52 protein-coding genes (2 of these 52 cut by a window edge) are annotated in these 57671 nt (G+C 53.8%); 34 read left to right on the top strand and 18 right to left on the bottom strand.

Annotated elements, in window-relative coordinates:
* Window positions 1-633: the 3' portion of a ribonuclease PH gene (rph, locus tag P9H32_RS04665; protein WP_322607714.1), read on the top strand. The gene continues 150 nt to the left of window position 1, outside the view; only the last 633 of its 783 coding nucleotides appear in the window; its start codon lies beyond the left edge, outside the window; its stop codon occupies window positions 631-633.
* Window positions 634-712: 79 nt separating this feature from the next.
* Window positions 713-1225 carry a flavodoxin family protein gene (locus tag P9H32_RS04660; protein ID WP_322607713.1) on the top strand — a complete coding sequence of 171 codons (513 nt, stop codon included), beginning with the start codon at window positions 713-715 and terminating at the stop codon, window positions 1223-1225.
* Window positions 1226-1300: 75 nt separating this feature from the next.
* Here the strand turns inward: P9H32_RS04660 and icd are convergent, their stop codons facing one another.
* From icd to P9H32_RS04645, 3 genes are all read right to left on the bottom strand, one after another.
* Complete coding sequence (gene icd / locus P9H32_RS04655) at window positions 1301-2566, bottom strand: NADP-dependent isocitrate dehydrogenase (RefSeq protein WP_322607712.1); 1266 nt, start codon at window positions 2564-2566, stop codon at window positions 1301-1303.
* A gap of 126 nt (window positions 2567-2692) precedes the next feature.
* Window positions 2693-3190, bottom strand: coding sequence for a GNAT family N-acetyltransferase (locus P9H32_RS04650; protein WP_348534458.1), 498 nt, complete (start codon window positions 3188-3190; stop codon window positions 2693-2695).
* An 8-nt stretch (window positions 3191-3198) separates the two neighbouring features.
* Window positions 3199-4314 (bottom strand): LptF/LptG family permease, encoded by a 1116-nt coding sequence (locus P9H32_RS04645; RefSeq protein WP_322607710.1) that lies wholly within the window; start codon window positions 4312-4314, stop codon window positions 3199-3201.
* Between the two features lie 104 nt (window positions 4315-4418).
* Here P9H32_RS04645 and zwf point away from each other — a divergent pair, with 104 nt between their 5' ends.
* Window positions 4419-5996 (top strand): glucose-6-phosphate dehydrogenase, encoded by a 1578-nt coding sequence (gene zwf, locus P9H32_RS04640; protein ID WP_322607709.1) that lies wholly within the window; start codon window positions 4419-4421, stop codon window positions 5994-5996.
* Window positions 5983-6327, top strand: coding sequence for a divalent-cation tolerance protein CutA (cutA, locus tag P9H32_RS04635; RefSeq protein ID WP_322607708.1), 345 nt, complete (start codon window positions 5983-5985; stop codon window positions 6325-6327). The genes zwf and cutA overlap by 14 nt, the downstream gene beginning before the upstream one ends.
* A gap of 3 nt (window positions 6328-6330) precedes the next feature.
* On the opposite strand, the gene P9H32_RS04630 is transcribed toward cutA, so the two are convergent.
* Entirely contained in the window at window positions 6331-8307 is a 1977-nt protein-coding gene (locus P9H32_RS04630; protein ID WP_322607707.1) for a hypothetical protein, read from the bottom strand.
* Window positions 8304-9461: a DUF3142 domain-containing protein gene (locus tag P9H32_RS04625; protein ID WP_322607706.1), complete on the bottom strand. Its 1158-nt coding sequence runs from the start codon at window positions 9459-9461 to the stop codon at window positions 8304-8306. Before P9H32_RS04625 ends, P9H32_RS04630 begins: the two co-directional genes overlap by 4 nt.
* Here P9H32_RS04625 and truA point away from each other — a divergent pair.
* Window positions 9460-10290 (top strand): tRNA pseudouridine(38-40) synthase TruA, encoded by an 831-nt coding sequence (gene truA, locus P9H32_RS04620; protein ID WP_322607705.1) that lies wholly within the window; start codon window positions 9460-9462, stop codon window positions 10288-10290. The two genes, P9H32_RS04625 and truA, sit on opposite strands and share 2 nt — an antisense overlap.
* Before the next feature lie 128 nt (window positions 10291-10418).
* Here truA and P9H32_RS04615 read toward each other — a convergent pair whose 3' ends face one another.
* A complete protein-coding gene (locus tag P9H32_RS04615; RefSeq protein ID WP_322607704.1) occupies window positions 10419-11096 on the bottom strand; it encodes a DUF1826 domain-containing protein in 678 nt (225 codons plus the stop codon).
* A gap of 1 nt (window position 11097) precedes the next feature.
* On the bottom strand, window positions 11098-12333 hold the full coding sequence (locus P9H32_RS04610; protein ID WP_322607703.1) for a GTP-binding protein: 1236 nt from the start codon (window positions 12331-12333) through the stop codon (window positions 11098-11100).
* Window positions 12334-12412: 79 nt separating this feature from the next.
* Between P9H32_RS04610 and P9H32_RS04605 the strand changes: the two genes are divergently transcribed.
* From P9H32_RS04605 to P9H32_RS04545, 14 genes are all read left to right on the top strand, one after another.
* Window positions 12413-12889 carry a Fur family transcriptional regulator gene (locus P9H32_RS04605; protein ID WP_322607702.1) on the top strand — a complete coding sequence of 159 codons (477 nt, stop codon included), beginning with the start codon at window positions 12413-12415 and terminating at the stop codon, window positions 12887-12889.
* A gap of 399 nt (window positions 12890-13288) precedes the next feature.
* A complete protein-coding gene (locus P9H32_RS04600) occupies window positions 13289-14509 on the top strand; it encodes a DUF1015 domain-containing protein (RefSeq protein ID WP_322607701.1) in 1221 nt (406 codons plus the stop codon).
* A gap of 384 nt (window positions 14510-14893) precedes the next feature.
* The gene (locus P9H32_RS04595) at window positions 14894-15694 is read left to right on the top strand and encodes a M48 family metallopeptidase (RefSeq protein ID WP_322607700.1); all 801 of its coding nucleotides are present in this window, start codon (window positions 14894-14896) and stop codon (window positions 15692-15694) included.
* A gap of 162 nt (window positions 15695-15856) precedes the next feature.
* Window positions 15857-17221 (top strand): tRNA uridine-5-carboxymethylaminomethyl(34) synthesis GTPase MnmE, encoded by a 1365-nt coding sequence (gene mnmE, locus P9H32_RS04590; protein ID WP_322607699.1) that lies wholly within the window; start codon window positions 15857-15859, stop codon window positions 17219-17221.
* A 49-nt stretch (window positions 17222-17270) separates the two neighbouring features.
* Window positions 17271-17573: a BrnT family toxin gene (locus P9H32_RS18090; RefSeq protein WP_348534457.1), complete on the top strand. Its 303-nt coding sequence runs from the start codon at window positions 17271-17273 to the stop codon at window positions 17571-17573.
* Window positions 17570-17848, top strand: a complete 279-nt coding sequence (locus P9H32_RS04585) for a BrnA antitoxin family protein (protein WP_322607698.1) — start codon at window positions 17570-17572, stop codon at window positions 17846-17848. The genes P9H32_RS18090 and P9H32_RS04585 overlap by 4 nt, the downstream gene beginning before the upstream one ends.
* Window positions 17849-17883: 35 nt before the next feature.
* Window positions 17884-19191: a histidinol dehydrogenase gene (gene hisD, locus P9H32_RS04580; RefSeq protein ID WP_322607697.1), complete on the top strand. Its 1308-nt coding sequence runs from the start codon at window positions 17884-17886 to the stop codon at window positions 19189-19191.
* A 54-nt stretch (window positions 19192-19245) separates the two neighbouring features.
* Window positions 19246-20301 carry a histidinol-phosphate transaminase gene (gene hisC / locus P9H32_RS04575; protein ID WP_322607696.1) on the top strand — a complete coding sequence of 352 codons (1056 nt, stop codon included), beginning with the start codon at window positions 19246-19248 and terminating at the stop codon, window positions 20299-20301.
* A 91-nt stretch (window positions 20302-20392) separates the two neighbouring features.
* Window positions 20393-21331 (top strand): ABC transporter ATP-binding protein, encoded by a 939-nt coding sequence (locus tag P9H32_RS04570; protein WP_322607695.1) that lies wholly within the window; start codon window positions 20393-20395, stop codon window positions 21329-21331.
* Window positions 21331-22083, top strand: coding sequence for an ABC transporter permease (locus P9H32_RS04565; protein WP_322607694.1), 753 nt, complete (start codon window positions 21331-21333; stop codon window positions 22081-22083). Before P9H32_RS04570 ends, P9H32_RS04565 begins: the two co-directional genes overlap by 1 nt.
* Before the next feature lie 10 nt (window positions 22084-22093).
* Complete coding sequence (locus tag P9H32_RS04560; protein WP_322607693.1) at window positions 22094-23536, top strand: GldG family protein; 1443 nt, start codon at window positions 22094-22096, stop codon at window positions 23534-23536.
* A gap of 5 nt (window positions 23537-23541) precedes the next feature.
* Window positions 23542-25326: a DUF4340 domain-containing protein gene (locus tag P9H32_RS04555; RefSeq protein WP_322607692.1), complete on the top strand. Its 1785-nt coding sequence runs from the start codon at window positions 23542-23544 to the stop codon at window positions 25324-25326.
* A complete protein-coding gene (locus P9H32_RS04550; RefSeq protein WP_322607691.1) occupies window positions 25327-27837 on the top strand; it encodes an AsmA-like C-terminal region-containing protein in 2511 nt (836 codons plus the stop codon). It begins immediately after the preceding gene.
* 32 nt (window positions 27838-27869) lie between these two features.
* Window positions 27870-28307, top strand: a complete 438-nt coding sequence (locus P9H32_RS04545) for a divergent PAP2 family protein (RefSeq protein WP_322607690.1) — start codon at window positions 27870-27872, stop codon at window positions 28305-28307.
* Between the two features lie 57 nt (window positions 28308-28364).
* On the opposite strand, the gene fdxA is transcribed toward P9H32_RS04545, so the two are convergent.
* Entirely contained in the window at window positions 28365-28535 is a 171-nt protein-coding gene (fdxA, locus tag P9H32_RS04540; RefSeq protein ID WP_322607689.1) for a 4Fe-4S ferredoxin, read from the bottom strand.
* 141 nt (window positions 28536-28676) lie between these two features.
* On the opposite strand from fdxA, the gene P9H32_RS04535 reads away from it, so the two are divergent.
* Entirely contained in the window at window positions 28677-29159 is a 483-nt protein-coding gene (locus tag P9H32_RS04535; protein ID WP_322607688.1) for a Fur family transcriptional regulator, read from the top strand.
* A 34-nt stretch (window positions 29160-29193) separates the two neighbouring features.
* Here the strand turns inward: P9H32_RS04535 and P9H32_RS04530 are convergent, their stop codons facing one another.
* A complete protein-coding gene (locus P9H32_RS04530; protein ID WP_322607687.1) occupies window positions 29194-29406 on the bottom strand; it encodes a hypothetical protein in 213 nt (70 codons plus the stop codon).
* Between the two features lie 136 nt (window positions 29407-29542).
* On the opposite strand from P9H32_RS04530, the gene P9H32_RS04525 reads away from it, so the two are divergent.
* From P9H32_RS04525 to P9H32_RS04485, 9 genes are all read left to right on the top strand, one after another.
* Window positions 29543-30820, top strand: coding sequence for a tetratricopeptide repeat protein (locus tag P9H32_RS04525; RefSeq protein WP_322607686.1), 1278 nt, complete (start codon window positions 29543-29545; stop codon window positions 30818-30820).
* Window positions 30821-30836: 16 nt separating this feature from the next.
* A complete protein-coding gene (locus P9H32_RS04520; RefSeq protein WP_322607685.1) occupies window positions 30837-31958 on the top strand; it encodes a glycosyltransferase in 1122 nt (373 codons plus the stop codon).
* Window positions 31959-32018: 60 nt separating this feature from the next.
* The gene (locus P9H32_RS04515; protein WP_322607684.1) at window positions 32019-33500 is read left to right on the top strand and encodes a ComEC/Rec2 family competence protein; all 1482 of its coding nucleotides are present in this window, start codon (window positions 32019-32021) and stop codon (window positions 33498-33500) included.
* 115 nt (window positions 33501-33615) lie between these two features.
* Window positions 33616-35088 (top strand): sulfatase family protein, encoded by a 1473-nt coding sequence (locus P9H32_RS04510; RefSeq protein ID WP_322607683.1) that lies wholly within the window; start codon window positions 33616-33618, stop codon window positions 35086-35088.
* Between the two features lie 20 nt (window positions 35089-35108).
* The gene (locus tag P9H32_RS04505) at window positions 35109-35930 is read left to right on the top strand and encodes a family 16 glycosylhydrolase (RefSeq protein WP_322607682.1); all 822 of its coding nucleotides are present in this window, start codon (window positions 35109-35111) and stop codon (window positions 35928-35930) included.
* 22 nt (window positions 35931-35952) lie between these two features.
* Window positions 35953-37584, top strand: a complete 1632-nt coding sequence (locus P9H32_RS04500) for a sulfatase family protein (RefSeq protein ID WP_322607681.1) — start codon at window positions 35953-35955, stop codon at window positions 37582-37584.
* Between the two features lie 98 nt (window positions 37585-37682).
* Entirely contained in the window at window positions 37683-39317 is a 1635-nt protein-coding gene (locus P9H32_RS04495) for a sulfatase family protein (protein WP_322607680.1), read from the top strand.
* A 7-nt stretch (window positions 39318-39324) separates the two neighbouring features.
* Window positions 39325-40215, top strand: coding sequence for a family 16 glycosylhydrolase (locus tag P9H32_RS04490; protein ID WP_322607679.1), 891 nt, complete (start codon window positions 39325-39327; stop codon window positions 40213-40215).
* Window positions 40212-42713 (top strand): glycoside hydrolase family 2 TIM barrel-domain containing protein, encoded by a 2502-nt coding sequence (locus P9H32_RS04485; RefSeq protein WP_322607678.1) that lies wholly within the window; start codon window positions 40212-40214, stop codon window positions 42711-42713. The genes P9H32_RS04490 and P9H32_RS04485 overlap by 4 nt, the downstream gene beginning before the upstream one ends.
* 2 nt (window positions 42714-42715) lie before the next feature.
* Here P9H32_RS04485 and P9H32_RS04480 read toward each other — a convergent pair whose 3' ends face one another.
* The 5 genes from P9H32_RS04480 to P9H32_RS04460 all read right to left on the bottom strand — a co-directional run bounded on the left by P9H32_RS04480 (window position 42716) and on the right by P9H32_RS04460 (window position 47776).
* Window positions 42716-43576, bottom strand: coding sequence for a polyprenyl synthetase family protein (locus tag P9H32_RS04480; protein WP_322607677.1), 861 nt, complete (start codon window positions 43574-43576; stop codon window positions 42716-42718).
* A 75-nt stretch (window positions 43577-43651) separates the two neighbouring features.
* Window positions 43652-45886, bottom strand: a complete 2235-nt coding sequence (locus P9H32_RS04475; protein ID WP_322607676.1) for a hypothetical protein — start codon at window positions 45884-45886, stop codon at window positions 43652-43654.
* Window positions 45883-46650 (bottom strand): PulJ/GspJ family protein, encoded by a 768-nt coding sequence (locus P9H32_RS04470; protein WP_322607675.1) that lies wholly within the window; start codon window positions 46648-46650, stop codon window positions 45883-45885. Before P9H32_RS04470 ends, P9H32_RS04475 begins: the two co-directional genes overlap by 4 nt.
* On the bottom strand, window positions 46650-47102 hold the full coding sequence (locus P9H32_RS04465; protein ID WP_322607674.1) for a type IV pilus modification PilV family protein: 453 nt from the start codon (window positions 47100-47102) through the stop codon (window positions 46650-46652). The genes P9H32_RS04470 and P9H32_RS04465 overlap by 1 nt, the downstream gene beginning before the upstream one ends.
* Complete coding sequence (locus tag P9H32_RS04460; RefSeq protein ID WP_322607673.1) at window positions 47099-47776, bottom strand: prepilin-type N-terminal cleavage/methylation domain-containing protein; 678 nt, start codon at window positions 47774-47776, stop codon at window positions 47099-47101. The genes P9H32_RS04465 and P9H32_RS04460 overlap by 4 nt, the downstream gene beginning before the upstream one ends.
* A gap of 164 nt (window positions 47777-47940) precedes the next feature.
* On the opposite strand from P9H32_RS04460, the gene ppdK reads away from it, so the two are divergent.
* Complete coding sequence (gene ppdK / locus P9H32_RS04455; protein WP_322607672.1) at window positions 47941-50694, top strand: pyruvate, phosphate dikinase; 2754 nt, start codon at window positions 47941-47943, stop codon at window positions 50692-50694.
* Between the two features lie 732 nt (window positions 50695-51426).
* Here ppdK and P9H32_RS04450 read toward each other — a convergent pair.
* The 4 genes from P9H32_RS04450 to P9H32_RS04435 form a co-directional block, all read right to left on the bottom strand.
* Window positions 51427-52257 carry a metal ABC transporter permease gene (locus tag P9H32_RS04450; RefSeq protein WP_322607671.1) on the bottom strand — a complete coding sequence of 277 codons (831 nt, stop codon included), beginning with the start codon at window positions 52255-52257 and terminating at the stop codon, window positions 51427-51429.
* On the bottom strand, window positions 52250-52990 hold the full coding sequence (locus P9H32_RS04445) for a metal ABC transporter ATP-binding protein (RefSeq protein ID WP_322607670.1): 741 nt from the start codon (window positions 52988-52990) through the stop codon (window positions 52250-52252). The genes P9H32_RS04450 and P9H32_RS04445 overlap by 8 nt, the downstream gene beginning before the upstream one ends.
* Before the next feature lie 75 nt (window positions 52991-53065).
* Window positions 53066-53926, bottom strand: a complete 861-nt coding sequence (locus P9H32_RS04440) for a metal ABC transporter solute-binding protein, Zn/Mn family (RefSeq protein WP_322607669.1) — start codon at window positions 53924-53926, stop codon at window positions 53066-53068.
* Window positions 53927-53941: 15 nt separating this feature from the next.
* Window positions 53942-54238, bottom strand: coding sequence for a DUF167 domain-containing protein (locus P9H32_RS04435; RefSeq protein WP_431311696.1), 297 nt, complete (start codon window positions 54236-54238; stop codon window positions 53942-53944).
* Window positions 54239-54563: 325 nt separating this feature from the next.
* Between P9H32_RS04435 and P9H32_RS04430 the strand changes: the two genes are divergently transcribed.
* The 4 genes in view from P9H32_RS04430 to P9H32_RS04415 are tightly spaced (at most 29 nt apart) and all read left to right on the top strand, a layout consistent with a single transcriptional unit that may run on beyond the window.
* Window positions 54564-55457: a D-alanine--D-alanine ligase gene (locus P9H32_RS04430; RefSeq protein WP_322607667.1), complete on the top strand. Its 894-nt coding sequence runs from the start codon at window positions 54564-54566 to the stop codon at window positions 55455-55457.
* Window positions 55458-55486: 29 nt separating this feature from the next.
* A complete protein-coding gene (locus P9H32_RS04425) occupies window positions 55487-56323 on the top strand; it encodes a cell division protein FtsQ/DivIB (RefSeq protein ID WP_322607666.1) in 837 nt (278 codons plus the stop codon).
* Window positions 56324-56333: 10 nt separating this feature from the next.
* Window positions 56334-57560 carry a cell division protein FtsA gene (gene ftsA / locus P9H32_RS04420; protein ID WP_322607665.1) on the top strand — a complete coding sequence of 409 codons (1227 nt, stop codon included), beginning with the start codon at window positions 56334-56336 and terminating at the stop codon, window positions 57558-57560.
* A protein-coding gene (locus P9H32_RS04415; protein WP_322607664.1) for a cell division protein FtsZ crosses the window boundary here: on the top strand, window positions 57553-57671 show its 5' portion. The gene runs 1030 nt beyond the window's last position; only the first 119 of its 1149 coding nucleotides appear in the window; the start codon lies at window positions 57553-57555; the stop codon falls past the right edge of the window. Before ftsA ends, P9H32_RS04415 begins: the two co-directional genes overlap by 8 nt.

Here is a 57671-nt window from a genome sequence, read left to right as displayed (position 1 = left end):
ATTGAAATGGGGAATACCCGGGTGATCTGCACGGCGAGTGTCGATGAAAATGTGCCGGGCTGGATGCGTTATCAGAAAGTTCCGGGGGGCTGGGTGACGGCGGAGTACAGTATGCTTCCGGGGGCCACGCAGGATCGGACACAGCGGGAAGCGACCAAGGGAAAAATCGGCGGACGCACCATGGAGATTCAGCGTTTGATCGGTCGTTCGCTGCGGGCGGTGGTGAATCTGAAAAAGCTGGGCCGCCGGCAGATTTATCTCGATTGTGATGTGATTCAGGCCGACGGCGGAACGCGCACGGCGTCCATTACCGGAGCATACGTTGCGCTCAAACTGGCGATTCAGCGGCTGATGAAAGACGGCCTGCTGAAAGAGGACCCGGTTTCGGAAGGGCTGGCAGCCATCAGTTGCGGCATCCACAAGGAACAGCCGATTCTGGATTTGTGCTATCTGGAAGATTCCGCCGCCGAGGTGGATGCCAACTTTGTGATGACCGAATCGGGGAAGATTATTGAAATTCAGGGGACGGCCGAGGAGGCACCGTTCAGTAAAGATGAACTGCTGCAGATGATGACGCTCGCGGAAAAAGGGATTGCCGAATTGACCGCCCTGCAGAAAGAGGTGCTGAACTGATTTCCAATCTCTGGAATTTACAGTTCCCTGCCGAATAGGGTACGAATGGTACAACATTAAGTAATGAGGTGACTGACACATGAAGATTTTGATCGCTTATTCCAGCCGAACCGGTAACACGCGCAAAGTGGCCGAGGCCCTGCATCTGGAACTCCCGGGGGCGGATCTGTGCCCGATCAGCAGTGCGCCGAACCCCGAAAAATACGACGTGGTTTTCGCCGGGTTCTGGGTGGAGGCGGAAAATGCAAATGATGCTATGAAGGACTACCTGAAACAGCTCGGCGGGATTCCTGTTGCCTTGTTTGCCACGCTGGGAGCTTATCCCGATTCGCAGCATGCGGCCAATTGTCTGAAGGCGGCAGCTGCGCAGATTCCGAATGGCAATGTGGTGGATCGGTTCATTTGTCAGGGGCGGATTGATCCGATGATGATTGAGTGGATGGAGCAGCTGCCGGCGGGCGATGAAAATGCACCGACGGATTCGCGCCGTCAGCTCTGGGAAGATGCTGAAGGACATCCGGATGATCAGGATCTGGAAAATGCCGTGGCCTGGGCGAAAGCCGTGCTTGAAAAAATGAAAGCCAAGGCCTGATTTTTTCGGATACCGGAAAACAGAAAGGCGCGCCCTGTCGGGGGTCGCGCCTTCTCTTTTTCCCGTTTTCGGGAATTACCACATGTTCACAATGACGGCGGTGGCGAACTCGGAACAGGTCAGCCATTTGGCGTCGTGCATCATGCGGGCGAAATCGCCGGTGACGGTTTTGCGGCGAATGGCCCCGTCGACGCCTTCGAGCACCAGGTCAGCGGCTTCGGTCCAGCCCATGTAGCGCAGCATCATTTCAGCGGAAAGGATGAGCGAGCAGGGGTTGACCATATCTTTTCCGGCAATATCGGGGGCGGTGCCGTGAGTGGCTTCAAAAACGGCTTTTCCTTCCAGATAATTGATGTTGGCGCCGGGGGAAATGCCGATGCCGCCGACGCAGGCCGCCAGTGCGTCGGAGCAGTAGTCGCCGTTGAGGTTGAGGGTGGCGATGACATCGTAGTCCTGCGGTTTGAGCAGAATATTCTGCAGGAAGGCATCGCAGATGCAGTCCTTGATTTCGATTTCAAAACCGGTATCCGGATTCTTCAGTTTGTAGACGTTGGTTTTTTTATCAAACTCCGCGCCGTATTCTTTTTCGGCAAGCTCGTAGCCCCATTTGAGGAAAGCGCCTTCGGTAAATTTCATGATGTTGCCCTTGTGGACAATCGTCACGGATTTGCGGTTGTTGTCGATGGCGTAGTCGATGGCGGCTTTGATCAAACGGGTGGAGCCGTCGCGTGAGACCGGTTTGACGCCGATGCCGGAGGATTCCGGAAAACGAATGTTTTTCACGCCCATTTCGGTCTGCAGGAAATCGATGACTTTTTTAACGTCGTCGGTGCCTTCCTGCCATTCAATGCCGGCATAGATGTCTTCTGAATTTTCGCGAAAAACGACCATATCGACTTTGTCGGGGGCGTATATCGGGGAGGGAACGCCGTGGAACCAGGTGACCGGGCGCTGGCAGACATAAAGATCCAGTTCCTGACGCAGGGCTACATTCAGGCTGCGGCGGCCGCCGCCGACCGGGGTGGTGAGCGGGCCTTTGATGGCGACGCGGAATTCATTGATTGCCGCCAGCGTTTCGTCGGGAAGCCAGGTGTCTTCGCCGTAGATTGCATTGGCTTTTTCGCCGGCAAAAACTTCCATCCATTCGATTTTGCGCTCGTTGCTGTAGGTTTTTTCAACCGCGGTATCGATGACTTTGATCATGGCGGCGGTGATTTCCGGTCCGACGCCGTCGCCTTCAATAAAAGGAATGATGGGGTTGGCCGGAACAGAAAGGTGGCCGTCCGCTCCCAGGCTGATTTTTTCGCCGCGGTCCGGAGTTTCGATCTTGTTGTAGTTCATTTGAAAATCCTCAATTTTGTATGAAGTGAATGGAGTTGGAATAAATATGATCGCTTTATGGTTGTAAATGCATTTCGTTGCGTGGTTTTCGGTGGACCGATGCCGGGCGGGTTGAAATCGGAATCCTCATTCATGGGTGTTTTCCAGCCACTGGAACATGACCAGGGCGTCCACATAACCGTGAGCGGGGTGATTGAAGGCGCGGGGCAGGCGGCCGACGATTTCGAAGCCGAGTTTTTGCCAGAGGCGTACGGCCCCTTTGTTGGTGGAGGCAACGAAATTAAACTGCATGGCTTTGTAGCCGAATTCCAGTGCTGTTTTTTTTGAGTGCCGGCACATGGCGGTGGCAACCCCTTTGCCGCGTGCGTCGGGTGAAGTCATATATCCGCAGTTGCAGATGTGTGCGCCGGGGCCGGGCTGGTTGGTTTTCAGGTAGTAGGTGCCGAGGAGGGTTCCGTTTTCTTCAGCGACCCAGGTTTGACGCGGCCGTTCCATCCAGAGTCTGTATGCAGTGTCCCGGTCGATGTCCCGGGGATAGGCATAGGTTTCGCCGGCTGCGGCGATGGTGTGGAAAACGGGCCAGATGGCATCAAAGTCTGCAGGTGTGGCTGTTCTGATGTTCAGGTTCATAACTACCGCATCCGGTAAATCAGGGCGCTTCCGATGAAAAAGAAGGCGATGATGGCGGACCAGGCGCCGACCCAGGGTTTGATATACAGCTGTTTGGCGAGGTATTCCATGGTGAACTGGGTGGCATAAAAGGCGAAAAAGAGGCCGATGGCCATCATAATGCCGGAAAGCGCGCCTTTGCGTCCGGTGTGGGCCCCGACGGGAATGCCGATGAGTACGGCAATGATGCAGATGAAGGGCATGGTCAGTTTGTGGTGCAGATCGACGAGGTCGCTCCGGATTTCCCGCAACGAGAGATGCCGATGGGTTTTGATGTATTCATAGAGCTCGAGCGATGACTGGTGGGCAGGATCTTTGGCCTCGCGCATGAATTCTTCGGGTCGTTCTTTAAGGTAGCGCATTTCCAGGGTCTGGAAGGTTTCGGGCCGCCCGAGCCGGGTGTTATTTTCATCGAAACGCTGTATTTCGCCGTCTTCGAACCACCAGCGGCGGTCGAGCCAGTGGCCTTTACGGGCGGTGATTTTTTCGCGGTCGGACCCATCTTTGCGCCGGATTCGCAGGGTGATGCCCTTCATGGTGTAGGAGCGGGTGTCGAACCCGACGATATGCCATTCGTGGCCGAGCGTCGGATTTTTGTAGGCAATATTTTCAAAGTATATGTCGTCGCTGGCTTTGGTTTTACTTTCCAGTAACTGGTGTGCGCGGTAGGCATAGCGGGGGCCGGTATATTCATTGACCACAGCGGTGAACAGAAAGCAGAAGAATCCCATCAGCAGGTAGGGGCGGACAATGCGGTAGATACTGACCCCGCTGGCGCGCATGGCCACAATTTCGCTGTGGCGGGTCATTTGTGAAAGGCTGTATAGGGTGGCCAGCAGCAGGCAGATCGGAACAATGAAAATGACCATCGAGGGCAGCTGAAGGCTGTAGTAATGGAGCATGATTCTGCTGACGTCCCAGAACCCGGCTCCGCCTTCCCCGGTGGTGGTCAGGATTTTATTGAAATCCTTCATGGTGTCCATGAGATCGCCGATGATGAAGAGCAACGCAAATGCAATCAGCAGATAGATCAGCGGCTGGAACAGGTTCATGAATAAGTGTCGGGCGAGAATTTTCATAATAACAGTGCACAGAACGTAGCGGATCAAACGGCCTTATCGCAAGCGTTGAAAAGCACCGGTCGGACGTGTAGTCTTTCTTTCTTTAACAGGAGTTCAATCCCATGCTTTTTTCAGGATTCAGCGAACAGATCCGTGCACATGATCCGGCGACCATTGTAATTTTCGGGGCGTCCGGCGATCTGACCCATCGAAAATTAATTCCAGCACTCTTTGTGGCCTATATGCAGGATCTGCTGCCGGAGCCGTTTAGAATTGTCGGTTTTGCGCGGCGGGACTATGACGATGAGATCTTTCGCGATATGATGGAGGATTCCATACGCAATTTCACCCGGCTCCCGGCCGCGGAAGAAACGATACGCCGTTTTGTAGAGCACCTGTATTATCACAAAGGGGATCTCTCCAGTCCGGATTCGTATGCGGCGCTGAAGGATCGGCTGGCCGGGGCGGCCTATCCTGAAAATCATCTGTTCTACCTCTCGATTATTCCGGATCTGTTTCATACCACCGTACATAACCTGCAGAAAGCCGGCATGATCCGCGATCCCGAAGAGGAGCATTGGACCCGCGTGGTGATTGAAAAACCGTTTGGAAAGGATCTCGAATCGGCGATTGCGCTGAATAAAGAGCTGCTGGAACATCTGGATGAAACGCAGATTTACCGTATCGATCACTATCTCGGGAAAGAAACAGTGCAGAATATTCTGTCGTTTCGGTTTGCCAATGCCATCTTCGAGCCGGTGTTCAACCGTTCGTATGTTGACCATATCCAGATCACGGCTTCGGAGACGGTCGGTATGGAAAAAGGGCGCGGCGGCTATTACGATGAATACGGTGCGCTGCGCGATATGGTGACCAATCATCTGCTGCAGCTGCTCTGCCTGGTGACCATGGAAGCGCCGGGCGATCTTTCTGCAGAGTCGATCCGGAACGAGAAGGTGAAGCTGCTGAATGCCACCAAACTGGATATTCGGGAGGATATCACCGATGCCGTCTGCCGCGGGCAGTATGCGGAGGGGGTAGATTCGGACGGAAATAAAATTAAGGGGTATCTGCAGGAGGATCGGATTGATCCGCAGTCGGACACGGATTCATTCGCGGCCCTGCGGCTGAGTATCAATAACTGGCGCTGGGCCGGGGTTCCGATTCTGCTGCGAACCGGAAAACGCATGGCCAGAAAAACCACGGAGATTGCGGTGCAGTTCAAAGTTCCACCGCTCCAGCTTTTCCAGCAGGTGGAATGCGAAGACGATGTTTGCGATATTACGCGCATAAAACCCAATACCCTGATTTTCCGCATTCAGCCCGATGAAGGCATTTTCCTCAAAGTCGGCACCAAGCGTCCCGGTATGCGATTTGTGGTGGAGGATGTCGATATGGATTTCTCCTATTCCGGAAAATGGAATCAGTCGCTGCCTGAAGCTTATGAACGTCTGCTGCTGGATACGCTGCACGGCGACTCCACGCTGTTCACCCGGTCCGACGAAGTGGCTGCGGAGTGGCGCGTGGTTCAGCCGATTCTCGATAATCTGGAGCTGCTTAAACCGTTTGCGTATCCGCCCGGTGAGTGGGGCGTGAAGGAATCGGACGAACTGTTTCTGGGGGTTGAAGGTTTTTGGCGGAACGGTCGGATGGAAAAAGTGTCGGGCTCAAATGTCGCTCTGGATAGTGCGAACCTTTAAAATGAATGGCGATATTCCGGCTCTTATGGTGTATGTCACGGCGGCGGATACCGCCGAGGCAAAGCGGATTGCCCGTATGGCGGTGCAGGAGCGACTGGCGGCCTGCGCCAACATTCTCGGTGGCATTCAGTCCGTCTATCAATGGAAGGGCGAGCTCTGTGAAGATGATGAAGTTGCACTCATTCTCAAAACATCGGGTGATCGTAAAAACGAACTTATTTCCCGGATTCGCGAAATTCATTCGTATGAAACGCCCTGTATTGTCTGCCTGCCCGTTACTGACGGAAATCCCGCTTTTCTGAACTGGATTCAGTCGGAAACCGAGATATAGCGGTCAATATGCGGCATAGGCCTTTGCGGCATCGGAGAGTTTCCTCGGGCGGATATACTGTTCTGAATGGTGGATTTGCTGCATGGCGTCCGAGCCCTCCGGAAACCAGCGTATTGCATCGGCTGTTTTTGCCAGAGACTGGAAATGCAGCCGGGCGAGTTTTTTGTAATATACATCGGCAGCATCGGGATGCCGGTCTTTGATCCATGTGCCCGCGCTCCAGAGCATCATGGCCTTCTGGTGCCGGTTCCAGGCGAGGACGGCGGCATCGCCCGCCTGTTCCGCCGCGATTTGGCGATAGTGAAAACGCTGGTTTGGAATCGGTGCGGTTTTGTCATAAAGGGGCCGCATATTTTCCGGTGCGACGGCGGATTCGTGCTCAATTCCTATGGAGGGGAAAAAGCCCTCAACGATGGTGTAGTCGGGATAGAGTTCGGTGCCGCAGAGTTCCATGCCTTTCCACCGCATGATACGCGCCGCATGGTAGAGGTGCGCCGCACGGGTGTTCCAGCTGTTCCAGAACGAGCGGCTTTCTTTCAGAGCATGCAGATAAGTCTGCAGTATATAGCCGATTTCCGTGGGGTAATAGGGCAGCGCTTCTTGAGGGCGCCCTTCGCGGAACAGGCGACGGGCCAGCAGATAGGAGAGCCGAAGCTCAATGGAATTGCGCGGGGTTTCCGTCTGCGGCCAGTCGTCGACCCGGTTGGCCGGCCCCTTCGATGTCCGGGATTGAAAAGCATCCACATAGCGTTGGAGGTCGTCGGTTTCCACATAGCGTTCGGCGATCAGTGCGGCATCCGGATAGGCTCCCGCCGCAACGAAAGATTCGAGGGCGTCGAGCATCTGACCCCGGTCGGCATACAGGGTGCCCAGACTGCCGTGCAGGGCTGATGCGGGGGAAACGGTTCCTGTATAATCGAAGCGATAGATAATGCGCCGGCTGTGTTGAAGCCCGTTCAGCCACTGCCGGAGTTTCTCAATGGCCTCGTCGGTCCGGCCGCTGCGCTGGGCGAGGCGGTAGCGCAGCCAGTTGGCCAGAATGTCATCTGCGGGGCAGTGTTCCAGATAGGCGGCTGCTTTTCGGGGTTCGCCGTTTTTATACATGAACCAGGCCAGGCGCGGGGTGATTTTCAGGTCGGGGTGTTGTTCCAGGGTTCGGATAAAGTCGGTTTTACCGATGTTGAAAAGCGCCATGGTTTCGAGTACGGCTGCCGAGGGGGTGCTGAGCCCTTCCTGCGAGGCCTGTGTTACATCCAGCCGCAGATGATTCATACAGTGATCCCTGCGCGCGAAATCGCCGGTTCGATGGTAATAGCCCGTTGCGGCCAGGCCCCGTTCGATGCGCATCGCCAGATTGGTTTGGCAGAGGTAGTCGCGTTTATATGACGCATGGGCCAGCCCGAGGGAATGACGGGCCGGTATTTCGCGGGCGGCAGTACGGCAGGCCGCATAGGATTTTCCGGCCTGTTCCGGCATTCCGTGAGCACCGGCGAGATTGCCCCGCATGTAATACACCCATTCGGTGCGATAAAGGCGGTTGCTGACGTCGAGCGCGAGCAGTTCCCGCCAGGCCTGCGGAAAGGTAACCTTTTCATCGGCCCGGAATTCCGCAGTGCCTTCAAGATAGAGGGTGAATTCCTGTAAATGGTTCGGTACTGCGGGGGCTGGAACGTTTGTTTCCGCGGCCCGTACCGATTTTGCATAGGCCATATAATCGGTCAGCCATTCCTGACCGCCGAGTTGTTCGGCCTTTTTCGTGAAATCCAGCTTTTCCGCCTGCAGCGTGGTGTATGTTCCGTCCGGGAACGGGGCTTCATCGATCAGATGGTATTCCAACGCAATCAGTTCGAGTTCGACGGCCGGATTCAAGTCGGCCTCAAAGCGGTCGTTGTAATCGCTGAGATAACTCGATGGAAAATAGGGGCCGCATGCGAAAACAGGCACTGCAGCCATCAAGAGGAGATAAAGTCGTTTAATCATTTCAAATGTACCTCGATGAGCGGGAATTGTTCGGCGGAGAACCAGCCGACTTTGATCTGTGATCCCGGAGCGGGAACGGGAACCTGGAGTGTGGCGGGCAGCTGACCGGCCTGTTTTTCGGGGGAAGTAACGGTGCGGTAGAGGTCGTACATTCCTCGTGGATTGTTCCAGGTCAGGGTGAGTTCGGCTTCGTGTGCATGAATGACATTGCCGTTCAACAGTCCGATTTCAAACGTGGTTGCACTGATGGGGATGCAGGTGCAGGTCAACTTGTTCTGCGGGATGCTGCCGTGCTGGATTTCGGTGAGTGCAGGGCGAGGCAGACAGAGCCGGTCGCCCGGAACCGGGAGCCGGAACCAGATGAGGTTGCGCGCATGTTGCAGAGAAGGGAACTGCTGAATCAGCCGGATCAGATCGCGCGGCCGGGCGGCGATCCGGCGTTTTATGGTGCTCCGCTTTCCGGCGGGGCCTTCGGCGGTCAGATGGAGAAACCGGCCGGTGTCCGGATCAAAATTCAGTTCGTAGGCGTAGCAGGGCAGGGCAATGGCATAGGGATGGCCGAGCTTTTCGGCACGGCGGACCGCCTGTTCGGCGGTCGCGAAATTCATCAGTTCTGCTTGCCGGTGGATATGATCGGGGACGTCGAGACCGTGGACCTGCAGGACATAATAGTCGCAGTTTAATGCAACGCGCTCAAAATCGCGGTTGCCCAGATGGGCCGGCAATGCGGTAACGGATAGTGCTGTTCCGGTCAGGTGCGACCTGATTTTTTTAAGCAGATCGGCATATTCCGAAAGACGGCTTTCCGGGCAATCGAGGTCGAATTGCAGTTCATGAAAGTCCGAGAGTTCTGTGCAGAGGCGGAGCAGTTCGGTGTCAAGATCGCTGCGGTTGAAGGCACTGAGCGGAACACGGATGACCGGTATGAAGGTGTGTCCGGTCTGCTTAAGCTGTGCCCAGGGAACCGGGATTAACGGGCTTTGTCCGGCCGCCGGAATTTCGGTGACGATGGGGTAGAATGTGGTCGGCGATTCCCGGGTGACGGCATGTACCACGTTGCTGTTCCAGTGCTGCTGCCAGATGTAGAATGCATCTTTGGCTGCCGCAGCTGAAGTGAGGGCAAGTATAGCAAGTGGAAGCAGGATGGGTTTCATGAAGGTTAAGCTAAATGTATCGATCGTGCATGAGGAGGAAAAAAACTTGCCCATTGCTTCCAATGATTGGAAGTTATGCGGCCTTATGTCTACACGCTATAAAATTACGGTTTCTTACGACGGCACCAACTATTCCGGCTGGCAGGTTCAACCTGATCATCGGACCGTGCAGGGTGAACTTGAACGGCTGCTGGCCGGAATGACGGAGCAGAAGCATGTTCGCGTGGAATCTTCCGGCCGGACCGATGCCGGGGTGCATGCCCGTGCGCAGGTGGCGCATTTTGTTCTGCCGAAAAAAGTGGATACCCGATATTTTATGCGCGGGATTAATGCGCAGCTGGATCGCGATATTCGCGTGACGTCGTTCAAAGTGGTACCCGACGATTTTCATGCACGTTTCGGCGCGGTTGGAAAAGAATATCGCTATTTCATCTACAACGGTCAGATTGTTCCGCCGACCAAGCGTCTGTACCGTCTGCAGGAAGCACGGCCGCTTGATGTCGAACGCATGCGCACTGCGGCTGCACTGCTGGTGGGGGATCATGATTTTGCCCCGTTTTCCGTCAACCCGAAGCGCGAGCTCCACGGAACGGTACGTACTATTCACTCTTTCAGTGTACGCAAACAGGGTGCTGATATTACGCTCGCGGTGCGGGGCAGCGGTTTTCTGTATAAAATGGTTCGCAGTCTGGCGGGCATTCTGATCGATGTCGGGATCGGTCGTCGCGAGCCCGAAATTATCAACGAAATTTTGGCTCATGGTAAACGGACGGCGGTGGTGCGAACCGCCCAGCCTCAAGGCCTGTTTCTCTGGAATGTATTTTATTGACCGTATTCGGTCGGTAAACAGGGCGGACCTGTTCCGGGGTGCCCCGATCAACATCGTTGTGCACGAAAGTCATCATCTCCGTGACGCCGTTATGAACTCATGGGCAGAGGCCGAAATATAATCCGTTTTCAGAGTCCGGCCTGCACGGGGTCAATGCGAAGCAGCAGGCGGGTATGATGGGGGGCTGAAACCGGAGCGGATCGGTGTACCAGTCCACGGCCTTCTGTTCCGGGGTAGCGATTTCCTTTGAATAGAAGAACCGTGCCGGAAGCTGTTCGCTGAATGGTTTCTGGATTTGGAATGATGCGTCGGTTGGCGGCCGCTGTGGAGTCTGCGGTGCATCCGATTTCCTCATGGCACACGGCTTCTTCGGGAGCCCACTCGGTCCCGGGGCCGAAATAAGTACAAAGCATCCGAAGCGTCAGGTAGTCTGTGTGGAATTTGCAACAAGCGGAATCCCGGAGTGATTCGAGCCTGAAAAGCAGTGAGCAAGTATCGGCCACTTCGCTGAAGCGGTAGACCAGATCGGTCAGATCGTCGATCAGCCAGTTACCGGTTTTTGAATTTTCGCTCCATCCGTTCTCTGCGAGCCGGGCGGCAAGCAGCCCCCGGACATCCATCTGATCCACATGGATTTCCTCTTCCACACAGCAGTCTCCGGTACTCAGCCACGTCTGAATTTGTTTCACGACGTCTCCGGGGATATCCCGTTCCCACATCACCAGAGGCGTGTCAGGTTCTCTGATCTCAAACAAGAGGGTGCTTCCGTTTTTTCGCGGCTCCGCCGCTGGGATGGACGGTGTCATCTCAAACCTCTGCTTTTTCCGGTGATTCCATCCATGAGGGAAACGGATCCGGTAATGTATCGGGCCAGGATTGCAGCCCCGCTTCCAGTTCGTCCGGTGTCAGCAATGCAGCATGCAGTGCCTCTTCCATCTCTTCGCGCGGCAGTTTCTGACCGATAAAGACGAGCTCCTGCCGGCGATCACCCCAGTGGCCTTCCATCTGGCTGTTGATCCAGTTTTTACTCTCCGGATCATCCGGCCAGCTGCTTTCGGGCACCGCTGCCCACCAGTAACCGACGGGACGATATTGTGCCATTCCGCCGGCTTGAGACCACTCGGCAGCGATACTCGGCCGGGATGCGATCCAGAAATATCCTTTAGAACGAAGCAGGCCGGGCCATTCGGCGTGAAGAAAATTCCAGATGCGCTGCGGATGGAAGGGGGTCCGGTGCCGAAAGGCAAAGTTGCCAATGCCGTATTCTTCGGTTTCCGGAGTGTGCTCTTCGGCCAGTTCCCGAATCCAGGCGGCGGATCGCGAAGCCTTTTCCAGATCGAAGCGGCCGGTGCCCATCAGCTTGTTGAGCGGTACATTTCCGTTGATGGATGAAAGCACTTCTGCTCCGGGATTCAGTGTTTTTACGGCATTCACCACTACGTTCAGTTTTGTGGAGGAAACGCAGTCGGCTTTGTTCACGAGGATGACATCCGCGAACTCAACCTGCTCGATAAACAGGTCGGCCAGGCCGCGCTCGTCTTCTTCGGAAACCGCCATGTCCAAATCGCTGAGCACGGCCGTTCCGCTGTATTGTTCCAGAAAGTGGACGGCGTCGACCACGGTGACCATCGTATCCAGACGGGCCCAATCCTGCAGGCTGTTGCCTGCTTCATCCATGAAGCTGAAGGTTTGTGCAACGGGAAGGGGTTCGGAAATACCTGATGATTCAATCAGCAGATAGTCATACTTCTGTTCGCGGGCCAATGTGGAGACTTCTTCCAGCAGGTCGTCCCGCAGCGTGCAGCAAATACAGCCGTTGGACATTTCCACCAGCTTTTCCTCCGCCCGTTTCATGGTAATTCCGCTGGTACGGGTTGCTAAGGCGTCAATGTTCACATCGCTCATGTCGTTAACGATCACCGCCACCCGTTTTTCCTCCTGATTGGCCAGAATATGATGCAGCAGTGTGGTCTTTCCGGCTCCGAGAAAGCCTGATAGAACGGTTACCGGCAGTCGTTTGTCGATGGTGTTCGGGGTTGTCATTTGAAATTCTCCATAATATTGCAAGTTAATTGCAATAATAGCTATCGCAAGTTAGTTGCAATGTCAACAGGGATGATTTATGAATAAGAGCGTCATGGTGAATAAAGCGAAAGAATACAGTGATATGGAGCAGGAGATTCGCGTCTTACTGCATCAAAAAGGTTTGCGGGTGACCGCGCCATGCCTTGCCGTCCTGAAGATCCTGGCGGGAGCGAAGGTTCCGCTTTCGCATACGGAGGTGTTGGAAGGGATGGGGGAGGATGATTGTGATCAGGCCACAGTATACCGCAATCTCATTAAACTGCGGGATGCGGGGCTTGCCCGTGTGGTCAGCCAGGCGGATGGCGTCGACCGCTATGCCTTTGTCATGCCGGGAAACGAAGGGCATGCTCATCCTCATTTCTACTGTACAGCGTGTGAACAGATTCTGTGTCTGCCCCCTAAAATGCAATCGCTCCTGCATATCGAAGGTCCCTGGCATGAAGCGGTGCAGCAAGCGGTATGGGATCTGCGCGGAACGTGCCCGATGTGCCGGGAAAAGAAAGAGGCCTCATAAGCCTTGCTGCAGGGCTGCGGGCGGTACGGGGCAAGTGTCGGTGCTTTCCTTGTTCCGCGGACCGCCGTTGAATTGGATCAGGAGAGGGGTTCTGATATTCCGAGGCAGACCGCTGCCATAAAGTTTCCAATGCTCAGGATGAAGGGGGAGGACCATTCTTTCATGAATCATCCGATTTTAACGAGGCCGGTTTTGACATGGGGTCGGGGGGGAATTATGGTTCGCGCCTTTGGTTGAAACAACTTCTGTAATTTTTACCACAGAGGGCATAGAGGTTTTTCCGGGTTCGCCATGGAAACCGATTTGTTCCTTTCAGATGAAGCCCGCAGGATGCGGGTGACGCTTCGGGGATCTGTGCGCTTCGTGGGTGCTGATTTAATAACTGGAATGGAGAGATTAATGAGAGTAAAGGCATTCAAAGCATGGCGTCCGGCGGAGGGCAAGGCAGAGAGCGTGGCATCGGTTCCGTATGATGTTGTGGACACGAAAGGCGCGGCGGCGCTGGCGGAAGGTAATCCGGAAAGCTTCCTGCATGTGGTTCGTGCGGAGATTGATCTGCCGGAAGGCACAGATCCGTACAGCGATGCCGTGTATGCGCAGGCCAAGGCGAATATCGAGCGTTTTAAAAATGACGGCATCCTGATTCGTGAAGAGGAACCGGCGTTTTATCTTTATTCCCAGCAGATGGGCGATCACCTGCAGTACGGTATTGTGGCGACCTGCCATTTCGAAGATTACGAAGAGGGCAAAATCAAGATCCACGAAAAGACCCGCCGCGTGAAGGAAGAGGACCGCATTAAATATGTGGACACCCAGAATGCCAACACCGGCCCGGTATTCCTGGCCTATCGCGATTCCGAAAAAATCAACGCACTGGTTGAAGAGACCAAAAGCACGGATCCGCTCTATAAGTTCACGGCGGAAGACGGTGTAAAACACACGGTCTGGAAAATGGGCCATGTGTCGGAACTCGAAGCGGCTTTCGGTGAAATTCCGGCAACGTATGTGGCGGACGGGCATCATCGTTCCGCTTCGGCCGCGAAAGTCGGTGCGATGCGCCGTGACGCGAACCCGAATCACACCGGTGATGAGCCCTACAACTATTTCCTGGCTGTGATGTTCCCGGAAAGTGAACTGAAAATTCTGGCGTACAATCGCGTGATCCTCGCTCTGCCGGGGACGGAAGAGGAATTTTTCCAGGCCTTGGAAGAGCAGTTCACGATCGAGAAAAACGGCAAAGCTGTACCAGCGAAGTCCGGCGAGATCTGCATGTATATGAACGGCGAGTGGAGCACGCTTACTCCAATTTATATGCCGACCGCGACCGATCCGGTGGCGGCACTTGATGTGAGCATTCTGCAGAACGATGTGCTGGCTCCGATCCTGAACATCGAAGATCCGCGCGAGAGCAACGATATCGATTTTATCGGCGGAATCAAGGGCACGGAAGAGCTGGAAAAGTGGGTGGACGACGGCCGCGCGGTGATGGCGTTTTCGATGTATCCGACCTCCATGGAACAGCTGTTTGCGGTGGCCGACGCCGGCATGCTGATGCCGCCGAAAAGCACCTGGTTTGAGCCGAAGCTGCGTTCCGGTCTGCTGGTGAATACACTGGACTGAAATCGGTGGGGCACGACCGCCGGGGGTATCTGAGGCCTCCCGGCAACCTGTTCTTGCCTGGATGAACCACAGATTACGCGGATTAGAGGGATTGTTTTTCCAATCTCCGGACTCCGTGAAATCTGTGGTTTTTTTGTGTCCGTGCATCTCTGGGGAGCAAACGCAGTTTTTGATTCTCTCGTAAAGGCGCAGAGTGGCGGTGGATTTTCGGAGGAGTATGAACCGCGTCGGGATTCTTTTTCTGCTTTGGGGCCGGATGCCGTGCTCGGCGGCATGTTCTTCCGGAGGTGAAAGGGTCTGGTATGAGTGTGCTGCGAAGATGGCATTGAATGCGCGCGCCGAAAAAGTTTATGTTCTGCGCACTTTTCTAAACAGAGGTGATTTATGAAAAAACTACAATCTATCTTCGGCGCACTGGCGCTGTTTGTTTTTGTTTCCGGCTGTTCCACGGTTCCGATTACGGGCAGAAAGCAGTTGAGTCTGGTTTCCGACGCTCAGCTCATCCCTGAAAGCGCCGCGAGCTATGAACAGGTCATCACGGAAGGTCCGCTTTCGGAAAACAAAGAACAGACTGAAATGATCCAGCGGGTGGGGGCGCGGATCTCCGCTGCTGTTGAACAGTATTTTGCGGAGCGCAATCAGTCGGATGTGGTCGCGGGCTTTGACTGGGAGTTTAACCTGATTGAAGAGGATGTGCCGAATGCCTGGTGTATGCCCGGCGGAAAGGTGGCCTTTTACACGGGAATTCTTCCGTATACGCAGGATGAAACCGGCGTGGCGGTGGTGATGGGCCATGAGGTGGCGCATGCCATTGCCCGACACAGCAACGAGCGGGTGAGCCATCAGATGGCGGTGGCGGGCGGAAGCGTGCTGACCGCCTGGATGGCAAAAGACAGCGAATACGAGGAAGCCATTTTGGCGGCCTACGGCATCGGGACGCAGCTGGGCGGTATTCTGCCGTATTCGCGTTTGCATGAAAGCGAGGCCGACCACATGGGGCTGATCTTTATGGCCATGGCGGGGTACAATCCCGAGGCGGCCGTTGATTTCTGGCAGCGTATGGCCGAAGCGGGCGGGGAGAAGCCGCCGGAATTTCTCAGCACGCATCCTTCCGATGAAACCCGTGTTCGGCAGATCCGCGAACACCTGCCCGAGGCCATGCAGTATTATCGGCCGAGCCCGTAGCCTGATCCGGGTACGTTCTGTTGAATAACCGGATCGCATTGGTGCGTGTACAGGACCCGGGGAAATTACTGTGCCGGGCAAAATAAATGAAAGTTTGAGCTCCGATGGTTGAGGTGGGGCTTTTTTGTTTTCCAATGTCGGGAAACCGCTATCATCCCGCGCATGTCTCTTTACAACCCAGATACGATTGCCGCCATTGCCACGCCGCCCGGAGAGGGCGGGGTCGGAATTGTGCGGATTTCCGGTTCCAGGGTCTGGAACATTGCGGATGCACTTTTCCAGCCGTTGGATAAAACGCCGGTTTCGCAGCGCGAACACGGCACGTTTGCTTATGGTAAAATCATCGATTCCGAAGGCGAGGAAATCGATACCGGTCTGGCGCTGATTATGCGGGCGCCCAAAAGCTATACCTGCGAAGATGTGGTCGAAATTCAGGGCCACGGCGGGGCAGTCGGTATGCGCCGTATTCTGCGCCGCTGTCTCGAAGCCGGTGCGCGGATGGCCGAGCCGGGCGAATTTACAAAACGGGCTTTTCTTAACGGTCGGATCGATCTGCTGCAGGCGGAGGGTATTTTCGACCTGATCCGCGCGCGGTCGGATCGCGCGGCCTCGGCGGCGCTGGAGCAGATGGAAGGCAAGCTGAGCCGGCAGTTTAATGGAATTTATGAAGCCTTTCTGGAGGTGGCCGCCAACCTGGAAACCACGCTCGATTTTGTGGAAGATGAACTGCCTGACGATGTCTTTTCAGGGATTGCCGATCTGCTGGATCGCACGTTCCAGTCTCTGGATAAACTGCTGGATACGTGGGATGAAGGCCGGCTGCTGCGCGAAGGCGCGCGGGTGGTGATTCTCGGTCGGCCCAATGCGGGGAAATCGACGCTGCTTAATGCATTGCTCGGATTTGACCGGGCCATTGTTTCGAGCACTGCGGGCACAACGCGCGACACGATTGAAGAGGGGTTTGTGCTCAATGGTATTCCGCTGCGGATTATCGATACGGCCGGGCTGCGCATTACGGACGACGAAATCGAGGCGGAGGGGATCCGCCGCGCCGAAGCGCATTCCGAAGAGGCGCATCTTTCGGTTTATCTGATCGATGCTTCGCAACCGCTGCACGACGAGGATAAAGCCCGGCTGGAGAAGCTGGTTCCTGAGCGCAGCGTGATTGTGCTCAATAAGATCGATCAGGGAAAGCAGGTTGAACTCGAAGGCGTGGAAACGTGCCTGCGCAGCGGTGAAGGTATTGAAAATCTGAAACGCGCCATGGCGCAGACCATTGAGCGGGGCGCGGATTTAACCGCTCCGCCGCATGCGGTGATTTCAGAGCGGCACCGTCAGCTGCTTATTGATTCACATCGGGAAGCCAAGCAGGCGCGGGCGTTTTTGAATCAAAACGTCGAGGAAAATGCGGTGCTGGCCGCGGAGCATCTGCGCTCGGCGCTGGAATTCCTGGGGCAGGTCACCGGCCGCTCCTACCACGAGGAACTGTTGGATAACATCTTCTCGCGCTTCTGTATCGGGAAGTAACATGAAAAATATATTGAATAAATGTGTATGTTCATAATATACAAACCGCATGGTTAAGCCGAAGGACATTCTCAGCAGTTGCACGGGATTTGAGTGGGATGCCGGAAATGATGTGAAGAGCTGGGATAAGCACGAGGTTTCCCGAACGGAGTGCGAGCAGATCTTTTTTAACCGGCCTTTGATTGTGAAGCGGGGTGATGGACGTTCTTTGAAGGAGGTTCGGTACTATGCTTTCGGCCGAACGGATTATGGGCGGTTGCTATTCGTGGTTTTTAAAATCAGTGGCAGTTTAATTCGTATTATTTCTGCACGGGATATGAATGACAGTGAAGAGTCGAGGTATCGAAGATGAAAAAGGTTCCGAAGTTTAAGAGTGAAGCGGAGGAGCGCCGTTTCTGGCAGACGCACGATTCGAGCGAGTATATCGACTGGTCGGATGCCGAAGAGGTTGTTCTTCCCAAGCTGAAGCCTTCGACCAAAACGATTTCGTTGCGCTTGCCGGAGTCGATGGTGGATGAGCTGAAGCTATTGGCGAATAAGAAGGATGTGCCGTATCAGTCATTACTGAAGGTCTTTTTGTCGGAACGGATCGACAAGGAGTTGCATCAGGCAGGAATCTCAGCTTAGATGCGCGGCCTTTTGAAGAAGTAAGGAATTTAGTTATGAGCAGGAATTTTGCACCGATTGTTAAGTGGGGCACGGATAAGAAATATAAGAAGGTCGATGACTTTCTGCTGCGTCCGTCGGTTGAGGATCAGGCGATGGAGGCGGCGGCGCGGATTCTGGCCGATGTGAAGGAACGCGGCGATAAGGCGGTGATTGACTGTGCGCGGCTGTATGACGGATCGAATATGTCGACCCGCCGTATCCGGGTGACGGAGAAGGAAATTGCTGCCGCCGACCAGATTGTGGATGATGAGTTCAAGGCTGCAGCGCAGGAGGCGCATCAGCGCATTACGGCGTTTTCGATTGGCGGTCTGCGCGAGGATTGGCAGATGGATACGCCGAAGGGCGGAATGTTGGGCGAAAAGTTTGTGCCGTATGACCGCGTAGGTGCCTATATTCCGGGCGGGGCGGCACCGTTGGCTTCGACGGCACTGATGACGCTGACGCTGGCGAAAGTGGCCGGCGTGAAGGAGCTGGTGGCCTGTTCACCGGCGGATAAAGACGGGAATCTGAATCCCTATGTGATTTATGCACTGAATCTGGCCGGTGCGACGGAGATTTATAAAATCGGCGGCGTTCACGCGATTGGTGCGATGGCGTACGGTACGAAATCGATTTCCAAGGTTCGGAAAATTGTCGGGCCGGGCGGTCCGTATGTGACGGCGGCGAAACGTCAGGTGTATGGCGATGTGGCACTGGATATGGTGGCGGGGCCGAGCGAAATTGCGGTGCTGTGCGATACGACGGCCCATCCGGCGCATGTGGCGGCGGACCTGCTGTCGCAGGCCGAGCATGGGACCGGATCCGAAAAAGCGCTGTTGGTGACGACGTCGCAGAAGCAGGCTGAAGCGGTTCGTGCAGAAGTGCTCAGGCAGGCGAAGGAGCTGAGCCGGACCGAGCCGGTGGAACAGGTGCTGGAAAACGGTATGCTGCTCGTTGTGGTGAAAAGCATGAAGGAGGGGATGCTGCTGTGTAACCTCTTTGCGCCGGAGCACATGGAGTTGATTTGCAGGAATCCTGAAAAATGGGTGGATGAAGTGCATAATGCCGGGGCGCTGTTTATCGGCGAATGGACGCCGGAATCGGTGGGCGATTTTGCCGCGGGGCCGAGCCACGTGCTGCCGACCGGTGGAACGGCGGCCTATTTTTCCGGTCTGACGGTGGAGGATTTCCGTCGGCGCGTCAGCCTGATCCAGTTCACGAAAGAGGATCTGGAGGATACGCTGCCGGTGGTTGAAGCGTTCGGCCGCATTGAAACGCTCGATGGTCATGCGCGTTCGGCGACGATCCGGTTTGAGAAATAATTTCTATTTGACTGATCAGACCGCGGGGTCTGATTGAACCCTTTGGGACCTTTTATGAGTGATTTAATCAGAAAATCGGTGCAGGCGATGCAGGGCTATGTGCCCGGTGAACAGCCGAAGGAAGCCGATATTGTTAAGCTGAATACGAATGAGAATCCGTATCTTCCGTCTCCGGATGTGCAGGATATTCTTTCGATGGTCGATATTTCGGTGCTTTCGCGCTATCCGGATCCGGTGTGCATGGAGCTGCGGAAGGCGATTGCCGGGTTGCATGGCTGTGACGTGGAAAACGTATTTGTGGGCAACGGGTCGGACGAAGTGCTGGCTCTGTGCATCCGGGCGTTTGTGGAGCGGGACGGATCGGTCGGCTTTTTTGATCCGTCATATTCGCTGTATCCGATTCTGGCAGACATTGAAGATGTGGAGAAAAAGCCGGTATCGCTGGATGCGGGATATGGCTGGCAGATGCCTGCGGATTATGCGGCATCGCTCTTTTTTCTGACGCATCCGAATGCGCCGACGAGTTTTGTGTATGATAAGAATTCAATCGAATCCTTCGTGAAGAATTTTGGCGGAGTGGTGCTGATTGATGAGGCCTATGCCGATTTTGCGGAAGATAACTGCATGGATTTGGCGCTGCAGCATGAAAATGTGATTGTGGCGCGTACGTTGTCGAAGTCCTATTCGCTGGCCGGGATCCGATTGGGCTATTGTGTCGGAAATGAGGCGCTGATCGGCGCGATGTATAAGATCAAGGATTCCTATAATGTGAATTATCTGACGCAGGAAATTGCACGGGTGGCGATTCTGGATCAGGACACGATGAAGGCGAATGTTTCGGCGATTGTGGAGACGCGTAAAATGGTGGCGGAAAAGCTCGAGGAATTCGGCTTTGAAGTGGGAAAATCGAAGACCAACTTTCTGTGGGTTAAGCCGCTGGGGATAGGCGCGAAGACACTGTTTGAAGCGTTGCGGAAGAAAAACATCATTGTCCGCTATTTCGGGAACGATGAGCGGACCAGGGATTATCTGCGAGTGACCGTTGGAACCGCCCCGGAAATGCTGAAGTTTCTGGATGCAACGGAAGCAATTCTGAATGGCGGAGAGTAGCCGGGTTTCCAGAGGCTGGAAGCAGGGCGGTTGCTTGACTCGGCATGGGGTTCGGGCATAATGCAAAGCTTTAATTAGGCGGGCGTATTTTATGATTAAGGTATCTGGGGTTACGAAAAAATATCCGGCGCGTCTGGCGGTGGATAATATTTCGTTTGAGGTGAACCGGGGAGAAATCGTCGGCTTTCTCGGTCCAAACGGAGCGGGGAAAACCACCACGATGCGTATGCTGACGGGGTATCTTCCTGTAAATTCGGGGACCATTGAGGTGGCGGGATTCGATATTTCGCGAGAACCGCAGGAAGTGCGGCGGCGGGTGGGCTATCTGCCGGAAAGCTGTCCGCTCTATCCGGAAATGCGGGTGGATGAATATTTAAAATTTCGCGCTTCGCTCAAGGGCGTGAAAAGCTCAATCCGGCGGAATAAAGTGAACGAAGTCAAAGAGCTGTGCGGGCTGACAGAGGTTGGCAAACGGATCATCGGCCAGCTTTCCAAGGGATATCGGCAGCGCGTGGGCCTGGCAGACAGTATGGTGCATGATCCGGATTTACTGGTGCTTGATGAGCCGACGGTGGGGCTGGACCCTTTTCAGATTCGGCAGGTGCGTGAGCTGATTACCCATTTGGCGGAGCGGCATACGGTGTTGCTTTCCACCCATATTCTCCAGGAAGTGGAGGCGATCTGTGAGCGGATCCTGATTATTAACGAAGGCCGGATTGTCGCATCCGATACGGAAGAAAACCTGCACCGGCAACTGCAGGCCTGTTCGATTATTGAAATGGAAATTATGGCTGAAAAAGAATCGGCGATCGAGAAGGTGAGCCGGTTGGAGGGGCTGGATGTGCGCAATGCGAACGAGCTGGCTGACGGCTGGCTTTGGCTGGAAGTCGAAGCCGATGCGGCATCGATGCGCGTGGAACTTTATAATCTGGCGGTGGCTGAAGGCTGGGCGCTGCGAGAGCTTTCGGAACAGCAGCATTCGCTGGAAGATACCTTTGTTCAGATAACGAGCCGGAAGGAGGAGAAGTAATGGGCGTATTTCTCAGCTTATTGAAGAAGGAGCTGCGTACGTGCTTCTATTCTCCAATCGCTTATGTGGTGATGTTTTTTTTCTGGATCCTTACGGGTGGAAACTTTTACTGGTTGCTGATCAATCTGGCGCATGGGGAGTCGTTGACGTCGGCCTCGCAGTGGATGTTCAGCGGCTTTGTGCTTCCGTTTGCGATTCCGGTGATTGTGCCTCTGATTACGATGCGGCTTTTCGCAGAGGAGCGTAAGCTGGGTACGTTGGAGGCCCTGTTGACGACATCGGTGAAAGTGACGGAGCTGGTGCTGGCCAAATTTTTCGGAGCATTTATTTTTTATGTGGTTCTGTGGCTTCCAGCGATCGCTTATACCTGTTTTCAGATCAAGCTGGCTCCTGCCGAGGTGACGGGCTTTCCGGATCTCGGAGCGTTGCAGGCCGGGGTGCTGGGGGTGATGCTGGTGGGGGCGCTGTACATTGCGATCGGGCTTTTTATGTCGACACTGACTTCGAATCAAATTGTTGCGGCGATCAGTGGTTTTGCGATTCTGATCGGGTCATTGTTTGTTTCCATGTATATGGCGTACACGGCGCAGAGTCAGAGTATACGGATTGTCGGACAGTATTATTCCTCGTTCGCTCACATGATGGAGTTTTCACGCGGTATTGTAGACAGCCGGGTGGTGGTGATGTATCTGGGTCACGCCGCATGGTTCCTGTTTGCAGCGGTACGCGTGGTGGAAGGCAGACGGGTTTAGGCGAATTGATATGAAGCGATTTCTCACCAATTTAAATTCTATTGTAGCGGTCCTCCTCGCATTTGTGCTGGTGCAGATGATCGGTTTTGTGGCCCTGCGAAATCCGGTGCGGGTTAACCTGAGCGGCCGGACCTATTATCAGCTTTCGGAAAAAACGCTGAATCTGCTGAAGGGTCTTGAGCATGAAGTTCGAGTTACGGTTTTTTTTCAAGAGGAGCATGCCCTTCATGATGATGTGAAAAACCTGCTGAAGGAATACGAATATCAATCGCGTAACATTCACGTGGAGTGGGTGGACCCGGCGCGCGATGTGGCTCTGACTAAAAAACTGGCGGGGCAGTATGGTCTGAACGAGGCTCAGGTGGTGGTGTTTGATATCGGCGAGAATTTCCGGGTGGTTAAACAAACCGATATTGCCGAAATGCAGCGCGTGAAAGGAATCAAAGAACCGGTGATTACCGCATTTAAAGGGGAACAGGCTTTCACCAGTGCGATTTACGGATTGATTCAGGGGGATACGCCTAAAGTCTATTTTCTGGTCGGGCACGGCGAACAGCGTATTACGGATTTTGACCAGATGGCTGGTTATTCAGATATCGGAACGGCATTGCTGCAGGATAATCTCGATGTTCAGGAGTTAATGCTCAGCGGTGAAAAAGGCATCCCCGAAGATGCGGCTGCGCTGGTGATTCCCGGGCCTTCGAAAAGAATGAGCCCGATTGAAGTGGAAATGATTGAAGATTACCTGAGCCGAAGCGGGCGGGTCTTTATTCTGCTGGATGCGCTGAAGGAAACCGGTCTGGAGCCGATGCTGGAACGCTGGGGTGTGGAATTGCGCAATGATATTGTGGTGGATCCCGAAAATACGCTGCGCGGGAGCGATGTGCATATTCGTCGTTACAACGCTCACCCGATCTGTATGGAAATGAATTCCATTGTGCAATTTATTTTGCCGCGCTCGATCATGCCGCCGGAGCTTGCGGATGGTTCATCGGAGGACCGTCCTTCAGTGGTCCCTCTGTTTTTTACGTCGGAAAAAAGCTGGTCGGAAATGCAGGTGGAGGAACCGACGGCGAAGTTCGAGCCGGAAAAAGGCGATATGGCCGGTGACGACAGGGAACGGCCGATTTCGCTGGGGGTTGCGATTGAGCGCGGTGCCTCTGAAACGATGCTTGATGTGCAGATCCGTCCATCGCGCATGGTAGTTTTCGGTGATTCTGATTTTGTGAGTAATGAAAGTATGGTGGGCGGCAATCAGGATCTGTTTATGAGTGCGCTCAACTGGCTGCTTGAGCGTGAGGAACTGATTGCCATTGCGCCGAAACCCATTGAGGAGGTTCGGCTGAGCCTTTCGCGTTCTGAACTCCGGAAGCTGTTCTGGATTAATGTGGCCGTCATTCCGGGAGTGGCGATGGTGTTCGGCCTGCTGGTTTGGGCACGCAGGAGGAAATAGGACGTATGAAAGGGAGAACCACACTTGTTCTGTTGGTCAGCATTATTGTGCTGGGTCTGTTTATCTGGGCTCAGGAAATGTGGCGTGCAAAAACGTCGTACCGCGAGCTGCAGCAGATCCGTTTGTTTAATATCGATGCTGCAACGCTCCAGTCGATTGAATTTACGGTTTCCAATCAGACCGTTCGCTGTGTGCGGGAAAACGGTGTATGGCTGGCCGGCGAAAAGGACGGCAGTATGGGAGCGGCCGACGAAGCGCTCATTCAGCGGATGATTGCCGGGTTGAATTCGCTCGGGAAAGGGACGACGATCACGGAGAAACAGCTTTCGATACGAGGGCTTGACCCGGCCGAATACGGGTTTGATCAGCCACGTGCTGTAATTGCCGCAGTTGATCATCAGGGTGGCCACAGCTGGCTGGTGGGTAAAAAATCTGCGCTGGGTGAAATGGTTTATGCTCAAAGCAGTGCCGATGAGAATATATACACCATTCCGGATAAACTGCTGGATGTGATTCCAACGTCGCCGGATACGTTGCGTGACCGGATTCTGTTTCCCGGCGATGCGGCGTCGGTTCGCCGGGTTGAAATGCGTGGATCGAATGGTTTTGTGCAGTTGGTGAAAGATCCCAAGGAAGGCTGGCGGGTTCGGCAGACGGTTAATGCGCCGGCGGATCCCAAGGAAGTTGGTCTGTTTATCAGTAAAATCTACAGTTTTCGGATTGAAGAATTTATACAGGACAATGTTTCCGATTTTTCCGTTTACGGATTGCAGGGAGAGACCCAGCAGATTTCGGTGAGCCAGGCTGACGGGGCTTCGCGCCTGCTGATTCTGGGGATTGATAATCCGGATAAGCCCGGCTATGTCTATGCTCGCCGGGCTGACGTTGCTTCCGTATTCACGGTGTCTGCGGAGCTGCGGGATCTTTCGAATGTTCCTGCAGAGCAGTTTCGCGATGCCGGTGTGCTTTCGGTACCGCCCAACAGTATTTCCTCCATCCGTATTACGCATGGCGAAGATCAGCTGAGGATGGAGTATGACGGTTCCAAGGATTGGAATATTACCCGTCCTGTGGTTTGGAAAGCGGAGCCCAGAATGATTTCTGATTTTGTGACGCTCTGGGTGAATGCGGTAATTCATGAGTTTGAAGTCGATGCAAAAGTGGATGCGCCGGAATGGATTATCGAATTCGGATCGGTGGAAGTCGGAGTTACCAATCGGCTTGATATATTTTCGACAAAAGGCAACAAGTCAGGGTTGCTGGTGCGCATTGACGGCGAACCGGATCTTTACCGGATCAATCTGCCCGTGGTCCCTGATACGGTGATCGACCCGCTGATTTATAAGGACCGGAAGGTCTGGGGACTTGATGCGAATCAGGTGAGCCGTTTATCGTTGCAGAGGAAGTCCGGAAGCAGACAGACGATTGAACGGGTTGAGGATAACCGTTTTATTCCGGTAGAAACCAATGGCAACGTACGTGTCAACGAAGAGGGCGTGACGCGGTTGCTTCGGGGGCTGCGGCAGGTTAATACATCGGGTTATATTACGTATAATCCGCGGGACCTGGATATCTACGGTTTGGAGGACCCTGTGGCGGAGTTGCATATCGGCCTGAGCGGAACCAATCAACTTGGCCGTGTGCTGTTGATCGGCCGGGAAACGCCAGAAGGATATTATTCCATGGTAAAGGGGCGCGATGTGGTCTTTTTCCTGGATAAACCTTACATTGAAACCCTTACATCCGATTTGCTTATTGAAACGGAGCCAATTGCTCCATCACCGGAATAAATGGTTTGTCATTCCATCAGTAAACGCATAACAGGGATTACCTATCGGGTCGTCACTGTCGTTGTCCGCCTGTTATGTGTGGTTGCGGTTCTGTTACTCTGCGGTTTTGTCTTTCTCCGGGTATACGGCATCCCGGCACCGGTTCTCCGGCATATTGTAAAGAGGTTGAATCAGGCCGATATACCGGTGAATATCGACAGTGTAAGGCTGACTCTTCGGGGTTGGCAGGCGATGAATGTTCAATATTACAGCAAAAATCCCCACGATATCGAGCCGCTGTTCCGTGTGGGGGAAATGTTTCTGTTCCGCCGGAATGTGCTGAAAGAAGACGGTTCCGGAAACTGGAAAATGGATGTTGAAGCACACGGAATTTACCTGAATCCTTCGGTGGAGTGGGGGATTGAAATTCCGTCGGACAGTGCCTTTCGAAGGGTTGAAATGGCCAGCCTGACTCTTGCCGTTTTTTCCGACCGGATTGAATTTTCCGATGCGGAGATGGCGTGGCTCGGTGTAGATTTTCATGTTGAAGGCACGTTTATAAAAAAGAATATGCGGCCTGAACCCCGCTCTAAAACCGAAATGAATCGGCTGAAAATGATCCGTGAAGCTGAGTTCCAGACTGTGGAGGATCAGCTCCGGTCGATCGAACTGCTTGGCGGAGCCGATATTGATGCTGAATTCTTTGTGGATGCGCGGAACTTGGGCGAGAGTTCGCTCAAGCTGTCTCTGCATGCAAAAGATCTCCGGATCCGGAAAGTCGATTTTGATGAGCTGTGGTTCGAGGGGACCTTTGCTTATCCGGAAATTATAATGAAAAGGGTGGCGCTCGAGCGCAACGGTCAGGTGCTTTCGGCGGGGGCGGCATACAATCTGGTATCGAAAATGGTACATGGTGAAATCGAAAACAATATCACCACCAGCAAGCTGCTTCTGCTGACGCCGCAGCCGGTGCTGGACTTGCTGGTTAAAGCTCAGCTTCAGCTTGAAGAGCTTCCTGAATTCAGGCTTCATGTTGAGCCTGCTCCGTTCAGTGGTGTGCTGAATGCACTGCATGGTTCGTTTTCGATTAATGATATCACGTATGCGGGGCTCCTGATTGAAGCCGCGCGCGGGGATTTCCGGCGAAAAAATGATCGGCTCGAAATTACCGGTATTCAGGCCGCTGTTGGCGGGCAGGAGAAACGGGCTGCCGCGGTCGGAAGCTGCCTGCAGGGGGGGGGCGTTTCGGGCAATGTTTACTGGGATGCGCATCGCAACCGGTTCGATGTTGAAGCGAAGGGGAGTATTGATCCGAATCTGCTGCTGCAGCCGCTGGCGATGGTCCGTATTGCGACCAACGTGATCGATCGGTTCTATTTTCCCGATGGATGTCCGGAAATTTCACTTGAGCTCGGAGCGGATTATACCGATTGGAAAACCTTTTATATGGATATTCATGGGGTGGGCCGGAATGCCGGATTTGAGGAGGCGCTGATTTCCCAGATCAATATTTCGGCGTTTTACAGCAATGCGGTGCTGACGCTTGACCCGATTGCGGCCATGGACGGGGTGGATTTTCTGAAAGGATCCGCTGCGGTTAATTTCAGGCAGGATTCCGTGACTTTCGATGCGTTCGGCAGCATGAATCCCGAGTTGATAGAGCAGGCGGTTTATCCCCAGGCCGGACTTTTCGGCAGGCATCTGAAAACATCAGGGGATACAAAAATAAAAGCCAAAGGAATGCTTGAATGGCAGACGATGCAGATGACCGATTTCGAGGCGGAAATTGAGGTGGAACGGTTGGATATACCGATTGTGGCGGGTCTGGACCACGTTTCGGCCACTGTTATTGGTGATGGTCCTCACATTACCGTAACGAATGCCGCGTATGAAGTATATGGAGGAAAGGGAAACGGAACCTTTTCTATCGAACTGGATCCCGCGCAAACCAATTTGCCGTACACGGTGGATGTGGATCTGGACCGGATAGATTACAAGCAGATGCTCCAATATATAGGTAAGAAGTGCGGCGAGCGCACAGTGGGAAAATTGTCGGCTGAAGTCAGCATGACGGCCGAGCTTAAGCAGCACATTCTTGCTTCGGCATCGGGCGGCGGGCATGTGGGTCTGGAAGACGGCGAGCTGGGGGATGTGCCGGTTTTTAAGGGTTTTTCAAAGGTGATGCGTGTGGTGGTGCCGGGGTTTAAGTTTTTCTCGATCACCCGTTTCAGTATGGATTTTACGCTGGATAACGGTCAGGTCTGGACCGAAAATGCTCTTTTTTCCGGCGATGTCTTTCATGCTTCCGCAAAGGGAACCTACGGTCTTGCTGATGGCTATAACGCCAACGTTCAGGTCAATATGCTGGCTGATAAAGGGCTTTCAAAGGTAATCCGGGTGATCACATCGCCGCTGTCCCGGCTTTTTGAACTCAGGCTGACCGGTCCGCTGGACGACCCGTCCTGGAGTCTGAAGAATTTCAACCCTGCCATGGGGCATTCCGGTAAACAGACGTCGGAGCGATCGGAATAGAACATATAAAGGAAGTAAAGCGAGGAAAGACTATGCTACACCCAAGTGCCTGGGCCGCCCTGCTGGGCTGGATGGTTGCCCAAACGGCAAAAATGACGGTCTGTCTGATTGAATCGAAGCGACTGGATTTCAGCTATATGGTCAGTACCGGCGGCATGCCGAGTGCTCATTCGGCTATGGCTGCTTCGCTGGCGACCTCACTCGGTTTATGCGAAGGGTTTGATTCGGCGGTGTTTGCGTTGGGTATGGCTTTTGCCGTCGTGGTCATGTTCGACGCCCAGAGCGTGCGCAAGGCGGCGGGGGAGCAGGCGAAAGTTCTGAACCAGATTGTTGATGAACTGCTTCATGAACACCATCTGTCGGAAAGTAAGCTCAAGGAACTTCTGGGGCACACTCGGCTGGAGGTGCTCATGGGCTGTATTGTGGGCATCTTCACTGCGATGGCTGCGTTCCGCTTTATACACCCATAGGATAAAAATAAAAAAGGCGGCTGGAAAGCCGCCTTTCGTCATGAGGTGTATTCGGGTTCAACCGGGAGAGATTGCATCGACCGGGCAGGAATCGACGCAGGCTCCGCAATCTGTGCAGGTGTCTGCATCAATTACAAACTGATCATCGCCTTGGCTGATGGCCTCGACCGGGCACGTGGACTCGCATGCGCCGCAGGAAATGCATTCGCTGGAAATTACATGAGCCATGATTCTACTCCTTTTACTGGTGGGTTCTTTAAATTCCGTAAATCAAAGCAATATAGCAGTAAAAATCTTGATTACATCAACAATTGTAAGCCATAAACGTGTTTATACGTAGATTCAATTTTAAAAAGAAAGTTGCAACACATGAGTTTTGATGAGCAGGAACTCCCGGAGGAAGTCAGACAGTCGGTGGAGGAAGCATGGCCGCTTTTTGTGGAATTTCTGAAAAAGAAAGACGCCCGGGTGACCCAGGCTCGGAAGATTGTGCTGACTCAGGTTTTTTCGCGACATGACCATTTCTGTGCCGATGATCTCGCCGCTGAGCTTTCGAGCGGAATGAATCATGTGAGCCGGGGAACGGTGTATCGTACGCTGGCTTTGATGGAAGAAGCCGGACTGGTTCGTGTAATCCGCGATACCGATGTGCATGCGCATTATGAACATACGTTTAATCATCCGCATCATGAGCACATGATCTGTGATAAATGCGGACAGTTTATCGAATTTGCTGATGATGAAATCATGGTCCTCATCGAACAGGCGTGCAAGGAGCACGAATTTGAGGAGCGGAATCACCGGATCGTGATTTTCGGCACCTGTGCGGCGTGCAAAGCAAAAGAGGGCTGAGAGCCCCCTTTTTCATTTTCAATCTTTGGAAAAGCTATGCCTGTTGCTGTGCGGCAGCAATTTCGGCCTTAAGTTCTTTGAGCTCACAGGATGGGCACATGACTTTTTCGCCCTTATAGACGACACAGTCGTGCGAGCCGGAGCAGCCCGGCTGTTTCTTGCGAAGTGCATTAATGGAGGCCAGGATACCCAGCGGTACGGCAATGAAAAACGATACAACAGCAAATAAGGTTAAAAATGTGGTCATATTTTTACTCGGTTAATTAGTCCGTCCGTTATTTGAGCGGAACTTGACTCTTACCCTTCACCGTTTAATACTTCAACCCCTTTGTATGGAGAAAGAATTGCGTACTGCCTGTGCGTTTTTTGCGGAAATCATTTTTATGAGTAAAAAAAAGCAATCGAACGGGAATGCCGGCCCATCGCGTAAATACGACTATCTTGGTGTCGAATCCGATTTTTATTCATCGGGATCGCCCTCTGAACAGCCGCTTTATCAGCAGCGGCATGAGACATCGATGAAGCATGTACGAAAGACGGGACGACATCAGGCGGTACAAGGGCGGCGCAAGGAGACTGTCGACCCGCGTGAAAAAATGGCGCTGGCGGCTGTGCTTAAATCCATGATTGTGCTTGTGCTGCTCGTGATCTTTTTTTTCCTGCTTTGGAAGAGCGTCAGCATCTATGAGGAGAGCATGTTCCTGAAACATCAGCAGCCGCCTGAAGCATCGCCCGTCATGCAGCAGCTGGAATTGGTGGAAGATTTTGACCTCGAAAAGGTGGATAGCCGAGATCTGTTTGCTGAGCGGGTCGAAATGTGGAAGGAGGCAACGCGACTGGTGCGCTCTTCCGATGCGCTGGTGAAACGGGATAACTATGATCTCGCCATTGAGCGCTGCCAGCAGGCACTGGAAATAAATCCTGCACATATGGGTGCCTTGGAACATCTGGGTGAGCTGTATTTTGAAAAGGGTCTGTATATTGAAGCGGTGAATTCCTATATCCGACTGCTCAGTGTAAACCCAACGCGTTCTGACCTGAAGATTAAGCTGATTCGTGTGCTTGACGCACGTGGAGATGCTGGCGCAGTTGTTTTTCTGGCTCGGTGGTATCTCGAAGAAAATGAATACAATGAGGAAGTTGGCCGGAGCTTGGCTAATGCGCTCTTTGTGAATGAAGCGTTCGAAGAAGCCATCGTCGCGTATGAACGTGTCTTGAATGTGACTCCGGGCGATACGGCTTCGCTGGAAAAGATGGCCGATGCGTACATGTTCCTCGGGACGTACGAACAGGCGCTGGAAACGCTGGAACTGCTGAGAGCGCAGAATTATCGTGACCAGGCGTATTATCAGAAAATCGCTGTTTGCCATGCACAGCTTGGGCATGGATATGAAACGGTGCAGACGCTGGGCAAAGCGGCCCATCTTTTCGGGCAGCCTGTGGTGATCGGCTGGGTACAGGATCCGCGGCTTGATCCTGTTCGGGAAGACCGTCAGTTTCAGGTATTTGCTGAACGGGTCGGCGGAGAAGAGTTCCGCAAATGGCTGGAAAAAGTGGCACGCAGCATGGAACACGGTCAGGAGCAGACCGTTACTCCGCAGCTGTCGCTGCCTAAACAGGACGGGCTGAAGGCTGACTTATTGACGCCGAAGCAGCAGTAACCGGTTTTTCCGTATTTTGAAAATTCTGTTTATTACCTATGGAGAACTGACACTGGGGGGTGAATCCTTCCGGCCCGTGGCCATATTGCGTGCGTTAGCTGAGGCGGGTCATCGGATTCATATTATTGCGTCGCACATTGATCTTCCTCCACACCCCAATGTGCGGGTTATCGAAGGAAATTCCGGAAGCGCGGTGCCTGTTCGGCGATTACGTGTGGCTGTACTTAAAGCAACCGGTTCGATGAAATACGATGCCGTTCATGCTGTCGACTATGCCACTGTTTGGGCGATGCGTGCCTGTAGGTTCCGACGGCTTCCGTTCATCTACGATGCCACACGCACGTTTACCGGAAAATCGGCCCATCCACCGTCCAAACGTTGGAAATGGTTCCGGACTCATTTTTCCGGAATAGAGAAAAAACTGCTGGCCCGAGCCGCGGCGGTACTGGTTCCCTGTCCGACACTGGAAGCGGATCTGAAAGCGTTGCAGCATACTGCAGCGGTGGTGCGGCTTGAGGATGTTCCGGCGCAATCGCTGTTCGGCTGTGACGAGACACCGGAACGCGCTGCAATTTTTTCACAATTCACACCGGTTGCATCCGGCGTCGTGGCCGTGTCGGTTACGGCACTGACCAATTCCGAATTGCGTATGCTGCTGCTTGCCGCCCGGAAAGTGATGGATGCTGTTCCGGGGATCTCCTTTGTATTCCGAGGCGCTGGAAAAGACGCTCCGAAAATGGCGGCGAATCTTGATATCGACGGGCGTTGCCTGTTTCTGGATTTTTCGCAAACCGGAAAATTTCTGGAAGGCCTGAATGTCGCTTCCGCCGCATTGTGGATTCCATCGCCGAACCGGCCGTATTGCGACCCGTCCATTTTTACGCTGCTCCGTTCGCCGGCACCGCTTGTGGTTGTTCAGGACAAAGCCTATGGCGGACTTTTAACGGAAGAAAATTCATTTCCGGTTGTACGCACAGCGGATGCGATTGCTGAAGGCCTGTTACGTGTGATCCGTGAACCGCTCTTTTCGCTCAGATTGGTCACCGAGGCGCAGCAGTTGATCGCAGACCGCTATTCGTTCTCCACGTTTAAGCATAATATCCGCATGATCTATCACGAGCGCTTAAGCAAAAAATAGGAGCACAGCATTCCGCGCAACGGTCCAGCACAGACACGCCGTCCAATGGTTGGAATCGCCATGGCAACCGCGGTCGGTATGCTGGTTTCATCGACGGAGCTCCTTCCATTGTCCTTTCTTTTTGCCGCGGCCGCGCTGTCGGTGACCTCGGCATTTATTTTTCTGCGCAAATCCCGGGCACTGGTATTCATAAGCATCGCCCTTACAGCCGCGCTGCGTTTCGGTCTTGGTCATCCCGATGTCGCTGCCGACTCGATCAACCGGACCGCACTGCCTGATGCCCGATCCGGTGTGATAGGGCGGATTGCCGGAGATCCGAGGTTTTATGCCTATGACGATGGCGAGGAAGGATCGTGGTCTTTTCCGTTCCAATGTCTGGAATACAAGGTTTCCAACGGCTGGAAAACCGTCAGCGGTCAGATAGATCTGCAGATTCATGCAGCTCCAGCGGAGCTGCTTTTTGAACCCGGAGATCGGCTGCGGGTAAGCGGCTGGTTGGCTGAAAAAACATTTCCCGGCCGAAACCGGCTGGAGCTCGATGCCCGGGCGGAAGACTGGGAGCGGCTGGAAGGCGGCGGATTTTCAATGAAGAAATGGGGCGGGGCGCTGCGCGATTCGCTTGCTCCGCGTCTGGAGCAGGGGATGCAGGAGCTGCCTGTGCAGCTTGCCGTTCTTAAAGCACTGGTGCTGGGCTATCGCGAGGATATGCCGCGCGAAACCCTTGATATGTTCAAGCGCACCGGATCGATGCATATTTTTGCGATATCAGGCCTGCATGTCGGCATTGTCGGCTTTCTGCTGGCGCTGGTGCTCAAAATGCTGGGCGTGCCCCGCGGAAAATTCGGACTGGTGCTGATTCCGCTGCTCGGGCTCTACGTACTCTCCACCGGGATGAAGTCGAGTGCCCTGCGCGCTCTGCTCATGGCTGCGGTGTTCCTGCTGGCCCCGTTGTTTAAGCGCCGGCCCGATATCCCGAGTTCAGTTGCTTTTGCCGCAGTAATCCTGCTGTATTTCCAGCCCTTGGAAATTCTGTCGCCCGGCTTCATTTTTTCATTCGCGGTGGTGTCCTTTCTGGTGATGGCTTTTGCTGCTGTTCCGCAGCACTGGATTCAAGGACCCTGGATTAAAACCTATGTCGTATCGCTGGGGATCACCTCGCTGGCTGCGAGCACCGTGGCGATACCGCTGGGGGCGTTGTTTTTCGGGCAGTTTTCGCCCATTGCTGTTTGCGGCAATCTGATTGTGGTGCCGCTGACCTTCTGTATTGTACTGTGCGGATGGCTTTCGATTGTGCTGCCTTTGGTGTCAACGGTGTTTAATCATGCGGCGGTCGTTTTTATTGATCTCCTGCTCGGAAGTGTGCATGTGCTCGACGGGATTCCGGGGTCCAGCTGGCCGGTCGATCCGCCTTCCGTTGTTGCGGTACTGCTTTGGCTCGGCAGTCTGACGGCCCTCGTTACCGCCTGCACCACCCGCCGGCAGCGTGAGGTTGCCATCGGTTGTGCGCTGTGTGCCGTTTGTCTTGTTCTGTTCGGGGGATGAGCGGGGAGCGGCGGAATTGCCGACAGTTTTGTGTCCGAAAAACCATTTACGTATCGATTTGTTACTGTTAACAGTTTGGGGCCGCATTTGTGCGGTTCGGAAAAAGGAGCTCATCATGCAGCGTTTTATGAAGTTTGCCGCCATTGCGGTTTTCGGGGTTTTTACTGCACAGGCAGCTGAAAAACCGAATTTTCTGGTTATTCTGGCCGATGACCTGGGCTATATGGATGTCGGGTTCACGGGGTCTGAAGAAATTTTCACGCCGCAGCTCGATCAGCTGGCGGAAAATGGAATGATCTGTGAAAACGGGTATGTGACGCATCCCTATTGCGGTCCGTCGCGGGCGGGCCTGATGGCCGGGCGTTATCAGGCCCGGTTCGGGCTGGAAATCAACATCACCTATTCGCCGTACGATCTGTATAGCGGTTTCCCGCTTTCGGAAAAAACAATCGCGGAACGTCTCAAACCGGCGGGCTACCGTACCGGGATTATTGGAAAATGGCATATGGGCGCATCGCAACCGTTTCATCCGAACAATCGCGGATTTGATCATTTTTATGGGTTCCTTTCCGGTGGGCACGATTATTTCCCGGACAATGTGACGACCGCTTATCCGCTGTTGCTCAAAAACGGAAATCCGCACTACAGTGCCAATGAAGGATGTTATCTGCCGTTGATGCGCAATGATCAGGCGGGTGAGTTTAATGAATATCTGACCACGGCGCTCAGCCGCGATGCGGTGGAGTTTGTGAAGCAGGGCGACGACCCGTTTTTCCTCTATTTGGCCTATAACGCGCCGCATGGTCCGCTTCAGGCTCCAAAGGAAACGATTGCAAAATATAAACATATCAAGGACCCGCGTCGGCGTACCTATGCGGCGATGATTGACGAGATGGATCGGGGGGTCGGTATGGTGGTGGATGCACTGAAAGAAAGCGGGAAATTCGATAATACCGTAATTTTCTTTCTTTCCGACAACGGCGGAGTGACCTCCAAGCCGGGCCATGAAAATGAAAACTGGGCGAACAACGGGAAGTTTAAAAAGGGCAAGGGCAGTATGCATGAGGGCGGAAGCCATGTGCCGTATATCGTCCACTGGCCGGCCGGTATTCCAAAGCCTGGAAGATTTAAGGGGCTGGTTTCTTCGCTCGATATTGCGGCCACGGCCGTGGCGCTGGGCGGCGGCGATACATCAGGTCATAAACTCGAAGGGGTCAATCTGGCTCCCTATCTTTCGGGCAGAAAAAAAGGGTCTCCGCATGACGCTCTGTTCTGGCGGGTGAAAGACGGCGCGGCCTGGTGTGTGCGCACGCCGACCGGGAAATATCTCAAGGAAAACTGGGGCGGGGAACTGACGGCTTTGTATGACATGAAGAATGATCCGTACGAGTCCACAAACCTGCTGGGCAAAGCGCCCGAAAAACAGGCCGAGCTTGCCCGGCTGTGGAATGAGTGGAATGCCGGAAACAGCGCGAATGTGCTGCTGCAGGCCGGGGACTACCAGAAAAAGCGCCTTCAGATGTATGAAGAGCTGTATCGATCGCTTGAGGAAAAAGCGAAGAAAGCCAAGCCGGTGGTGATCCAGTGATTGGTGTGGTCCGGTTGATCATGAAAGGCACTGAACACCCGAAAGGGTACTCCTTTAATCTATTGTGTGTATTCAGCGGTCTGTTGCTTCTCGGTTCTGTGGTTTCCGCGGCTCCTCCGGAAGGCAAAGAGTGGGTGGTTTTTGAGCCGATGACCGATGAATTTGATGGCGATTCACTGGATCTGGAAAAGTGGTTTGATCACAACCCGACGTGGAGCGGGCGGCCACCGACCCTGTTCCATCCGGACTGTGTGGCTGTTTCGAACGGAACATTACGGATCAGTGCATTTGATTCCGCCGCATCGGCCCGGCGTAAGCTCCCCGCCGGGTTTACCCATATCTCCGGATTTGTGCGCAGTAAAGACCGTTGCCGGTTCGGCTATTTTGAAATGCGGGCCAAACTGATGCCGTCGACGCAGGTCAGCTGTTTCTGGCTGACGCATGCGGGGCGTGAGGAGTGGTCGGAAATTGATATTGTGGAAGTGGCGGCCGGGACGGAGAAGTATGGATCGCTGCTGCAGCCGAATGTGCACTATTTCCGCGGACCGCATTATCAGGGCACGCTTGAACATCATCTGAAGGATCCGAGTTATCATGATCTCGGCGTGCCGCTGAAGGATGACTTTCACGTCTATGCGTGCGAATGGTCACCCACCTTTATCCGCTGGTATTTTGACGGGAAACTGGTGCGGGAACGGCATAACGATATGTATTTCCAGCCTTTGGAAATGAATCTGAATGTGGAAGCCAACGAGTGGTTCGGCGGTCTTCCGGATGATGCCACGCTGCCGGCGGTGTACGAAATCGATTATGTCCGGACGTGGCGGCAGAAGGACTACTGAGAATGCGGAGAGAGCGAGGAAAATGATGATGAAAAAAGGATTGATCGCAGCTGCGGTGATTGTGCTGGGCTTTTCCGCCTATGCGGAAAAACGCCGGCCGAATGTTCTGTTTATTATTACCGATGATCAGTTTAAGGAGCAGTTTGGATTTCTGGGCGGGCAGGCGCTGACGCCGAATATTGACCGTCTGGCGCGGGAGGGGATCTATTTTGAAAACGGGTTTGTTTCATCAAGTGTCTGTTCGCCCAGCCGCTACACCTGCATGAGCGGTCATTTCGCCAGCCGCTGCCCGCAGCCGTATTTTCAGACGGGAACCACCGAAGACGGGGTTACGCGGATTTTATGGAATATCGGTTTTGCGGAAGGGCAGCCGAATATTCCGAACGTGCTGCAGAAAGCGGGCTATAAAACCGGCTTTACCGGAAAGTGGCATTTAAACGGCACGATGCATCTGATTAATAATGATATTCCGAAAGGTGCGGACCCTTATGATCCCGGGATTCGGAAAATCATGCGTTCGAATCAGGAAATTATCTGCAACGAGATTAAACGATTCGGTTTCGATTTTGTGCAGGCTGCTTTCGGCGGTAATCCGAACGATGACAAAACGTTGGTGGCCACCGGATGCAATGTGCACAACCAGGAGTGGAATACGAAGGCTGCCATCGACTTTATTGAACAGAACAAAGATGAACCATGGTATCTCTACTTTGCGCCGACCCTGATGCATGTTCCGGACACTTTTGCTTCGCTGACCGGAGATCCGCGCAAAAGCGGCATGGGGATTCTGGACGAACCGATTACGGGTGTTCAGCCTTCCCGTGAATCGGTGCTGGAACGCACCAAAGCTGCGGGTATTCCGGATCGCAACCGTGCGGCGACCTGGCTTGATGACGGGATTGGAGCGATTCAGGACAAGCTTGAAGAGCTGGGGCTGACGGAAGATACGCTGGTTATTTATTTCAACGACAACGGCATGGAATATCACTCCAAGGGCACGTGCTATCAGGGGGGTGTACGTACACAGATCATGGCCTACTGGCCGGGCGTTATCGAGCCGGGGGCACGTCCGCAGGAGTTGGTGCAGAATGTCGATTTCGCCCCGACATTTTTCGAACTGGCCGGTGTGGAACCGCCGAAGAATATGATTCTCGACGGGGAGAGCCTGCTTCCGATTCTCCGCGGCGAGTCACCGGAAAACTGGCGGGACGCTGTTTACAGCGAAATCGGTCTGGCGCGTTCGGTCAGTTCCAAAGACTGGAGCTATGTGGCCTTTTATGTTCCGCCGAGCCTGCAGCGCACGAAGGAAGAGCGCGTGAAAGAAGCGAAGGAATATTATTACGGTCCGATGCTTGCGGAGCATCCGTGGATGGCGGACGAATATCCGTTTCTCGAGGATGCGCCGTATTTTCAGCTGGGTATGCAGCCGGGCGGTTTTGCGTTTGAGCGCTGGCAGTTGAAGGATCCGGAAAATACACCGTGGGCCCCGAGCTATTTCGATCAGGATCAGCTGTTTAATATTCGGCAGGATCCGACCGAGATCGAGAATCTGGCCGCCAATCCGGAATATAAGGCGCAGCTGGAAAAAATGCAGAAACTGCTGGTGGAATATCTGGATGACCTTCCGGGGACCTATCCGGGATTGAAAGACTGAGATTCGAACCGTGTGCTGCATTGAAAACATGTACTGGAAAACTTTGATTTTTGTGTGTCGGGTGTAGTTGTGGGTCCATTGCTATGATTGGAGAGAGAATGAACGTTCGAAGTGTATTGATGGTGGTTATGGCCTGTGCTGCGGTATCGGGGATGGCGGCAAAAAAGCCGAATGTGGTGGTGTTTTATACGGATGATCAGAAGATGGATTCGTTCGGTTTCATCCGCGGAAAAGCGCATACGCCGAATATCGACCGGCTGGCTGAAACCGGGGCCTATTTTTCGAATGCCTATGCATCGAGTTCGGTCTGTTCGCCGAGCCGCTATTCCGCACTGACGGGACAGTATGCCAGCCGGTGCAACAGCGATGAATTTCATCGAAGCACCAGTGCGGAAGGGGTGACTAAGGTGCTGTGGAATATGTCGATCGGCGATGATCAGTGGACGTTTCCGAAAGTGATGCAGCAGGCCGGCTATAAAACCGGCATGGTGGGCAAATGGCATGTCGGCCACAGCAATAAACATGGGAAACGCAAGCAGGTGCCGAATAACAATCCTTCCGATCCTGAAACGATTGCAGTGCTGAAGCATAACCAGCAGGTCGTCTGCGCCGGAATTCGGGATAAAGGGTTTGATTATGCCGGCGGGGTTTATGCCGGAAACCCGAATGATGACAAGCAGTTGATTAAAACCGGCTGTAATGTTCATGCCGTGGAATGGCAGACAAAACATGCCCTGGAATTTATTGAACAGAATAAGGATGAACCGTTCGTGCTTTATTATGCTTCGACGCTGATGCACAGCCCGCATCCGCATGAGTCGCTCAGAGCCGACCCCCGTTTAAGCCCTGAAGGGATGCTCCCGGAGCCGATTACCGGAATCATGCCGCCGCGCGAGGATGTCATTAAACGGGCCGAAGCAGCCGGTGTAACCGACCCGAAACTGCAGGCGGCGACGTGGCTGGATGATGTGGTCGGAACGGTATGGAACAAACTGGAAGAGCTGGATCTGGCTGAGAATACGATGATCATCTATTTCAATGATAACGGGACCGATGACAGCGGAAAAGGCTCGTGCTACCAGGGCGGGGCGCATGTGCCCATGATTGTGAATTTTCCGGGGGTGGTTAAGCCGGGGACCTATACGCAGCTGGCTTCGAATATTGATATTGCACCGACGGTTTTTGAAGTGGGCGGGGTAACTCCGCCTGACGATATGATTCTTGACGGAATGAGTGTGCTGCCGGTGGCAAAAGGGGAAAAAACGGCGTGGCGGGATGCGCTGTATCTTGAAATCGGTCTGACACGGGCGGTCGTGAGCGGCGATTACAAATATATGGCGTTCCGCATTCCGGAGAGCTATCTCGAAAAACCGCTGGAGGAACGGCTGGCGGAGCATAAGGAAACACTGGCGAAGATTAATCAGCAGCATCCGTGGACGGTGGGCAATAAAATGTGGCAGATCGATCCGGAGGCGAAATATCTCCAGATGGGCATGGCGCCCGGCGGGGACTTTATGGAGAAACTTCAGGTTTCCGGCTGGCCGCCGGCGCCTTTTGTGAAGAATTACTATGATCCGGATCAGCTGTATGATTTGAAGCGCGATCCGCGCGAAACCACCAATCTGGCTGCAAATCCTGAGTATCAGGCGAAACTTGAGCAGATGAAAAAGAAACTCAGAAAAATGCTGGCGGATGTGCCGGGAACGTTTGCGGATCTTAAGCCGGAAGAATAAGGAGATCATGATGAAAATATGGATGTTGTCTACAGTCGTATGTCTTGCTGCCGGAGCCCGGGGAATGGCTTCCCGTGAACCTGTGCCGCCGCCACCGCCGGTTGAAGCGCCGGAAGGATATAAGTGGGTGCTGAATCAAGCCTACAGCGATGAGTTTAACGGAAGAAAACTCGATGATGAAAAGTGGCATAATCATTATCCGGGTTGGAAGGGGCGTGTGCCGGGGCTGTTTGTTCCGGAGTCTGTTCAGGTGGATGACGGATTGCTCCGGATTAAGATCGGATTGCTTGATCCGCCGCGCGGCGATGACGGGGAGTGGTGGATTGCCTGCGGTGCGATTCAGTCGAAAGGGCAGGAGGCCGGTTATGGCTATTACGAAACCCGTATGAAGGCTTCCAGTCTGCGTACGTCATCCACATTCTGGCTGATGAATCCGCGGAAGGATGCGGAAAAAGCGGGCAAACGAACAGAACTCGATATTCAGGAATGTATCGGTGATGCACAGCGATGGCCTGATTTCAAACATCAGTTCCGTTCCAATACACATATTACCTTCATGAATGAAGAAAAGGTTGATGGTGAATATCCGGTGGTGAAAAAAGGAGCCTCATACGATATCGGCAGCAATGTGGATGAGGACTTCCATACTTACGGTTGCTGGTGGGTCGATGCAAAAACCATGCATTTTTATCTCGATGGAGAGCATGTGCAGACCATCGAAGTTTCAACAGAAAAGGATCCGTCGCCGTTTGACCGGAAGATGTTTATCAATCTGGTTTGCGAGATTTATGACTGGGAAGTGCTTCCGGAAAAGGAACAGATTCTCGATGATTCCAAAAACACCACGTACTACGATTATGTCCGTGCTTACACGCTCGAAAAGGATGACGTAAAGTGAAGCTTGGGCTGACGGCGGCAATGGCGATGGGTATGGCAGGATGGATTGCTCATGGTGGGGAAGGTCAGAACTTTTCCAACGGCTGGAAATTTCTGCCGGGCGATGTGCCGTCAGCAAAAAATGCGGCGTTCGATGATTCGGCGTGGCGAGAGCTCGATCTTCCGCACGACTGGAGTGTGGAATATTCCTTTACCACTAATCATGCCGGGGGCTGCACGGCCTTTCTGCCGGGCGGTATCGGCTGGTATCGAAAAACATTCGAAGTCTCTGCGGCGGAAAAAGGACAGATTTTCCGGATCGATTTTGACGGGGTTTATAATAATTCAGAGGTCTGGATTAACGGGCATTATCTGGGGAAACGGCCGTTCGGCTATATTCCGTTCAGTTACGAGCTGACGGAATATTTAAACTATGGCGGAAAAAATACCGTTGCCGTTCGGGTGGATCGCTCCGCCTATCTGGATTGCCGGTGGTATCCGGGATCCGGGATTTACCGCGATGTGAAATGGGTTGCTCACGGCCCGGTCCATATCGAGCAGTACGGCGTTTTTGTGACGACCCGGGGCGACCGCGTTCAGGTTGACGTTACGCTGAAGAACCGTATGAATGCAGCAGAACCGGTTCTGCTGAAAGTCGATCTGCAGGATGCCGCAGGGAAATCCGTCGGTTTCCAGACGCTGGAAATGGATCTGGCGGCTGGAGCTCCGGCCGTTGGAACGCTGGCGTTTACTGTCGGGAATCCTGAACGGTGGGAGCCTGACCATCCGTATCTTTACCGGGCGGAAGTTGAAGTGGTTTCGGGAGACCGGGTGCTGGATAGAGCAACGACGGGTTTCGGGATACGCGATATTTACAACGATCCGGACAAAGGCTTTTTTCTGAATGGAGAACACATGCGGATTAAAGGGGTTTGTCTGCATCATGACGGGGGCGCCGTGGGCGCAGCAGTTCCGGATGCCGTGTGGGAACGTCGTCTTCGTTATCTGAAGGAGGCGGGCTGTAATGCCATTCGAACGGCGCATAACCCGCCGTCGGAAGCTTTTCTGGATCTGTGCGACCGCATGGGATTTCTGGTGCAGGATGAAGCATTTGATGAATGGTTTAATCCAAAAGACAAACGCCATAATTTCAATGCAAAAGATGTGGATGATTTAACGCGCGGGTATTCGGAGGAGTTCGGTGACTGGGCCGAGCGGGATATCAAAGCCATGGTGCTGCGCGACCGGAATCATCCGTCCATTATCCAGTGGAGCATCGGCAACGAAATTGAGTGGACCTATGCAGGGTATTCCGATGCCACGGGCTATTGGGATAAAGAGAACGAGGTGAGCTACTACTGGGATCTTCCGCCGTTTTCGGCAGAGGAAATCCGGGAGCGCTTTTCCGTTTCGCAGAAGCGTCAGGGAGAACACATTCTGGCGGAGCAGGCGGCCGATCTGTCGCGCTGGATTAAGGAACTCGATACCACCCGTCCGGTAACGGCGAATATGGTGATGCCTTCGGTGAGTCATTTTTCGGGATATGCCGATGCGCTGGATGTGGTGGGTTACAGTTACCGCACGGTGCTCAATGAATGGGGGCATGAACACTATCCGGAAAAAATGATCTGCGGCACCGAAAACTGGGTGCAGTGGGAAGAGTGGAAAAGTGTGCTGGAAAATGAGCATATTGCCGGAGTCTTTCTCTGGACAGGAATTGATTATCTCGGTGAATCGCGCGACTGGCCGAAACGTTCTACCGCAAGCGGGATGCTGAATACCGCCGGATTCCGCAAACCGCGCTACTGGTTTTTCAAGACCTTCTGGAAAGAAGATGAGCCGCTGGTTTACATTGCCGCTCAGCCGCAGGCCGATTCCAACTATCTGCTGAAGAATGACGAGGTTGTTGAGAATCCGGAAAATCCGCGCGATAAAAAGTGGTGGTGGCCGGAGGTTTCCAACCATTGGAATTTTGAAGTCGGCGAGCCGGTTTATATTGAGCTCTATTCCAACTGTGAGGAGAATGAACTGTTTCTAAACGGTAAATCGCTGGGCGTTCGGAAACTGGCGGATCATGAAGATCGTCTGCTGAAATGGATTGTTCCGTTTGAAGAAGGATCGCTGAAAGCGGTTGGACGAAACAATGGACAGGTTGCGGCGATTAAGACGCTGCACACGGCCGCTGAAGCTGTTGCGGTTCGGCTGAAGCTGGATAAGAAAACGCTGCGTGCCGATGGACGGGATGCGGTGCATTGTGTGGCTGAAGTCGTCGATGAAAAAGGGCGGTCGGTTCGGCACCGGACGCACAGGGTCAGATTTTCCGTAGAGGGCGATGCCCGCAATATCGGTGTCGACAATGGAAACTCCTCAAGTGTGCAGGATTTCCAGTCCGACCGCTGTGAAACCGATCAGGGCCGCGTACTGATGATGCTGCAGGCCGGAAAAACAAAAGGCGATATTGTGGTTAATGCTTCTGTTGACGGATTAAAGGGTGCAACGGTTCGTATTCAACAGCAGTAGGCCTAAAAGGTCCGGTTCATCAAAAACTCGGCAATGCTTTTCAGGGCGCTGGTGTCACGGTTGAGATCCATCAGCGCGGCGATAGCATCAAACGTCAGCGCACGCACACGAGTCTGGGCTGCATCCATGCCGTGGACGGCGGGATAGGTCATTTTATGCTGTTCGGTATCGGAACCGGTGGGCTTGCCCAGCACGTCGTCGCTGGAAGTTTCGTCGAGAATATCGTCGGCAATCTGAAAGGCCAGACCGATTTTCCGGCCGAACCGGCTGAGTCGATCCAGCTCTTTTTCATTGGCCCCGGCAGCGATGGCTCCCATGCGGACCGAGGCCTGAATGAGAATGGCGGTTTTGTTCAGGTGAATAAATTCGACGAGATCCGCATTGGGGGCTTTGCCTTCCGCGGCGAGGTCTTCCACCTGTCCGGCAATTACGCCGCGTGAGCCGGCGGCGCGGGCGAGTTCAAGGCCCAGTTGCGCATTGCCGAATTCTGCCAGCAGTTCAAAGGCCATAATCATGAGGGCATCGCCGGCCAGTACGGCATTGGCTTCGCCGTATTGGATATGGCAGGTGGGTTGCCCCCGGCGCAGATCATCGTCGTCCATACAGGGGAGATCGTCGTGGATCAGTGTGGAGCAGTGGTAGAGTTCCACGGAGACCGCCGGTTTTATGACATCTTCGGCCGTTTTTCCAAGGGCTTCGGCTGCTGCGATGGCGAGGATCGGGCGGATGCGTTTGCCGCCGTTGAGTACGCTGTAGCGCATGGCCTCGTGCAGCAGGGCGGGGCGGACATCTTTTGCGGGAAGCAGCTGTTCGATAGCGCGGTCGACCTGCGCCTGTCTTTCTTTCAGGTAATCGGTAATCATGGGGGCTGTGTATAGGGAAATTTCCAGAGGTTGGAAACTTCCAAAGGCTGGAAACTTCCGGAGGTTGGAAATCGATCACGGTGCAAAGGCGTTGAGCAGTGTGCCCCAGCTGTCGGCCCCGCCGTCGACATCGTTGCGCAGCGTGTCGGAGAGTCCGAAAAAAGTGACGGCGGCGGCTTCCGTCAGCGGATCGCGCCAGATCTGCACCACTGCCTGACGGGATGCGCGGATTTCTTCGTCTTTGAGTCCGTTGTTGTCGATGTCGGTTCCGGTCTGGGCCAGCAGCAGAATGGTATAGGATGTGTCGCGCCAGCCGAACAGGCGGTAGGTATTGGCCACAAGGGACTCTTTCTGAGCGTCGGTCAGCAGGTTCCAGTCCGGTAGATTATCAGCGAGTGCATAGCCGGCGTGGGAGCGGTTTTTCCATTCGGGGTTGGTTGCCCGGGCCAGATTGGCGCCGAGAATTTCCGCCTGCCCGGCCGTGATTGCTCTGGAGTCGCCGAGAGGGGCCTGCCAGAAGGCGGTGGCCAAAACGTTGGAGTGGGGGGAGTTGATATTAATATAACCGGGGCCAATGGGGGCATGGGTCAGATCTTCCGGGGTGTGGAAATAATCCAGGACAGGATCGGGCGTTTCGCCGGCGGCGTAGAGGCGGACGGTATCCCATGGTTCGCCGGTCGATAAAAAACCGAGTTCGGCGGTGTTGGTCATGGGCCGGTTGGCGCAATAAAACAGAATGGAATTCTTGTCAATCAGGTCCGCTTCCTCGCCCCAGTCTTCGATGGCGTTGACGGCATGCGGGGTGGAATCCTGTTCCTGCCAGTCGGCGAGGAAATCGTGATTAATCCGTGGATCGCGGCAACTGTAGGCCACGGTGGAGTCGGAACCGCTCTCCGATACGGGAAGCTCCAGTTCGATATCTTCGACGCGGTCCACGGGTTCATCAAAATTGATTTCAATCGATTCATTGAGGAAGAAGAGTTTGACGGGGTCGGTCGCTTCGCCTTCGTAGAAGGCCGTTTTGAGTTCCAGAGTTTCATCATAATTGAATTCAAACAGATATTCTGTGAAGGCACCGTCGGTATTGGAAGCGTACTCTGTTAAAGGAAAAATGATCGCCTTGGACATATTGGTATAGCTGACGACGAGCGTGGTGTAGAGCGACTGGCCGGCATACTCTTCGCCGTCCAGAATTTCGAGGTTTCCTGATTTTGAGTCCGGAGTTGTTGAGATGTTGGCTGCGAAAATTTCCATGAAAGCATCATCCGGCACATCGTTGCTGAATGGATACCAGGTTTCGACGTACAGTTCTCCGGAGATTTCATAGTGTACATTGGTCGGGTCAATGACGTTGTGGTCGAATACGACATTATCGAGGCGTATTTCGTTGATCATGGGGACGGCTTCGGGGCTTGAGCCGTCGAGTGCACGTGGAACGCTGTCAGCATCGATATAGTCGAAATAGTTATTTACAATATGTTCCGTCTCATCGTCAGAAAAACCGCACTGTTCTGTCAACATTTGTTCAAACTCGTCAGCATCGGTGTTTTCCGTCAGCAGCAGATGCTCCGTGCGGTTTGAAGGGTATAACGAGAAGGTATTGAACGATGCGATGTCGCCGCCGATAGCGCTGCCGCGTTCGGATGAATTGAGGGTTTTAATGTCACGCAGGGATTCGAAGCGTTTCCACGCCGTATCGCGGTTGTGGATCAATGCGGTTCCGGCATCCGGTGCCGGGACTGCATTTCCGTCGGCATCGATCAGTTGGGCGGAAGTGTTGAGCTCGTCCAGCAGTTCATGGGACAGTTTGATTTCTTCGGGCGAGCGTCCGTTCCGTCGCCGCGTTTCCGCATCGCCGATGCTGTTGGCATCGAGCAGGCCGGAGGTGTTCACCACCACATAGGCTATACGTCCGATTTCGGTGTTGTCCGCAGAAACCGGAATCCATTCTGCGGTGGACCATGCTTTTTCGTATGCGGTTCTAATCGAATGGTTGCCCAGCGGAAGATAGTTCTCTTCGGTGGAAAGGTTCACGTTTCCGGCAATGGGGAAACCGGAGCCGTCGCCGGAACCGAAGGCTAAGCGGGCGGGATAGTTGGTGCCGAAGGCGACATCGATATTTTCCATGGCGTCTGCAAGCGCGGTGTGGAGCATCTGAGTTGCGCGCGCGTTTTCCAGATAGTTCCGGCCGGCGAGCCGGTCGGTTCGGCTGCGGGCGGCAAAGGCCAGGATCATTACTGTGAGCAGTGCAAGAAAACCCAGAGCGATAATCAGGGCGGTCCCTTCTTTGGTTGGAGGTCGTCGGCTCATTCAAACTCCAGCAGGGAAGTTCCAAGGTTCGGGAGATATATTCTGCGGGTATAAACCTGTTCGTGGGTGGCGAGAAAATGTTCAGTTTCGTCATTGCCGCGCGTTGCGTAAATACGCATGGCCTGCCGCATATCTCTGGCGGAGGACAACCCGATGATGACATCAACAAAGCGGGGCTGGGGGGCGTTGGATTCATTGCCGTTGATGCGGAAATTCATGAAGGTGAGCACCGCCTGTGCGGTGAGGCCGTCTGCGTCTTTGAGTTCTTCGGTATATTCCCGGTCCGAACGAAAATCGGGTTTTGTGCCGTTGTAATATCCGGATTGCCGGATCAGATTTTTACGTGCTGTTTGGGTGCCGGTCTGCACGTTGGCGATATATTCAAAAACAACGCATCGGTTAAGAGCCGAAACCAGATCGAGGCTTTGTTTTGAACGGATCTGAACGGGTGCGAGATCGCGCGGTGTGCCGAGGATCTGGCGACGGGTGGCGGTGGAGACAAAGTAGAGGGCGTCACCGACGGAAACGGAATCAACGCGGAAAGGGGCGTTGGTGCGGACCAGAGCCTGACTGATGTCGGTCTGCAGATTGTCGAGCACGAAGCGGGCTGCTTCATCGAGCAATGCATCATCGCCACCGCGTGTGACTGCTGAGGTGCTGGTGGTGAAAATGCGGGAAATCATCAAGACTACGAGGCTCAGAATGACGAGCGATACCATCAATTCGAGCAGGGTGAATCCGCGGCGGGAGGAGCGGGGCGGCATTATTCTTTCCTCCAGTTGTAAATTCGCGTCTGGAATATACGCGGGTTACCTTCGGCGGTGTAGCCGGGCCAGACCTGCAGCTCTGCGGTAATGCTGTTCCGGTCCTGCGCGAGATCGAGTTTATAGGTGACGGTGAAGCGTTCGGCGGCATTGCCGTCACGGCCTTCCGCGAAGGAGGTGAAACGGGCGATACGGCCGGTTTCTATATCAACGGCTGTTCCGTCGTAGTCGAGCAGAGAAAATGAACCGGGGAGGGCGTTCAGCGCCTTCCAGTTTTTGGCATGGAGATGATTGAGGACGAGGTCGGAAAAACTGACGGTATTCAGATCGTCGCGGGTGCGGTGATTGGTGTCGAGGGTGGAGACGAGCAGACCGATGATGCTGACGACGCCGATGCTGATGACGAGCAGGGCGAGCAGAATTTCCATGAGGGTGAAACCGGACTTTTTCATTCTGCAGTTTCTCCCAGGAGTTGAAAATCGCCGTCGTTTTCTCCGTAGACGGTATCCAGAATGAGGCTTTTCCCAAAGGTTGTAAAATGGATCTGTTTGCCGGGGCAGGGGTTGAAAATTTCGGGTCGGCCGTTGATGACCGTTCCGGCGGCGAGATGGATGTGGTGACTGGCGGCGGCGATCTCTCCGGTCGGTTTGAAACCGAGGGTGATGTAGGTGGTGCCGTCGATTTTGAGTTCGTTGTTTTTATTGAGCGCACCGTCCCAGGGATCGTTCCCGATTTCGAAAAGATTTTCAGAGGGATTGGCATCCGGGTCGATAAGAATGCCTTCGGGGAGCCGCTCCCAGTCTTTGACAAAATAGCCGTCGTCCTGTGTGACCGGCGGGCTGGAGATATCGATGGCGAAAACGGCGTAGCTGCGGTAGGCCAGCTCCGGATCGGTGATGTCGTCATGGAAGATGAGATAGGCGGGTTCTTTGTGCGTTACGGCGTGCTGGCGCGCAAGCTTGGCGGCGGAGTGCAGGGCGTTGGTGGCGGCTTCCAATCTGCTCTGACCGGTAATGCCCGAGAGCATCGGCAGTGTAATGGCCGACATGATGCCGATGATCATGATAACGACCAGCAGTTCGGCCAGCGTGAAGGCGCTCTTGGATTGGAAAGGGGGATTCCGCATGTGGGAAACATAGCGGTCGGAGCGGGGCTTTCCAAACTTTGGAAGATGGATTTTTTTGCGAATACTGAATAAACGTGAGGGGGTCTTGACTCCGTTATATGCTCTGTTAAAAATAGACCGTTTTTAGTTCCATACCGCATTTTTCAAAACAAGGAGAAATATAAATGGCTCAGAAGAAATATGTCTACTTCTACGGAGTTTCCAAAGAACTCACGGAAGGCGACCAAAGCATGAAAGCGGTTCTCGGCGGCAAAGGGGCAAACCTCGCTGAGATGGCAAACGCCAATCTTCCGGTTCCTCCCGGGCTCACTATTACCACAGAAGCCTGTGCCTATTATTCCAAGACCGGCGGAAAATATGCGCCGGAAATGGAAAAGCAGCTGAAAGTCCAGTTGCAGAAACTGGAAAAAGAGACGGGGAAAAAACTGGGTGATGCCAAGGATCCGTTGCTGGTGTCCGTACGTTCCGGTGCGGCGGTTTCGATGCCGGGCATGATGGATACTGTGCTGAATCTGGGTTTGAATGATAAGGCGGTACTGGGTTTTATTGAGCAGTGTGGCAACGAACGTACCGGCTGGGACTGCTATCGCCGCTTCATCGATATGTTCGGCGATGTGGTAATGGGTCCGTATACCGGCCTGACTCACCACGATTTTGAAGTGGAACTTGAAGCGCTGAAGAAAAAATACAAAGCCAAGGAAGATACCGACCTGACGGCGGAGCAGCTGAAAGAGCTGACGGAAATCTATAAAAAGGTTTACCAGAACAAAGTTAAAAAACCGTTTCCGCAGGATCCGTGGGAACAGCTCGACCTTTCCATTCGTGCCGTATTTGGCTCCTGGGGTTCCGAGCGTGCTGAAAAATATCGTCAGATCAATAAGATCTCCGGTCTGATGGGCACGGCGGTGAATATCTGCACCATGGTTTTCGGTAACATGGGTTCCCGATCCGGAACGGGAGTGGCGTTCACGCGTGATGGCGGAACCGGCCACAGCAAACCGATGGGCGAATATCTGATCGATGCACAGGGGGAAGACGTTGTTGCCGGCATCCGGACACCGAAGCACCTCGATGATATGCCGAATGAAGATGATCCGGTTTGGAAAAAAGCCTACGCGGATCTGCAGAAAATTATGACGCGCCTGGAAAAACATTATAAATATCCGCAGGACGTCGAGTTCACGGTGCAGGAGGGCAAGCTCTACATGCTGCAGACCCGTAATGCAAAACGTACCGGTCTGGCGGGGGTACGCTGGGCCGTTGAAATGGCTACCGGGCAGGATGTCTTCACCGGTGAAAAACAGCCCAAAATTCTGAATCAGAAAGAAGCGCTGATGACTGTGACTGGCGAAGACCTTGAACAGCTTTTGTTCCCGATCTTTGACATCGCGGCAGAGAAAAAAGCCAAAACGATTACCACAGCCCTTCCGGCAGGGCCGGGGGCCGCTGTGGGTAAAATTATGTTCGAGGCCGATGAGGCCGAAGCGGCTATCGACAAAAATGCCGATGAAAAGATCATTCTTGTTCGCCACGAAACCAGTCCGGAAGATGTGGGCGGCATGTGGGCGGCACAGGGCGTACTCACCTCTACCGGCGGGATGACGTCGCACGCTGCCGTTGTTGCACGCGGCTGGGGGAAATGCTGCATCTGCGGTGCCGGTGACCTCAAGATTGATTACAAAAAGAAAACGGTTACGGTTGGTAAAAAAGTATTCAAGCAGGGGGACTGGCTCTCGCTGAATGGTTCCACCGGGATGGTTTATGAAGGTCAGATTCCGACTCAGGTCAGTCCGGTGGTTTCGGCGGTTGTGGATGGTAAAGCTTCTGCCAAAAAAGATCCGATCTTCAAAATGTACGAACAGATCTCCAAATGGTCCGATACCAACCGGAAGATGAATGTCCGTACTAACGCCGACTCTCCGGCAGACTCCGCGGCGGCCCGTGCATTCGGCGCCGAAGGAATCGGTCTTTGCCGTACCGAGCATATGTTCTTCGAAGGGGATCGCATCTGGGCTATTCGCGAATTTATTCTGGCGGATGACGAAAAAGCCCGGAAAGCCGCGCTGGCCAAACTGCTGAAGCATCAGCAGAAAGATTTTGAAGGCATCTTCAAAGCCATGGACGGCCTGCCGGTAACGGTACGCCTGCTCGACCCGCCGCTGCATGAATTTGTTCCGCATACCAAAAAAGATCAGCAGGAAATGGCCAAGCGCCTCGGCGTTCCGGCCAAAAAAGTGACCGAACGTGTGAAGGAACTTCACGAATTCAACCCGATGCTCGGCCATCGCGGTTGCCGCCTGTCGATTACGTATCCGGAGCTCTGTGTCATGCAGACCAAAGCCATCATCGGTGCCGCCTGCAAAGTCGCTAAGCTCAAGAAGCCGGTCAAAGTCCTCCCGGAAATCATGATTCCGCTCATCGGAACCAAAGCCGAGCTGGACTTCCTTGAAAAAATTGTTCGAGAGAATGCCGAGGAAATTATCGCGAAAACTGATTCTAAAGTGAAATATATGGTCGGTACCATGATAGAAATTCCCCGCGCTGCGCTTACCGCAGATGAAGTGGCGGAAACTGCAGAATTCTTCAGTTTCGGAACCAACGATCTGACGCAGATGACCTTCGGCTACAGCCGGGACGACATTGGATCCTTCCTGCCGGACTATCTTGGCGAAAAGATCCTTCCGGCCGACCCGTTCCAGACGCTGGATCAGACGGGTGTCGGTCAGCTTGTAAAAATTGGGGTTGAGCGTGGTCGCGAAACTCGCCCGGGCCTCAAGTGCGGTATCTGCGGCGAACACGGGGGGGATCCGGAAAGTGTGAAATTCTGCGCGAAAGCCGGGCTTAACTATGTGAGCTGCTCTCCGTACCGCGTGCCGATTGCTCGTCTGGCTGCGGCACAGGCTGCAATCAAAGGCTAAGTATTTGATAAAAAAACAAAAGCTGGGAAAGCCCAGCTTTTGGATAAAGTTCAAAGCCCGTTCTTTTGACGGGCTTTTTTTTGGGGGATGGAATGTTTCATACCTTCGAAGGTGTGAGAGATATTTTTATAATAACCTTAAAAAATCATGTTTTATTTCATACCTTCGAAGGTATGTGTCCAGTTCTGGGAATGTTTTGATGCCGTGCTGAAGAGAGAGGGCAGTCATGTGACCGCCACTTGTTTCGCCGATTCGAGTTGAACCCTAATGAGGGGAGATAGAAATAAGCTCAGGCTGCCGTTTTCTGAACGCTGCGGTTGGCATGTCGGGCGATGGCCTGCCGCAAACGGAAGTGTGATCCGCCCTCCAGTTTGAGGAAGATATGATGTCCCTTTCGGGTCTGGAGGATATAAACGGGCCGTTTAGAGTGTTAGCGGTTGAGCAACAGCAGTCCGTTGAATAGCATGTTGCTCCATGAAATTTCGTTTCGTGCAGCTAACCGTAGGTAGTGTATGGCTTCCAGAGGTATTCGAGATACGGGAATCAGCCCTAAAAAACGCCGAATGAGGTGTGTTCCGCGCATTTCATACGAAAAGGGCGAACTTAACGATACGGGGGAAATACATGTTTTTCCTATTGTCTTCTTTGGTATTTTCTTCCTCATAAGGTGGAAGATATTAAGCATGCTGCATGCCATAAAATGGTTTAACTTTAACGGGTTACCGGAAACGATCAGCGCTTTTTAATGCACAGTGCCAGCAGATAGGCGATCCCGGTGAGGACGATAATGGTGGCACCGGCCGGAAGGTCGGGGCCATAGCTGAGGCCGAGACCGCAGAAGGTCAGCACTGCGCAGAGTCCGGTTGCCAGCGCCATCATTGAACCCATGCGCCGGCAGAACCGTCCGGCAATTGCGGCCGGCAGCGTCAGCATGACGATTACCATCACAATGCCGACAATCGAAACCATAAGCACCACGGTCAGCGCGGTGAGGGCGAGCATGAGAAAATAGAAAAACTGGGTGTTTATACCGCGCAACCTCGCAAACTCCTCGTCAAAACAAACCGCAACAAACTGTTTGTGGAAGAGTAGCGCAATGCCGGCAATAAAGAGGTCGAGCCCGGCGATGGCCAGCAGATCACGGGAGGTAACGAGCAGGATATTGCCGAAAAGATAGGCCATCAGATCTTCTCCGTAGCCCGGGGTTTTCGCAATAAACAGGATGCCGATAGCCATGCCCAGCCCCCAGAATGCACTGATGACGGTATCAATGCGTTCTTTCGCTTTCATATTGACCCAGCCGATGATGAATGCGGCCAGCAGGGCGGCAATCAGCGCACCGAGCATGGGGGTCATGAATTGCCAGTCGTGCACCACCTGCATATAACGCGCAAATCCCATTCCGCCGAGCACACAGTGAGCGATGCCGCCGGCCAGATAGGTAATGCGCCGTGTTACGACGTAGGTGCCGACAATGCCGCAGGAAATGCTGACGAGCAGTCCGGCGATCAGGGCGTGCTGCAGAAAGCTGTGCCGAAGCAGGGCCTGGAAAAACTCAGCCATTATCGTGCTCCTGATCGTGACGGACGGCGTGGACGTGTTCCCCGTACATGTCGTGAATAATGTTTTCATCAACTTCAGAAACCGGATGGATATGTACCTCCCGGTTCACACAGACGACTTTTTCCACATAGCGCGAGACATAGGCGACATCGTGCGAAACCACAATGATCGTCAGCTCTTTGTTCAGTTCCTGCAAAAGATCGTAGAGTTCCTGCTCCACATAGTCATCCAGACTGGATGTGGGTTCATCGAGCAGCAAGAGTTTCGGTTCAGACACCAGCGCGCGCGCAATCAGCACGCGTTGCTGTTGGCCGCCTGAAAGTGCAGAAAGCGGGCGATTTTCCTGCTTATTGAGTCCAACGCGTGCCAGCATGGCTCGTGCGGCCTCGCGATCGGTTTTGGAATAAAAGCCGAAACTGCGGGTCTTACCCAGCCGGCCCATCAGCACCACATCCAGCGCCGTCACAGGAAATTTGGCATCCAGGTTGGCATACTGCGGCAGATAACCGATCCACTTCCGGCCCAGATCCGGCGTTTTTCCAAAGATTGAAACAGAGCCCGACTGCGGTTCCAGTAAACCCAGCATAATTTTCAGCAGGGTTGTTTTGCCGCCACCGTTCGGACCGACCACTGAAATGAATTCTCTCTCCCCGATAGACACATTGGCGTTTTCCAGTACCGCCACCGGGCCGTAGGAAAAATTCAGGTTTTCAATATGGATGGGAATACTCATGTTTTATCTCAGCCACGAAATACATTAAGGTCGTTCAGTCCTTTTTCGTGCATTTGGTGTATTTCTTCGTTGGCGTCATTCATATGAAGAAACAACAGCTTCGGCTATTTGGCGGAGGTTGGCAACCACATCTTCGTCCAGAGGATCCAACTGAACCACACGGCCGCCGATGGCATCCGCGACAGCCCGCGCACTCTCCATAGGAAACTGCTTTTGAACAAAAATCACCTTCACACCATCGGTCTGGGCCATTTCGATCAGATTCGCCAGTTGGCGCGGCGAAGGCGATTTCCCGTCGAGCTCAATCGGCACCTGCACCAGACCATAGGCATCCGCAAAATAGCCGAAAGAGGGATGGAATACATAAAACCGCTCCGCTTTATACGGGGCCAGTTTTTCAGTCGTTTCCGCATCGAGAATTTTCAAGGTGTGGATCAGCGCGTCATATTGTACCTGATTCGCCAAGCCCGAAGATTCAAGTTTTTTCTGCATGGCGGAAGCCATCTTCACCACATTACGCGCACTCAGCCAGATATGCGGATCGCTTTCGCCGTGGTTATGCGAGCACTCCTCGCCATGATGCGCATGCGGCATCACCCGTTTTTCAATTGCATCATCGGTTTCAATGATTGGAAGATCAGGATAAAGCGGCCGAATTTTTTTCAACAAGGCTTCTTCAAATGGGACACCCACCGTAAACAGCATATTCGCATCGCCCAGCGCCGCCAGCTGTCGCGCCGTCGGTTCATACGAATGCGGCGATTGACCTTCGCCTACCAGCGTACGGATTTCCATGGTGTCGCCAACCAGAGTTTTAAGAATGCCCGCCTGAGGCGGAATACTCACAAATACCGTCGGATGTTCGGTTTCTGCCGTCTGTTTCGGGGAGCATCCGGCCAGAAGGAGTGACGCTAGAATTAATATGGGACCTTTCATGTGCGGTATTGATACTTACCCCTTCCCGAAAGACAACAATTCTTTACGTATTTCGTCGGTCGGCGAAGCAACCCGCAGCCGTTTATTCCGTCCGGTCTCGCCCGAAAGAATTTTAATCGCGCTCTTCGGGATTTTCCAATGTTTGGAAAGAAACTTAATCAGATAGGCGTTGGCCTTGCCATCCACCGGCGGTGCCTGAATCCGCACCTTCAGCGCATCGCCCATCAGGCCGGCCAATTCATCGCGCGATGCCCGCGGCACCGCCCGCACATTCAGGATCAAATGATCCCCTCTGTCATCAAACCACGACATATATACCTCCATACATCCCGGCATCTTTAACAAATCCATACCAAAGGCAATCCTGTTTTCCGGGTGTAAACTGCGGGCATGGACTTTACTTGCGAAGGATAGTTATTCGGTGGCGGCAATTGGTCGCGCCCCGCCCGGGGCGCGTGGATTGAAGTTTTCAGGAAGGTCGGGAGGCGATTTTTAAAGAGGTTTTGAGGATTGAAATTGCGTTGATCTGGATTTTTAAGATTCATAGCGAGGAGTATGGTCTGGAACCAAATCTTGAGCTGGTGAGTGTTAATGATTAGGGTGCTCCGTTCAAATTTCGGTTAGGAAGGAAAGTGGTATGTGTGCGCGTAGATTTTCAAAGGTTGCGGTTTTAATGGGGGGAATTTCGTCGGAGCGGGCGGTTTCGCTGAAGTCAGGGGAAGCCATTGCGCAGGGATTGCGTGACGGTGGCTATGAGGTGACGGAGGTGGATGTTGTTTCAGAGGATTTTCAGCTGCCGGATGGAATTGAGGCGGTGTTTGTGGCATTGCATGGCCGGTTTGGTGAGGACGGGGGAATTCAGAGTCGGTTGAGGGAAATGAAGCTTCCGTTTACGGGGTCGGGGCCGGAGTCGAGCCGCATTTCATTTGATAAGATTCTGACGCGGAGGGTGCTGGAGGAAAACGGGATTCCGGTTGCGCCGGGAGAGGTGTTGCAGTGTTCCATGGATCGGAAATTGGGAGTTCCGCTGGTGGTGAAGCCGCCGCGGGAAGGGTCAAGTGTGGGGTGTCATCTGGTTGTTGAAGAGGCTGGTTTTGGGGAGGCGTTTGCGGATGCGCAGCAGTATTCAGAAGAGGTTCTGGTGGAGGAATATATTCCGGGGCGGGAGCTGACGGTGGGGGTGGTGAACGGTCGGGTGCTTCCGGTGGTGGAGATTATTCCGGAGTCGGAGTGGTATGATTTTGAGGCGAAGTATGTGACGGGTGATACGCATTATGTCTGCCCGGCGGAGCTGGGGGCGGAGATTACGGCGGATCTGCAGGCGCTGGCACTGCGTACTTTCCGGGCATTGGAAGCAGATACGTTTGGGCGGGTGGATTTCCGGCTGTCGCCGGAAAACCGGCCGTATGTGCTGGAGCTGAATGCGATTCCGGGGTTTACGGCGACGAGCCTGCTTCCAAAGGCGGCGGGGGCGGCGGGGGTCGGTTTTTCCGAGCTTTGCTGTAGCATCATGGAACGGGCTCATCTATAGTGTCGCGATTGTTTCAGGAGCTGGTTTGCATGGCGGCGGTAAAGAAGAAAACAACACGGAAAAAAACACATTATGTGCGGGCGAAAAAGCGCGGGGTGGACGGCGGAACCCGGGCGCGCCGCTCGGTTTCGGTTGTTTTTCTGCTGCTGGTTCTCGGGGCGATCGGTTTCGGTATTTTTTCGGGCTTTAGATGGGTTGGTTACAAACTCTATGCGGGCAATCCGCGCTTTGAAATTCAGCATTTGGAGATTTCGAGCAATGGCCGTCTGAAAGAGGATTTTATCCGTGAAACGACGGGATTGCGCGAGGGGATGAATTTGTGGGATCAGTCGTTCCGTGAGATCGAAAAGAAGCTGGAGGAAGTATCCCAGATTGAATCGGTTTCGCTGGAACGCAGGTTGCCGCATACGCTGATTATCGAGGTGAAGGAACGGATGGCGGTTGCCCGGATTGAGGGGGTTAAAAAACGGGGGCTTCCGTTGCGGGTTGATCGCTACGGTTTTGTGATGCCTCCTTCGATCAAGTCGAAGAGTCTGCCGTTGATCAAGGGGCTTGATACCGAGCTGCTTCTGGGGGAAGCTGTTGGGGTCACCGATGTGGAGACCGCGCTGAAGATCATCGGCATCTGTGAGAGTTCGGGGTATCTGCGGACCTATATCCAGATTGAGACGCTGGATTTGAAATATTCTGATTTTATTGATATGCGGCTGCATGGGGATATTCGTGTGCGCATGCCGCGTTTTTCGCTTAAGCCCAAACTGCAGAATCTGGCGACGCTGATTAAAATTGCCAATGGCCAGGGGCAGCGGGTGAAAGAAGTGGATCTCACGCTGGATTCGGCCAAAGTGCCGGTGACCTATTATTAACCGGTGAACGATGGCTCTTGACGCAACGGCAGTTCTGGAAATCGGCACAAGTACCGTCCGCACTATGGTGGGCGAGGTGCGCGATGATGGTGTGGTTTCAATTATCGGCATTGGCGAGACCCAATCGCGCGGTATCCGAAAGGGTGAAATTTATAACCGCGATGATGCGATTAAGTGTGTGCGCAAAGCCATAAAATCGGCGGAGGAAAATCGGCGTAAGAGTATTCATTCGATTGTACTGATTACTTCAGGCGGGCAGGCGATGGCCAAAAAAAGTACAGGGTTCCACCGTTTGGTGGATCCGCTGGAAAACCGCCTTTCGGAAGTTGATGAACAGGATATGGATGAGGTGGTGGAAATTGCCCGCAAGGTGGCACTACCCGATAACCGGATCAAGCTGCATACGCTGCAGCAGTATTTTCAGCTCGATGATACGGTGAATATTACCAACCCGGCTGGTATGGCGGGGGAAGAGCTTCGGGTGGATATGCTGACGATTCATGCGAAACGAAGTGCTGTGGATAATTTTCGAAAACTGGTCGATGACGCTCCAATTGCCTGTTCCGATGCGGTGTTCAGCGGACTGTGCTCTGCTCTGGCGGTGGTGACGGATGAGCAGAAAAAGGCGGGCGTTCTGGTGATTGATATCGGCGGCGGGACTACCGATTTTACGTTGTATCATGACGGATTTATTCAGGCGGCCGGATCCTTTGCGGTGGGTGGAGATCACGTGACCAACGATATTTCTGTGGGGTTGCAGATTCCGCTGAGTCAGGCGGAGCTGGTGAAGCAGAAGGACGGCAGTGCGCTGACCAATCTGATGGAGCGGGATCATAATATTTCTATTCCTGCGGCGGCGCAGGGTTTCAGCGGAAAAATGGTTCGGGCGGTGACGCTGAATACGATTATCAATGCGCGGATGGAGGAGATTTTCACGCTGGTGAAGGAGGCTGTGGAAGTGCAGTCGCCAAATGTCCCGCTGAGTGCCGGTGTGTTGCTGACTGGTGGCGGTTCGTTTCTGAACGGGGCGCGTGATCTTGGACAGAAAGTATTTAACGTTCCGTGCATGCATGGAAAACCGTTTGATGTGCAGGGGCTGCCGTCGGCAAAGGATGCCCCGCTCTATGCCAGTCATGTTGGGGCCATCCGCTATGCGGCATCGCTCAATCGCCCTGTGGAAAAACGTTCGCTGGGAAAAACCCTGCTGAATCTGTTCTGGGGAGGTTCCGATGAGTGAGCAGCGGAGCGGAAAGAGTGAAATTCATGTTCCGAAGATGCTGGTGATGGGTGTAGGCAGCAGCGGGGCCCGGGCGGTGGCGGCGATGGTTGCCCTCAAACCGGATCTGCA

This window comes from Pontiella agarivorans, from assembly GCF_034531395.1.
GTDB classification, from domain to species: Bacteria; Verrucomicrobiota; Kiritimatiellia; order Kiritimatiellales; family Pontiellaceae; genus Pontiella; species Pontiella agarivorans.
The sequence above is the reverse complement of the archived record's forward strand: the minus strand, read 5'-3'. Positions and strand labels throughout refer to the sequence as shown.

What these genes read in the sequence shown, in the direction of transcription:
- P9H32_RS04660 (WP_322607713.1), top strand. Translation starts at nt 713, where the DNA reads ATGAAGATTTTGATCGCTTATTCCAGCCGAACCGGTAACACGCGCAAA.
- icd (WP_322607712.1), bottom strand. Translation starts at nt 2,566, where the DNA reads ATGAACTACAACAAGATCGAAACTCCGGACCGCGGCGAAAAAATCAGC.
- P9H32_RS04645 (WP_322607710.1), bottom strand. Translation starts at nt 4,314, where the DNA reads ATGAAAATTCTCGCCCGACACTTATTCATGAACCTGTTCCAGCCGCTG.
- zwf (WP_322607709.1), top strand. Translation starts at nt 4,419, where the DNA reads ATGCTTTTTTCAGGATTCAGCGAACAGATCCGTGCACATGATCCGGCG.
- P9H32_RS04630 (WP_322607707.1), bottom strand. Translation starts at nt 8,307, where the DNA reads ATGATTAAACGACTTTATCTCCTCTTGATGGCTGCAGTGCCTGTTTTC.
- truA (WP_322607705.1), top strand. Translation starts at nt 9,460, where the DNA reads ATGAAGGTTAAGCTAAATGTATCGATCGTGCATGAGGAGGAAAAAAAC.
- P9H32_RS04625 (WP_322607706.1), bottom strand. Translation starts at nt 9,461, where the DNA reads ATGAAACCCATCCTGCTTCCACTTGCTATACTTGCCCTCACTTCAGCT.
- P9H32_RS04615 (WP_322607704.1), bottom strand. Translation starts at nt 11,096, where the DNA reads ATGACACCGTCCATCCCAGCGGCGGAGCCGCGAAAAAACGGAAGCACC.
- P9H32_RS04610 (WP_322607703.1), bottom strand. Translation starts at nt 12,333, where the DNA reads ATGACAACCCCGAACACCATCGACAAACGACTGCCGGTAACCGTTCTA.
- P9H32_RS04605 (WP_322607702.1), top strand. Translation starts at nt 12,413, where the DNA reads ATGAATAAGAGCGTCATGGTGAATAAAGCGAAAGAATACAGTGATATG.
- P9H32_RS04600 (WP_322607701.1), top strand. Translation starts at nt 13,289, where the DNA reads ATGAGAGTAAAGGCATTCAAAGCATGGCGTCCGGCGGAGGGCAAGGCA.
- P9H32_RS04595 (WP_322607700.1), top strand. Translation starts at nt 14,894, where the DNA reads ATGAAAAAACTACAATCTATCTTCGGCGCACTGGCGCTGTTTGTTTTT.
- mnmE (WP_322607699.1), top strand. Translation starts at nt 15,857, where the DNA reads ATGTCTCTTTACAACCCAGATACGATTGCCGCCATTGCCACGCCGCCC.
- P9H32_RS18090 (WP_348534457.1), top strand. Translation starts at nt 17,271, where the DNA reads ATGGTTAAGCCGAAGGACATTCTCAGCAGTTGCACGGGATTTGAGTGG.
- P9H32_RS04585 (WP_322607698.1), top strand. Translation starts at nt 17,570, where the DNA reads ATGAAAAAGGTTCCGAAGTTTAAGAGTGAAGCGGAGGAGCGCCGTTTC.
- hisD (WP_322607697.1), top strand. Translation starts at nt 17,884, where the DNA reads ATGAGCAGGAATTTTGCACCGATTGTTAAGTGGGGCACGGATAAGAAA.
- hisC (WP_322607696.1), top strand. Translation starts at nt 19,246, where the DNA reads ATGAGTGATTTAATCAGAAAATCGGTGCAGGCGATGCAGGGCTATGTG.
- P9H32_RS04570 (WP_322607695.1), top strand. Translation starts at nt 20,393, where the DNA reads ATGATTAAGGTATCTGGGGTTACGAAAAAATATCCGGCGCGTCTGGCG.
- P9H32_RS04565 (WP_322607694.1), top strand. Translation starts at nt 21,331, where the DNA reads ATGGGCGTATTTCTCAGCTTATTGAAGAAGGAGCTGCGTACGTGCTTC.
- P9H32_RS04560 (WP_322607693.1), top strand. Translation starts at nt 22,094, where the DNA reads ATGAAGCGATTTCTCACCAATTTAAATTCTATTGTAGCGGTCCTCCTC.
- P9H32_RS04555 (WP_322607692.1), top strand. Translation starts at nt 23,542, where the DNA reads ATGAAAGGGAGAACCACACTTGTTCTGTTGGTCAGCATTATTGTGCTG.
- P9H32_RS04550 (WP_322607691.1), top strand. Translation starts at nt 25,327, where the DNA reads ATGGTTTGTCATTCCATCAGTAAACGCATAACAGGGATTACCTATCGG.
- P9H32_RS04545 (WP_322607690.1), top strand. Translation starts at nt 27,870, where the DNA reads ATGCTACACCCAAGTGCCTGGGCCGCCCTGCTGGGCTGGATGGTTGCC.
- fdxA (WP_322607689.1), bottom strand. Translation starts at nt 28,535, where the DNA reads ATGGCTCATGTAATTTCCAGCGAATGCATTTCCTGCGGCGCATGCGAG.
- P9H32_RS04535 (WP_322607688.1), top strand. Translation starts at nt 28,677, where the DNA reads ATGAGTTTTGATGAGCAGGAACTCCCGGAGGAAGTCAGACAGTCGGTG.
- P9H32_RS04530 (WP_322607687.1), bottom strand. Translation starts at nt 29,406, where the DNA reads ATGACCACATTTTTAACCTTATTTGCTGTTGTATCGTTTTTCATTGCC.
- P9H32_RS04525 (WP_322607686.1), top strand. Translation starts at nt 29,543, where the DNA reads ATGAGTAAAAAAAAGCAATCGAACGGGAATGCCGGCCCATCGCGTAAA.
- P9H32_RS04515 (WP_322607684.1), top strand. Translation starts at nt 32,019, where the DNA reads ATGGCAACCGCGGTCGGTATGCTGGTTTCATCGACGGAGCTCCTTCCA.
- P9H32_RS04510 (WP_322607683.1), top strand. Translation starts at nt 33,616, where the DNA reads ATGCAGCGTTTTATGAAGTTTGCCGCCATTGCGGTTTTCGGGGTTTTT.
- P9H32_RS04505 (WP_322607682.1), top strand. Translation starts at nt 35,109, where the DNA reads ATGAAAGGCACTGAACACCCGAAAGGGTACTCCTTTAATCTATTGTGT.
- P9H32_RS04500 (WP_322607681.1), top strand. Translation starts at nt 35,953, where the DNA reads ATGATGATGAAAAAAGGATTGATCGCAGCTGCGGTGATTGTGCTGGGC.
- P9H32_RS04495 (WP_322607680.1), top strand. Translation starts at nt 37,683, where the DNA reads ATGAACGTTCGAAGTGTATTGATGGTGGTTATGGCCTGTGCTGCGGTA.
- P9H32_RS04490 (WP_322607679.1), top strand. Translation starts at nt 39,325, where the DNA reads ATGATGAAAATATGGATGTTGTCTACAGTCGTATGTCTTGCTGCCGGA.
- P9H32_RS04480 (WP_322607677.1), bottom strand. Translation starts at nt 43,576, where the DNA reads ATGATTACCGATTACCTGAAAGAAAGACAGGCGCAGGTCGACCGCGCT.
- P9H32_RS04475 (WP_322607676.1), bottom strand. Translation starts at nt 45,886, where the DNA reads ATGAGCCGACGACCTCCAACCAAAGAAGGGACCGCCCTGATTATCGCT.
- P9H32_RS04470 (WP_322607675.1), bottom strand. Translation starts at nt 46,650, where the DNA reads ATGCCGCCCCGCTCCTCCCGCCGCGGATTCACCCTGCTCGAATTGATG.
- P9H32_RS04465 (WP_322607674.1), bottom strand. Translation starts at nt 47,102, where the DNA reads ATGAAAAAGTCCGGTTTCACCCTCATGGAAATTCTGCTCGCCCTGCTC.
- P9H32_RS04460 (WP_322607673.1), bottom strand. Translation starts at nt 47,776, where the DNA reads ATGCGGAATCCCCCTTTCCAATCCAAGAGCGCCTTCACGCTGGCCGAA.
- ppdK (WP_322607672.1), top strand. Translation starts at nt 47,941, where the DNA reads ATGGCTCAGAAGAAATATGTCTACTTCTACGGAGTTTCCAAAGAACTC.
- P9H32_RS04450 (WP_322607671.1), bottom strand. Translation starts at nt 52,257, where the DNA reads ATGGCTGAGTTTTTCCAGGCCCTGCTTCGGCACAGCTTTCTGCAGCAC.
- P9H32_RS04445 (WP_322607670.1), bottom strand. Translation starts at nt 52,990, where the DNA reads ATGAGTATTCCCATCCATATTGAAAACCTGAATTTTTCCTACGGCCCG.
- P9H32_RS04440 (WP_322607669.1), bottom strand. Translation starts at nt 53,926, where the DNA reads ATGAAAGGTCCCATATTAATTCTAGCGTCACTCCTTCTGGCCGGATGC.
- P9H32_RS04435 (WP_431311696.1), bottom strand. Translation starts at nt 54,238, where the DNA reads ATGTCGTGGTTTGATGACAGAGGGGATCATTTGATCCTGAATGTGCGG.
- P9H32_RS04430 (WP_322607667.1), top strand. Translation starts at nt 54,564, where the DNA reads ATGTGTGCGCGTAGATTTTCAAAGGTTGCGGTTTTAATGGGGGGAATT.
- P9H32_RS04425 (WP_322607666.1), top strand. Translation starts at nt 55,487, where the DNA reads ATGGCGGCGGTAAAGAAGAAAACAACACGGAAAAAAACACATTATGTG.
- ftsA (WP_322607665.1), top strand. Translation starts at nt 56,334, where the DNA reads ATGGCTCTTGACGCAACGGCAGTTCTGGAAATCGGCACAAGTACCGTC.